General features: G+C 45.2%; 47 protein-coding genes (2 of these 47 cut by a window edge). 32 read left to right on the top strand and 15 right to left on the bottom strand.

Annotated features, from left to right (window positions below; genetic code table 11):
- The 8 genes from ABXT70_RS09385 to ABXT70_RS09350 all read right to left on the bottom strand — a co-directional run.
- Nucleotides 1-143, bottom strand: partial view of a class II fructose-bisphosphate aldolase gene (locus ABXT70_RS09385; RefSeq protein WP_443640230.1) — the 5' end (the start) only. The gene continues 688 nt to the left of window position 1, outside the view; the window shows 143 of its 831 coding nt (coding positions 1-143); it begins with the start codon at nt 141-143; its stop codon lies beyond the left edge, outside the window.
- A gap of 6 nt (nt 144-149) precedes the next feature.
- The gene (locus ABXT70_RS09380) at nt 150-989 is read right to left on the bottom strand and encodes a 5-deoxy-glucuronate isomerase (protein WP_443640229.1); all 840 of its coding nucleotides are present in this window, start codon (nt 987-989) and stop codon (nt 150-152) included.
- Between the two features lie 24 nt (nt 990-1,013).
- The gene (locus ABXT70_RS09375) at nt 1,014-2,006 is read right to left on the bottom strand and encodes a PfkB family carbohydrate kinase (protein WP_443640228.1); all 993 of its coding nucleotides are present in this window, start codon (nt 2,004-2,006) and stop codon (nt 1,014-1,016) included.
- A 1-nt stretch (nt 2,007) separates the two neighbouring features.
- The gene (locus tag ABXT70_RS09370; protein ID WP_443640227.1) at nt 2,008-3,132 is read right to left on the bottom strand and encodes a Gfo/Idh/MocA family protein; all 1,125 of its coding nucleotides are present in this window, start codon (nt 3,130-3,132) and stop codon (nt 2,008-2,010) included.
- A gap of 49 nt (nt 3,133-3,181) precedes the next feature.
- Nucleotides 3,182-4,204, bottom strand: coding sequence for an ABC transporter permease (locus ABXT70_RS09365; RefSeq protein WP_443640226.1), 1,023 nt, complete (start codon nt 4,202-4,204; stop codon nt 3,182-3,184).
- Between the two features lie 13 nt (nt 4,205-4,217).
- Nucleotides 4,218-5,204, bottom strand: a complete 987-nt coding sequence (locus ABXT70_RS09360) for an ABC transporter permease (protein WP_443640225.1) — start codon at nt 5,202-5,204, stop codon at nt 4,218-4,220.
- Between the two features lie 9 nt (nt 5,205-5,213).
- Nucleotides 5,214-5,996, bottom strand: a complete 783-nt coding sequence (locus tag ABXT70_RS09355) for an ATP-binding cassette domain-containing protein (RefSeq protein WP_443640224.1) — start codon at nt 5,994-5,996, stop codon at nt 5,214-5,216.
- Between the two features lie 98 nt (nt 5,997-6,094).
- Complete coding sequence (locus ABXT70_RS09350) at nt 6,095-7,027, bottom strand: substrate-binding domain-containing protein (protein WP_443640223.1); 933 nt, start codon at nt 7,025-7,027, stop codon at nt 6,095-6,097.
- Between the two features lie 449 nt (nt 7,028-7,476).
- Between ABXT70_RS09350 and ABXT70_RS09345 the strand changes: the two genes are divergently transcribed.
- The 8 genes from ABXT70_RS09345 (at nt 7,477) to ABXT70_RS09310 (ending at nt 18,157) form a co-directional block, all read left to right on the top strand.
- Nucleotides 7,477-8,325, top strand: coding sequence for a MurR/RpiR family transcriptional regulator (locus ABXT70_RS09345; protein ID WP_443640222.1), 849 nt, complete (start codon nt 7,477-7,479; stop codon nt 8,323-8,325).
- Nucleotides 8,326-8,374: 49 nt separating this feature from the next.
- Nucleotides 8,375-10,282, top strand: coding sequence for a bifunctional 5-dehydro-2-deoxygluconokinase/5-dehydro-2-deoxyphosphogluconate aldolase (locus tag ABXT70_RS09340; RefSeq protein WP_443640221.1), 1,908 nt, complete (start codon nt 8,375-8,377; stop codon nt 10,280-10,282).
- Nucleotides 10,283-10,302: 20 nt separating this feature from the next.
- The gene (gene iolD / locus ABXT70_RS09335; RefSeq protein ID WP_443640220.1) at nt 10,303-12,153 is read left to right on the top strand and encodes a 3D-(3,5/4)-trihydroxycyclohexane-1,2-dione acylhydrolase (decyclizing); all 1,851 of its coding nucleotides are present in this window, start codon (nt 10,303-10,305) and stop codon (nt 12,151-12,153) included.
- A gap of 3 nt (nt 12,154-12,156) precedes the next feature.
- Nucleotides 12,157-12,957 carry a 5-deoxy-glucuronate isomerase gene (gene iolB, locus ABXT70_RS09330; RefSeq protein ID WP_443640219.1) on the top strand — a complete coding sequence of 267 codons (801 nt, stop codon included), beginning with the start codon at nt 12,157-12,159 and terminating at the stop codon, nt 12,955-12,957.
- Between the two features lie 19 nt (nt 12,958-12,976).
- Nucleotides 12,977-13,876 (top strand): myo-inosose-2 dehydratase, encoded by a 900-nt coding sequence (iolE, locus tag ABXT70_RS09325; protein ID WP_443640218.1) that lies wholly within the window; start codon nt 12,977-12,979, stop codon nt 13,874-13,876.
- Between the two features lie 12 nt (nt 13,877-13,888).
- Nucleotides 13,889-14,914, top strand: coding sequence for an inositol 2-dehydrogenase (iolG, locus tag ABXT70_RS09320; protein WP_443640217.1), 1,026 nt, complete (start codon nt 13,889-13,891; stop codon nt 14,912-14,914).
- Between the two features lie 4 nt (nt 14,915-14,918).
- Nucleotides 14,919-16,040: a phytanoyl-CoA dioxygenase family protein gene (locus ABXT70_RS09315; RefSeq protein WP_443640216.1), complete on the top strand. Its 1,122-nt coding sequence runs from the start codon at nt 14,919-14,921 to the stop codon at nt 16,038-16,040.
- A 137-nt stretch (nt 16,041-16,177) separates the two neighbouring features.
- A complete protein-coding gene (locus ABXT70_RS09310; protein WP_443640215.1) occupies nt 16,178-18,157 on the top strand; it encodes an ATP-binding protein in 1,980 nt (659 codons plus the stop codon).
- A gap of 1 nt (nt 18,158) precedes the next feature.
- On the opposite strand, the gene ABXT70_RS09305 is transcribed toward ABXT70_RS09310, so the two are convergent.
- The 4 genes from ABXT70_RS09305 to torT are packed head-to-tail and all read right to left on the bottom strand — an operon-like array spanning nt 18,159 to nt 22,657.
- Nucleotides 18,159-18,839, bottom strand: coding sequence for a response regulator (locus ABXT70_RS09305; RefSeq protein WP_443640214.1), 681 nt, complete (start codon nt 18,837-18,839; stop codon nt 18,159-18,161).
- Nucleotides 18,840-18,890: 51 nt separating this feature from the next.
- The gene (locus ABXT70_RS09300) at nt 18,891-19,949 is read right to left on the bottom strand and encodes an ABC transporter permease (protein ID WP_443640213.1); all 1,059 of its coding nucleotides are present in this window, start codon (nt 19,947-19,949) and stop codon (nt 18,891-18,893) included.
- Complete coding sequence (locus ABXT70_RS09295) at nt 19,946-21,532, bottom strand: sugar ABC transporter ATP-binding protein (RefSeq protein WP_443640212.1); 1,587 nt, start codon at nt 21,530-21,532, stop codon at nt 19,946-19,948. Before ABXT70_RS09295 ends, ABXT70_RS09300 begins: the two co-directional genes overlap by 4 nt.
- Complete coding sequence (torT, locus tag ABXT70_RS09290; RefSeq protein WP_443640211.1) at nt 21,533-22,657, bottom strand: TMAO reductase system periplasmic protein TorT; 1,125 nt, start codon at nt 22,655-22,657, stop codon at nt 21,533-21,535.
- 375 nt (nt 22,658-23,032) lie between these two features.
- Between torT and ABXT70_RS09285 the strand changes: the two genes are divergently transcribed.
- From ABXT70_RS09285 to ABXT70_RS09230, 12 genes are all read left to right on the top strand, one after another.
- Nucleotides 23,033-24,211 (top strand): ABC transporter substrate-binding protein, encoded by a 1,179-nt coding sequence (locus tag ABXT70_RS09285; RefSeq protein ID WP_443640210.1) that lies wholly within the window; start codon nt 23,033-23,035, stop codon nt 24,209-24,211.
- A gap of 33 nt (nt 24,212-24,244) precedes the next feature.
- Nucleotides 24,245-26,386: a sugar ABC transporter ATP-binding protein gene (locus ABXT70_RS09280; protein WP_443640209.1), complete on the top strand. Its 2,142-nt coding sequence runs from the start codon at nt 24,245-24,247 to the stop codon at nt 26,384-26,386.
- 3 nt (nt 26,387-26,389) lie between these two features.
- Nucleotides 26,390-28,594, top strand: coding sequence for an ABC transporter permease (locus ABXT70_RS09275; RefSeq protein WP_443640208.1), 2,205 nt, complete (start codon nt 26,390-26,392; stop codon nt 28,592-28,594).
- A 30-nt stretch (nt 28,595-28,624) separates the two neighbouring features.
- On the top strand, nt 28,625-30,055 hold the full coding sequence (locus tag ABXT70_RS09270) for an ABC transporter permease (protein WP_443640207.1): 1,431 nt from the start codon (nt 28,625-28,627) through the stop codon (nt 30,053-30,055).
- Between the two features lie 88 nt (nt 30,056-30,143).
- Nucleotides 30,144-30,857 (top strand): bacteriorhodopsin, encoded by a 714-nt coding sequence (locus tag ABXT70_RS09265; RefSeq protein ID WP_443640206.1) that lies wholly within the window; start codon nt 30,144-30,146, stop codon nt 30,855-30,857.
- 30 nt (nt 30,858-30,887) lie between these two features.
- Nucleotides 30,888-32,882 (top strand): flotillin family protein, encoded by a 1,995-nt coding sequence (locus ABXT70_RS09260; RefSeq protein WP_443640205.1) that lies wholly within the window; start codon nt 30,888-30,890, stop codon nt 32,880-32,882.
- Nucleotides 32,883-32,938: 56 nt separating this feature from the next.
- A complete protein-coding gene (locus ABXT70_RS09255; RefSeq protein WP_443640204.1) occupies nt 32,939-34,822 on the top strand; it encodes a sodium:solute symporter family protein in 1,884 nt (627 codons plus the stop codon).
- A gap of 49 nt (nt 34,823-34,871) precedes the next feature.
- Nucleotides 34,872-37,229, top strand: coding sequence for a N,N-dimethylformamidase beta subunit family domain-containing protein (locus ABXT70_RS09250; RefSeq protein WP_443640203.1), 2,358 nt, complete (start codon nt 34,872-34,874; stop codon nt 37,227-37,229).
- Between the two features lie 22 nt (nt 37,230-37,251).
- Nucleotides 37,252-37,620 carry a hypothetical protein gene (locus tag ABXT70_RS09245; protein WP_443640202.1) on the top strand — a complete coding sequence of 123 codons (369 nt, stop codon included), beginning with the start codon at nt 37,252-37,254 and terminating at the stop codon, nt 37,618-37,620.
- Between the two features lie 31 nt (nt 37,621-37,651).
- Nucleotides 37,652-38,059, top strand: coding sequence for a hypothetical protein (locus ABXT70_RS09240; RefSeq protein ID WP_443640201.1), 408 nt, complete (start codon nt 37,652-37,654; stop codon nt 38,057-38,059).
- 433 nt (nt 38,060-38,492) lie between these two features.
- On the top strand, nt 38,493-39,641 hold the full coding sequence (locus tag ABXT70_RS09235) for an iron-containing alcohol dehydrogenase (protein WP_443640200.1): 1,149 nt from the start codon (nt 38,493-38,495) through the stop codon (nt 39,639-39,641).
- 135 nt (nt 39,642-39,776) lie between these two features.
- On the top strand, nt 39,777-40,538 hold the full coding sequence (locus tag ABXT70_RS09230) for an N-acyl homoserine lactonase family protein (protein WP_443640199.1): 762 nt from the start codon (nt 39,777-39,779) through the stop codon (nt 40,536-40,538).
- Between the two features lie 147 nt (nt 40,539-40,685).
- Here ABXT70_RS09230 and ABXT70_RS09225 read toward each other — a convergent pair whose 3' ends face one another.
- Nucleotides 40,686-41,159: an Lrp/AsnC family transcriptional regulator gene (locus ABXT70_RS09225; protein WP_443640198.1), complete on the bottom strand. Its 474-nt coding sequence runs from the start codon at nt 41,157-41,159 to the stop codon at nt 40,686-40,688.
- 156 nt (nt 41,160-41,315) lie between these two features.
- On the opposite strand from ABXT70_RS09225, the gene ABXT70_RS09220 reads away from it, so the two are divergent.
- Nucleotides 41,316-43,004, top strand: a complete 1,689-nt coding sequence (locus ABXT70_RS09220; protein WP_443640197.1) for a 2-isopropylmalate synthase — start codon at nt 41,316-41,318, stop codon at nt 43,002-43,004.
- Between the two features lie 17 nt (nt 43,005-43,021).
- Here ABXT70_RS09220 and ABXT70_RS09215 read toward each other — a convergent pair whose 3' ends face one another.
- Entirely contained in the window at nt 43,022-44,293 is a 1,272-nt protein-coding gene (locus ABXT70_RS09215) for a DEAD/DEAH box helicase (RefSeq protein ID WP_443640196.1), read from the bottom strand.
- Nucleotides 44,294-44,661: 368 nt separating this feature from the next.
- Here ABXT70_RS09215 and ABXT70_RS09210 point away from each other — a divergent pair, with 368 nt between their 5' ends.
- The 8 genes from ABXT70_RS09210 (at nt 44,662) to ABXT70_RS09175 (ending at nt 52,582) form a co-directional block, all read left to right on the top strand.
- Nucleotides 44,662-46,425: an NAD(P)H-dependent oxidoreductase subunit E gene (locus tag ABXT70_RS09210; protein ID WP_443640195.1), complete on the top strand. Its 1,764-nt coding sequence runs from the start codon at nt 44,662-44,664 to the stop codon at nt 46,423-46,425.
- On the top strand, nt 46,422-49,187 hold the full coding sequence (gene fdhF, locus ABXT70_RS09205) for a formate dehydrogenase subunit alpha (protein WP_443640194.1): 2,766 nt from the start codon (nt 46,422-46,424) through the stop codon (nt 49,185-49,187). Before ABXT70_RS09210 ends, fdhF begins: the two co-directional genes overlap by 4 nt.
- A gap of 126 nt (nt 49,188-49,313) precedes the next feature.
- Entirely contained in the window at nt 49,314-49,787 is a 474-nt protein-coding gene (locus tag ABXT70_RS09200) for a YaiI/YqxD family protein (RefSeq protein WP_443640193.1), read from the top strand.
- Nucleotides 49,784-50,692 (top strand): formate dehydrogenase accessory sulfurtransferase FdhD, encoded by a 909-nt coding sequence (locus ABXT70_RS09195; RefSeq protein WP_443640192.1) that lies wholly within the window; start codon nt 49,784-49,786, stop codon nt 50,690-50,692. Before ABXT70_RS09200 ends, ABXT70_RS09195 begins: the two co-directional genes overlap by 4 nt.
- Nucleotides 50,682-51,308: a molybdenum cofactor guanylyltransferase MobA gene (gene mobA, locus ABXT70_RS09190; RefSeq protein WP_443640191.1), complete on the top strand. Its 627-nt coding sequence runs from the start codon at nt 50,682-50,684 to the stop codon at nt 51,306-51,308. The genes ABXT70_RS09195 and mobA overlap by 11 nt, the downstream gene beginning before the upstream one ends.
- Nucleotides 51,280-51,435, top strand: a complete 156-nt coding sequence (locus ABXT70_RS09185) for a hypothetical protein (protein WP_443640190.1) — start codon at nt 51,280-51,282, stop codon at nt 51,433-51,435. The genes mobA and ABXT70_RS09185 overlap by 29 nt, the downstream gene beginning before the upstream one ends.
- On the top strand, nt 51,435-52,256 hold the full coding sequence (locus ABXT70_RS09180; protein WP_443640189.1) for a carbon-nitrogen hydrolase family protein: 822 nt from the start codon (nt 51,435-51,437) through the stop codon (nt 52,254-52,256). Before ABXT70_RS09185 ends, ABXT70_RS09180 begins: the two co-directional genes overlap by 1 nt.
- On the top strand, nt 52,256-52,582 hold the full coding sequence (locus tag ABXT70_RS09175) for a YnfA family protein (RefSeq protein WP_443642500.1): 327 nt from the start codon (nt 52,256-52,258) through the stop codon (nt 52,580-52,582). The genes ABXT70_RS09180 and ABXT70_RS09175 overlap by 1 nt, the downstream gene beginning before the upstream one ends.
- A 23-nt stretch (nt 52,583-52,605) precedes the next feature.
- Here the strand turns inward: ABXT70_RS09175 and ABXT70_RS09170 are convergent, their stop codons facing one another.
- On the bottom strand, nt 52,606-54,384 hold the full coding sequence (locus ABXT70_RS09170) for a bifunctional molybdopterin-guanine dinucleotide biosynthesis adaptor protein MobB/molybdopterin molybdotransferase MoeA (protein WP_443640188.1): 1,779 nt from the start codon (nt 54,382-54,384) through the stop codon (nt 52,606-52,608).
- A 235-nt stretch (nt 54,385-54,619) separates the two neighbouring features.
- Here ABXT70_RS09170 and ABXT70_RS09165 point away from each other — a divergent pair, with 235 nt between their 5' ends.
- The 3 genes in view from ABXT70_RS09165 to ABXT70_RS09155 are tightly spaced (at most 25 nt apart) and all read left to right on the top strand, a layout consistent with a single transcriptional unit that may run on beyond the window.
- Nucleotides 54,620-55,870 (top strand): sarcosine oxidase subunit beta family protein, encoded by a 1,251-nt coding sequence (locus tag ABXT70_RS09165; protein ID WP_443640187.1) that lies wholly within the window; start codon nt 54,620-54,622, stop codon nt 55,868-55,870.
- Between the two features lie 25 nt (nt 55,871-55,895).
- Complete coding sequence (locus ABXT70_RS09160) at nt 55,896-56,225, top strand: sarcosine oxidase subunit delta (RefSeq protein WP_443640186.1); 330 nt, start codon at nt 55,896-55,898, stop codon at nt 56,223-56,225.
- On the top strand, nt 56,222-57,671 hold the 5' end (the start) of the coding sequence (locus ABXT70_RS09155) for a sarcosine oxidase subunit alpha family protein (protein ID WP_443640185.1). It continues 1,550 nt past the right edge of the window; the window shows 1,450 of its 3,000 coding nt (coding positions 1-1,450); it begins with the start codon at nt 56,222-56,224; the stop codon falls past the right edge of the window. The genes ABXT70_RS09160 and ABXT70_RS09155 overlap by 4 nt, the downstream gene beginning before the upstream one ends.

The raw sequence follows: 57,671 nt of genomic DNA, 5'->3' as shown, positions 1-57,671 counted from the left end.
ACTGCGAGGATGACGCTGGCATTGCGAGCTTGTGCAGCATTCACCACAGCCAGCGCATCTTCGTAGCCAAACACATTAAAGCAAGGCACGGCATAACCATGTTTCAAGGCAGGCTGCATTAGGTCTGTTAAATTAACTAACATGGCGGCCTACTTAAACTTGTTTATCATGTCTTTCATACCGGGGATTGTATCCAGTTGGTAGACATGTTCAGGGTGAAAGTTTTGGTGTAAAGGCCGTTGCGACAAGCCCCCTAAAATAGTGAAGTAGTACATTTCGTAGCCTGGGCCTGCTACACACGGATGATATCCCTTCTCTATCTGGATGGTAGAACTATTGCGAATATGGTACACGTCTCCCATGTCTTCGCCCTCTTGGGTAAGAAATTGGGCACCAAAACCGTGCTCTGGATTAAAGCGGAAATTATACACTTCGTCATGACGCGATTCAGTAGGTAACGCATCAGTGTCATGTTTGTGGGGTGGAAATCCAGACCAGCCGCCAGCGCCGACGGTAAATAATTCGCTCACTAACAAGCGGCCTACTTTACCTGCTTGAGCTTTACCCAATATGTGCTTGATCTTACGGTGGGTTTTGGTGTCATCAGAACCGTATTGAACTGGGTCGATGTCGGCTTCACGGACCACAAACGGCTCATACACTTCGTCATGTTTAGCACCTGAGACGAAGATTTCAGCGGCGCTGCTGACACAAGTAAAAGTGACTTCAGTGCCAACGGGAACATATACTCCCTCAGGCTCACCCTGCCAAATGTGCATACGTTTACCGACTACTTCAAAGCGTTGGCCAGCTACGTTAACGTCAATACTGCCAGTGGCAGGCACTAAGCAGGTTTCGTAACCCTCAACTTTCGAGGTAAAGGATTCGCCTTTAGTGAGTTTAACAATGTTGAAATAACATAAAGGTGTTTTTTCGTCATCGCGGTCAACAATGGCTTTATTTTGGTTATCATGAGGTGGGATATGCATATATAACTCCTAGTAAACTTGTCGCTAACACCAGTTGGCAGTTGGCTTCATGGTGGTGGATTGTTGCATGAGATTAATTTGTTCTGCGTTAGGCATAGCACTGGCGCAACCCCGTTGGGAAACTACGATAGCAGCGGCGGCACTGCCACAAGCAATAGCTGCTTGCCAGTCGTGATGGCTATTATAGTGGTGTACCAAATTGCCCAAAAACGCATCCCCAGCACCATAAGGTTTTAGTGGTTTTACGGGGTATACACCCGTATCAAGGCGCTGTCCTTGGTTAAATAAGCTGGCACCATTGCCACCGCGCTTGAGTAAAATGGCTTGTCTTTTAGTGGGCAAGTTAGCTTGTGTTATGTAGTCTTCTAATTGATCTGTAAGCACAGCGAATTCTTCTTCATTGCCGATCACCACGTCGGCATATTTTGCAGCAAGGCTGTAAATAGTTCGTGTGGTTTGGAGATCAGGCCAATTCCATGGGCGGTAATCTAAATCTAGCCATACGGTGCAACCGTTGCTTTTAGCATGTTTCATCAGCTCCAGACTAGTTGTGCGTGAAGGTTCAGAAATAAGCGCAGTACCGGTGACAACTAGGTTGTTACTGTTAACCACGGCTGTCTGCATAGCGTCTGTTATGCGTAGTTGCAGATCGGCAGCATCGTTGCGGTAAATTACGACGTCGCAGTCTGTCGGTCTTACTTCTGCAATGGCAAGGCTTGTGCGGCTGTTGCCTTGGCTGGTTTGCAGGAATGCATCACTTACATGGTATTGCTCTAGTCGCTGGCGCACAAAATGGCCAATGGCATCGTCTGACACGGCTGATAATAAAGCCACTTTTGCGCCAACGCACCCCATAGCTGCAGCAATATTACCTCCAGATCCCCCCATGTCGGCACTAAAGCCATGGGCATCACTGATTTTGCCACTATCAGGTTGGGGGTAAAGATCTAGTCCCGCACGGCCTAGCACTAGCGCATGCCAGGTTTTTTCAGGGCTAGTATGGGGCAGGTCAGTCATGCTATTTCACGTCCATCCATTGGCCACTCATAGCCGAGCGATCTATGGCATCCATAACCTTTTCAATTTTTAAACCATCAGCAAAACACGGCCAAGTTTGGCCGCCTTGGTCAATGGTGGTAAGGAGTTGGTTTAGCTCACACGCTTTGACATCTATATAACCTAGGGTATGGCCAGCGTTCGGCAAGAACGCATCATAGGGCTTGTGATAAGGGCCCGATAGAATAGTACGGAAACCTTGCTGGCGCGGGTCGTCAGACCGAGTATAGAGTTGTAGTTCGTTAAGACGTTCTTGATCAAAGCGAATCATGCCTTGAGACCCATGCACTTCCCAACTCAAACCACACTTGCGGCCCCAAGCCACACGACTTACGCGCAGAGTGCCTTTAATGCCACTGTTAAAACGGGCAATGGCCATACACACATCATCGTTGTCCACAGTCTTGCGGGTATTGGTCTTGGGGTCGTAGCGGTCGGCATAAACAATGTCATATTCACCCACTACGCTACTAATATCGCTGCCAGTCATAAAGTGGGCTACGCTCACTAGATGACACATCACGTCAGCATTGGCACCAGTACCAGATAGCTCACGGTTCATACGCCAACTGTACGGCCGGTCTGGATCAGCTTCATTGTCTACATCGTAGACTCCAAAGAAGCCTGTGACTTCACCAATAACGCCTTCGTTAATCATCTCACGAGCAGCATGCACTAGAGGGTTTTGAATGTAGTTATAACCAACAATGGTTTTTTGCTCACTGGCTTCAGCGGCATCCACCATGGCTTGGGAGTCGGCCAAGTTGGTGGACATAGGCTTTTCACACCACACATGTTTGCCCGCTGCTAGGGCGGCGATAGCAATTTCTTTGTGCACAGAGTTAGGTACACAAATAGAAATTAAATCAACCTTGGGGTCATTGACCACATCCATGTAGTTGGTAGTGCAGCGGGCAAAGCCCATCTCAGCGCGCTTGGCCTCAGCAATCTGTGGGTCTTGGTCACACACCATTTCTAACCGAGGGCGTAAATTACCGCCAAAAGCAGTACCTGCCGAGGCATATGCAATGGAATGGGCCTTGCCCATAAAAGCGGTGCCAATAACACCTATACCTATTTCTTTCATGTCTCTATCTCTAAAGCCCTAGTGGACGATGTAATAAATATATTTAGCATTACCGGTTACCGTTGTTGTTATTACGGTACTGGTCGGCAACGACTGCGGCAACAATGATGATGCCTTTAACAATATTGGTGTAGAAGGAGCCAATACCCAAAAAGGTAAAGCCAGAAGTGATAACACCTAAAATACACACACCAATAATGGTGCCAGTGATGCGACCTTTACCACCCATTAGGGACGTGCCACCAATGACTACAGCGGCAATGGCATCCAGTTCGTACAACATGCCTGCACCCGATTGAGCTGTAAGGGTACGTGATGTTTCCACTACTGCGGCCAATCCATAGAGGCCCCCAGCTAAGGTATATACCAATAGCTTATGGGCTCTTATATTGATGCCAGCCACACGCGCGGCTTGTTCGTTAGAACCAATGGCATAGGTGTAGCGGCCGTAGCGGGTGTAGCGCAACAGAAAATGGAACGCCATAGCGGTAGTTAAAAATATGACAACTGGGATAATGCCACTACCCAAAATAGCATAGTCGTCGATAAAGAAGCTCACCTGAGAGCCACTGGTGTACCAGCGTGCCAAACCACGCGCGGCTACTAACATACCAAGGGTGGCGATAAACGGTGGGATGCCTGAATAAGCAATCAAACCACCATTCACTCCTCCCAAAACAAAGCCCATCAAAATGCCAGCAAAAATAGGTACTAATACGGGCATGTCGGTTAGGGCAGGGTAGACCGCACGAGTAAAGTCAGAGGTTTGTGCCAAACTTGCGGCTACCATGCCAGTAAAAGCCAACATCGAACCGCTAGACAGGTCAATGCCTGCCATAATGATGATTTGGGTAACACCTATGGCAATAATGCCAATAATAGACATCTGCAAAATGATAATGGTGAGACGCTGGGTGTTAAAAATAAAACTTTGCCCAGCAATAAACCAACCCAGAATTTCAAAAATAAGAGCGGTGCCTAGCAACACCATTAGAATGCTGATGTCCTTGGGGAGCCAGTCTTTCCAGCTTTTCTCAGTTTTATAGCCGCCCGTGGATGAAGTTGAAGTCATGATAATATCCTTGTTATGCGCGAGAGCGTTGTTTTGCTTGACGGCGTTGATCAAGCATTACGGCACCGACAATAATCATGCCTTTAACAATTTCTTGATAGTAGAAATCGATGCGCAAGAAGGTAAATCCAGAAGTAATAACACCCAAAATACAAACCCCAATAACGGTGCCAGAGATGCGCCCACGGCCACCAAATAAGGAGGTGCCACCGATAACTACGGCTGATATGGCATCTAATTCATACATGGTTCCCATACCAGATTGAGCGATGGTGGCGCGAGCGCACATCACCACGCCTGCTAAACCTGACAAAGATCCAGCGATGGTATAGACCATGATTTTGTGACGTCGAACATTGATGCCAGCGACTCTTGCCGCCTTTTCGTTAGAGCCAATTGCATAGGTGTGTTTGCCATATACTGTATGCTTCAGTATGAGGTGGAATATCATTGCCACAACAAAAAATACCAATACGGGCCAAGCTCCAGAACCAATGACGGTAAAAGATTCGGATAAAGAATAGACAGGTTGACCTTCGGTATAAATCACGGCAACGGCCCGTGCGGTAACAAGCATGCCTAAGGTAGCAATAAAGGGAGGAATGCCCGTATAAGCGGTAATTGCCCCGTTAATCCAGCCACAAGCGGCACCTACGGCTAAGCCGATGGCAATAGGAATAATAATAGGTAAACCCAAAAATTGCGGAAATATTGGGGCGAAGGCATCGACTGATTGAGCAAAACTTGCAGCAACCATGGCTGACAATGCCAATACTGCGCCACCTGATAGATCTATTCCAGAGGTGATGATGACTTGTGTTACACCTACAGCAATAATGCCGAAGATAGACACCTGCAAGATAATAATTTCTAAGCGTTGTACATTGCCTAAAAAACTTTTACCCACGAATACCCAACCAAGCACTTCAAATAATATGGCGATACCAACAAACACAGCAAAAATGCTGGCCTCAGCGGGGAGGTTTTCTCGCTTAAACATGATGACCTCCTAAATGTAGCTGGCTTTTTCGTGAACACCGCCCTGCATGCCCGTGATCATGGAAACAATCTCATTGCCGTCCGTTTCAGAGGCGATTACCTCGCCCACGATACGTCCACGTCGAAATACCCAGATTTTGTCAACTAAATTAAATACTTGGCGTAGGTTATGACTGATTAGAATAAGGGGTACCCCTTGCTCTTTTAAGCCACGAATAATATTTTCCACCTGAGTGGTTTCCTGCACACCAAGTGCTGCAGTTGGTTCATCCATAATGATTAGTTTGGAGGCGAAACTAGCGGAGCGGCTAATAGCTACGCACTGGCGCTGACCACCGGACATGTCGCCCACGTGGTTACTTAAATTTGGAATTTTGATGGCAGTTCTTTCCAATACTTCCTTGGCTTTTTCCATCATTTTCTTTTCATCGAGGATGCTAAATGGCCCAAATTTGAAGAGTAACTCTTCACGGCCTAAGAATAGATTTGAAGGCACATCTAGATCATTACATAAGGCTAAGTCTTGAAATACAGACTCTATGCCTGCTTCTCGTGCTTCTAATGGAGAGTTAAACTCTACCCGTTTGCCTTCAAAAAATATGTCACCTGAAGTTGGCTGTTCTACACCAGTAATTTGGCGCACAAAGGTAGACTTTCCTGCACCGTTGTCTCCTACAATAGCTACGTGCTCACCTTTTTTTAGAGTAAAATTGGCCTCTTCTAGCGCATGTACGCCGCCATAACGTTTGGTGAGGTTTTCTGTGCGTAGAATGATGTCGTCTTGGTTGTTCATAGAATTCTCTAAAGGCACTGAAAGCTAAAAATTAAATGTATAACTAAAAACCTCCGGAGTATATCCAGAGGTTTTTTTGATTACTAAGGCATTAAGTTTTAGTTAGCGCCCATGTATTCTGCCATGTTAGCAGGAGTTACCAATTCAAAAGGAATAGTAACCGAGTTTGGTAGAGACTCACCGTTAATCGCAGCAATTGCAGCGTCGATACCGCCAGTTGCTTGACCTGCAGCGTTCTGGAATACTGTTACATCCAAGTCGCCTGCTTTCATTGATGCTAGGGCGTCAGCAGTTGCGTCTACACTACCAATGAGTACATCATCCATGCTGATACCAGCATTTTTGAAGGCTTGAACTGCACCTAGACCCATTTCATCGTTGTTAGCAAATACAATATCGATCTTCATACCAGAACTTAACCAGTTAGATACGATGTCGTTGCCCTTAGCACGCTGCCAGCTACCTACCTCAACAGCTTTTAGTTCGATGCCATTACACATAGACAGTGCCAACACTTCTTCGAAGTCTTTAGAACGAGTTACAGCGGCTTCATTAGACAAGATACCCTGAAGCATTACTGCAGTTCCAGTGCCTCCAGCTAGGTTGCATAATTCAAAGGCTGCCAAGGTGCCAGACCAAGTTTCATTAGAACCAACAAAGGTACTGGTACCGCCTAAGCTAGCTGAATCAGAAGGCATACGGTTAACGTAAACGATAGGAATGCCAGCTGCGTTAGCCATTTTAGTCATCTGTGGGGTTGCTGCAGCACTTACTGCAGTAACTACTAGCGCATCAACACCAGAAGCGATGAAGTTCTGCACTTGGCTTAACTGGGTACCAACATCTTCACGGGCATCTTCTATTTGGAAAGTATGACCCCTTTCCTCAGTGTGAACTTTGGCAGCTTCACGCATCAATGTTAGAAAGTTGTCGTCAAAGTTAGAGCTCAAATATCCAATGGTTGCAGCATTTGCGCCGGTAGCCATAACCACAGATAAAGCTGTGGCTGCAAACAAATTAAGTTTTTTCATTATTTTCCTCCTAAAAATTTAGCTAAGCTAATTTTTAGTTTTTGTTGTGCGGAGTATTCCGCGGTTGCTCAACATTACTACTTCAATAACTTAAGGCTAACGCCTCAGGTTAAATCCTGTTCCAACAAATACATAGATAGATTGTTAAAAGGCAATCCACACAAACATATTTGAGACGGATCAATTTGTACCATTTTCAAAAATTAATTTCAACATGTTTATTTTTGAAATAAATATTCCATATGTAAATTGATTTACGTATAATCAAGCCAATTATTGATTAGTCTGTTGTAATTAGTTTTAACTTAGCTTTTGATAGTGATTGCTAGGGTGTTGATAGGTTTGGATTTTTGCCGTTAAATCTAATTATGATAGCTACAATTTTTTACTAAATATTACGTGCCCACGTTGGCTATACGAAACATAAAGCTAAGGTGTTGGATGAATCTATGACAAAAATTATTCAAGTAAAACCGCCTCGCGTATTTAGTGAATTGAAGCCTTGGCTCCAGGATCACTACCAAGACCTGCCCAAACGATTACAGAGTGTTGCTGTTTTTGCCATGCATAATCCTGATGTCATTGCCCTCAATACTATTGCATCAATCAGTGATCAGGTCAGCGTAACACCATCCACTATGGTGCGGTTTGCCAAGTCCATTGGTTATCAAGGTTTTTCTGACATGCAAGCTGTATTTCAGGAAAGCATGCGGCACGTGCCTCAGCCGTATTCTGAACGGCTTAACTCCATGCAGCGCTCCGCAGGGCGGGAACAAACTGTTTTATCCCAGTTTACCCAGGCAGCTGCTGAATCGATTACACGCTTGGAACAGAAGGTGGATGAAAGTGCCTTGCTTAAAGCCAGTGAGCAGCTAGCGCAGGCGCGAATGGTGTACATTGCAGGGCAAGGTCGAGCAGAGCCAGTGGTGGCTTATCTGCACTACACCTTGGTAAAGCTTGGGGTGCAATCGGTGGTTTTATCGGGCATGCCTCACAGCATGGCAGACAAAGCCCGGATGTTACAAACGGACGATGTTCTGCTGGCCATTAGCTTTAGTCCCTATACAGCCAATACCCGTGAGTTGGTCGATATTTGCTTGCTCAACAAAGCCAAGGTTGTGGCTTTGACAGACTCAACGTTGAGTCCAATTGCCCGGGCTGATGATTTTCACTTAGAAGTGCTGGAAGATGAAGTGAGTGGTTTTAGGGGATTGTCTGCGACTATGTGCTTAGCATTGTGCTTGGCTGTAGAGACAGGAAGAGTGCGTGCCGAGTTGGATAAAAAGTTAAATACCTAAACTTTTTTTCGCTCACTATTTGGAATATATATTTCTTTTAGGCTTACATATGAAACATAAGAGTTTGGATTTGGTGTGCTTTGGCCGCTCTAGCGTTGACCTTTATGGTCACCAAGTAGGTGGACGTTTAGAGGATATGGGTAGCTTTGCCAAGTACGTGGGAGGCAGTCCAGCTAACACCGCTATAGGTACTGCTCGCTTAGGGCTTAAGTCTGGCATGATCACAAGGGTAGGTGACGAACACCTTGGACGTTTCATCCGTGAAACCATGGAAGCTGAGGGTGTTGATGTGCAAGGGGTAAAGACGGACCCTGAACGTTTATCCGCTTTGGTTGTTTTAGGTATTCAAGACAAGGAACAATTCCCCCTTATTTTTTATCGTGAAGACTGCGCTGACATGGCCCTGTGTGAAGCCGATATCGATGAAGACCTCATTGCATCGAGCCGCGCCTTGCTATTATCGGGTACTCACTTGAGTACACCAACGGTTGCTGCGGCGAGTCGTAAAGCTATTGCTATTGCTAAAAAACATGGCACCAAGGTGGTGCTGGATATTGATTATCGACCTAATCTATGGGGTTTAGCAGGCCATGGTGATGGCGAAAGCCGGTTTATAGCTGATAATAATGTCAGTCAACATTTACAAGCATTTCTTCCTGATATTGATCTTATTGTGGGTACTGAAGAAGAGTTCCATATTGCTGCTGGTTGTGAGGATAGTCTTGAAGCGTTAGCTATTGTGCGCACTATGTCTATGGCGACCTTAGTCTGTAAACGCGGTGCATTAGGTTGTAGAGTATTTGAGGGCGACATTAATGGTTGGCAATCAGGGGCTGAAGGGGCAGGCTTTGAAGTTGAAGTATTTAATGTGCTGGGTGCCGGTGATGCTTTCATGTCAGGCTTGTTGCGTGGTTGGTTAGGTGGTGAAGACTGGCCCACTAGCTGTGCCTATGCTAATGCTTGTGGCGCCTTTGCAGTATCGAGGCATGGGTGTGCCCCAGCCGTGCCTTCATGGCAGGAATTGGAATACTTTCTAGAGCACGGCAGCGAGCATTATGCTCTCCGCTTTGATCCTGTACTCAACCATATCCACCGCACTACTAACCGCAATAAGCAACACAAGCGTTTGGTGGCATTTGCTATCGATCACCGACATCAGTTTACCAACTGGGCTAAGGCCGCCGGTAAGTCACCTGCTTATATTGCCCAATTTAAACGGCTTGCGGTTCAGGCAGCACAGCAAGAAGCTGGGCAGGATCCTGGTTTTGGTATGTTGGTGGATGACCGTATGGGCCGAGCTGCATTACATCAAATCACCAGCACTAAGGCGTGGGTTGGCCGCCCAATAGAAGCTTCAGGTGAGTTTCCTCTGCAACTGGAAGCCGAAGGTGACATTGTGCAACACTTGTATGATTGGCCTCTCAATCAAACGGTTAAGGTATTATGCCCCTATCGGTTAGATGATGATGCCGCAACGCGAAAGCACCATGAGCAGTTAATGCTGCAACTAGATCGCGCTTGTCGTTTTACTGGGCATCAATGGTTGTTGGAAATCATTACAGCGCGTGATGGTAATAGCCCAGCATTTGATCAAGTTGCACCCATCATGCAGCACTTTTATGACCTAGGCGTTAAACCTGATTGGTGGAAGCTTGAGCCAGCATTAAATGATGACTACTGGCATTCAGTTGGTCAGGTTATTGATCAAAATGATATTTATTGCCAAGGTGTCATCGTCTTAGGTTTAAATAGCACCATCGAATGCATTAGTGAAGCATTTAATGCAGCCGCCAAACAGCCCTGGGTGAAAGGTTTTGCGATTGGCCGCACTCTGTTTGATGAAGCCGCTCAGGGCTGGTTGCAAGGCAGCCTCAATGATGCCGAGGCCGTAGCGTTAATGGCACAAAAGTACCGATTAATCATTGCTGCTTGGGATGATGCCCAAGCGCAAAAGTAATTAAAGAAGAGTAACCTGCTATGTCTACAACTATGCAAACAATTCGATTAACCACCGCCCAGGCCTTGACTCGTTTTTTGATCAATCAACATGTTGAACTTGATGACGGTAGTGAAGTGCCTTTTTTTGCTGGTGTTTGGGCTATATTTGGTCATGGCAACGTGGCGGGTATTGGCGAAGCACTGTATCAAGTGCGAGATCAGTTGCCTACCTACCGTGGCCATAACGAGCAATCTATGGCTCTGGCGGCTATCGCGTTTGCTAAGGCCCGTCAGCGTCAGCAAGTAATGGTGGCAACCACCTCCATCGGTCCAGGTGCGACTAACTTGGTGACCGCTGCTGGAGTAGCTTACGTTAACCGCTTACCGGTGCTGCTAGTGCCTGGCGACGTATTTGCCTCAGGTCAACCCGATCCAGTGCTGCAGCAGTCTGAAAACTTTGCTGATGGCAGTAGCACAGTGAACGATGCGCTTCGTCCGGTAAGTCGTTATTTTCATCGTATCACTCGTCCAGAACAATTGATTCAATCTTTGCCTAGGGCCATGGTAGCGCTTACTGATTCGGCTTTATGTGGCCCTGCGACCATCAGTGTTTGCCAGGACGTGCAATCCCTAGCCTTTGACTACCCAGAATATATGTTTGAAAAGCGGGTATGGCGGCTACGCCGTCAAGGTCCAGACCAACATGAATTAAATCAAGCGGTAGAAGCTTTGCTAGGGGCTAAGCAGCCGGTCATTGTGGCTGGTGGTGGGGTGCGTTACTCATTGGCAGAAAGTGAATTACAAGCTTTTGCTAAGCGCCATCAGATTCCGGTCATTGAAACCCAAGCGGGTAAGTCTTCAATGTTTGCTAGTGACCCACTAAATGCTGGTGCTGTGGGTGTGACCGGCGTAGACAGTGCCAATGATTTGGCTGCCAATGCAGACGTAGTTTTGGCCGTAGGTACGCGATTACAAGACTTTATATCAGGTTCTAACACCTTGTTTAAGGGCCAAGTGATTCAACTTAACGTGCAGCCTATGGACGCGGTTAAATACCGCGCCCAAAGTTTGTTGAGTGATGCTAGGTTAGGTCTGCAAGCATTATCATCGCAGTTGGGTGGCTATGTTACCTCAGCAGCTTGGCAGCAAAGAACTCAAGAGGGTATTGCTGCATGGGAGAAGCTTTGTGAGGATATTTTACCTGCTACAGACGACCAGACGATACCGTCAGATGCGCAGGTTGTTGCTGCTGTAAACACAAGTGTTGATAAAAATGCAGTAGTGGTTGCTGCGGCTGGCAGCTTGCCTTCAGAATTGCACAAGCATTGGCGAGCAGAGCAGGTGGGTGGTTATCACTTGGAGTATGGCTACTCCTGCATGGGTTATGAAATTTGTGGTGGTGTAGGGGCTAAACTGGCTTGTCCTGATCGTGAGGTGGTCGTCATGGTGGGTGATGGGTCCTACATGATGATGAACTCAGACGTGGCTACGGCTGTTAGCATGGGTTTACAGTTAACTATCGTGGTACTGGACAACAGGGGCTTTAGTTGTATTAATCGCCTGCAAATGGCCACTGGTGGTGCCAACTTCAACAACTTATTGCAAGATACTTACAACAAAGGTTTGGCGCAAATTGATTTTGCTGGCCACGCTCGTGCAATGGGTGCTCATGCGGTTCACGTTGATAATATAGGTGGGCTGAAGCAAGCCGTATTGGCAGCGCGACAACGTGCTGGTGTGAGTGTGGTGGTAATTGATACAGATCCTCTTCATTGTTCACCAGGCGGAGCCTATTGGGAAGTGGAAGTGCCAGAAGTGTCACCCCGTAAAGAAGTTGTTACCAAGCACCAAGAGTGGACTGCTAAACGTCTAGCAGAGCGAGGGTATTAAGCTATGTCTAAACTATTAATCAAACCAGCCGCTACGAGCCAAGTTCATCAAGTTACACCTCAGTCTGCTGGTTGGAGCTATGTTGGTTTTGCGGTGCACGATTTAGCAGAAGGTGAAACTTTACAGTGCCAACAGGCAGGGCGAGAGTTGTGTATTGTTATATTGACAGGCACTGCTAATATCTCTGTGGGTCTGCAAAGTTGGACTGATGTAGGAGGCCGAGACAGCGTGTTTGTTGATCAACCACCAGGTGCTGTATATGTGCCTGCAGGGGAAGCAGTTAGTATAGTCGCCCTAGATTCTATTGAAGTGGCTGTGTGCAGTGCACCGGGGCATGGCAATAGCGGGTCAGCACGGCTAATAGATGTTGCCACTATGTCTCAAGAAGTTAGAGGTAAAGACACCAACACCCGCTATGTGCGAAATATTTTGCCAGAAACCGAGGCCGCTGATGGCTTGTTAGTGGTTGAAGTGATTACCCCTTCTGGGCATTGGTCGTCTTACCCACCGCACAAGCACGATCGTGACGCTAGCCCTGAGGAAACTTTATTGGAAGAAACCTATTACCATCGTTTAAGCCCTGCTTCTGGTTATGCACACCAGCGCGTGTATACCGATGACCGTAGCTTAGACGAAACCTTGTCTGCGGAAGATAGAGACGTGGTTTTAGTGCCGAAAGGTTATCACCCTGTTGGTGTGCCTCACGGTTATACCGGGTACTACTTAAACGTTATGGCTGGCCCTATAAGGGAATGGCACTTTTATAATGACCCAGCGCACGAATGGATGCTGGAAAAAAAATAGCATAGTTAGAGATACGCTAATGAATTTAAAGTTTGGAATGTCCCCAATTTCTTGGACTAATGATGATCTGCCCGAGTTAGGCGGAGACACCTCGTTAGAAACCTGTCTCCGTGAAACCCGTTTAGCAGGCTTTACAGGTACAGAAACAGGTGGCAAGTTTCCTAAGGATAAAGCCAATCTTGGTAAGGTGCTTAAAGAACACGATTTGCAGCTAGTGTCAGGGTGGTATTCGGGCCAGTTGTTGGATATTAGTGCGGAGCAAGAAATTGCCAATATGCAACCGCAACTGGAGCTATTTCGTGACCTAGGTGCCGCAGTTTTAGTGTATGGAGAAACCTGGAAAACCGTACAAAATGTGCGCAATGCGCCATTGTGCAATAAGCCTATCCTCGCTGATGACAAATTTGTGGCCTATGGTGAACGTCTCACCAAAGTGGCGCAGTATTGTGCTAGTGAAGGTGTGCCATTATCGTTTCATCATCACATGGGTACAGGTGTTGAAACCGAGCACGAACTAGATTTAGTCATGCAAAACACCGGTGATGCAGTAGGACTGTTGGTAGATACGGGACATTTGGTATTTGCTGGTGGTGACCTATTGGGTGTGGTGGATCGTTATGGCCATCGTATTAACCACGTTCATACCAAAGATATCCGCCAGCATATTATGGCATCAGTAGACCCTAGCCAAGACTCGTTTCTAGATTGTGTGCTACGCGGTATATTTACTGTGCCAGGAGACGGCATGATTGATTATGGCAGTTTTCTGCAAGCCCTAGCTGACAAAAACTATGAAGGATGGGTGATCGTGGAAGCTGAACAAGACCCTGCGAAAGCTAACCCATACGAATATGCGTGTATGGGTTATAAAGCTCTGCAACAGGCAGCCTTGGCAGCAGGTTACTCAATTATTAATTAGGTGTTGAAGACAATGGTTAAACTAGCATTATTGGGTGCGGGCCGCATTGGCAATATTCATGGCCGCAATGTCCTCCTTAATCCAGAGGCGCAGTTGGTAGCCTTATATGATCCTTATCAGCCTAATGCTGATCAATTGAGTAAGGTGCTTGGTTGCGAGCAAATGACGCCAGAACAAATATTTGGCGATCCTACCATTGATGGGGTGCTGGTATGTTCAGCCACAGACACTCATGCTGATCTAATTGAGCAAGCCGTAGCAGCAGGCAAGCATGTGTTTTGTGAAAAACCCATCGATTTGTCCTTACCTCGGGTACAAGAGGTTGTGGCCAAAATCAAGGCCAGTAATATTATTTCTATGTTGGCTTTTAACCGTCGTTTTGATGCCAACTTTGCTGCACTGCAGCAGCGTATTGCTGCAGGTGAAATAGGTGAAGTGGAGATGGTTAGTGTCATTTCCAAAGACCCTTCACCACCGCCGGTAGAATACATCAAGGTCTCGGGTGGGTTATTTCGTGATATGACCATTCATGATTTTGATATGGCACGGTTTTTACTAGGTGAAGAAGTGGTAGAGGTCTCAGCCCAGGCTTCATGCCTAGTTGATGCCGCTATTGGTGAAGCGGGTGATGTGGATACGGCATTAGTAATAATGCGCACTGCATCTGGCAAATTAGCACAAATATCTAATAGCCGTCGTGCTAGTTTTGGTTATGACCAGCGCTTCGAAGTCCATGGCAGTAAAGGCATGTTAACGGCCACTAATGTTAACGAACATACCCTCACCAGTTATACCAAAGCGGGTGCGACAAGAGCCAAGCCACTGCATTTTTTCTTGGAACGCTATGAACAAGCGTACCGATCTGAATTAGCTGGGTTTATTTCAGCACTCAATGGTGTTGACCTAGTACTACCCAGCATGGATGACGGATACCAAGCGTTACGTCTAGCAGAAGCAGCCATTCTATCTGTGCAACAAGGGCGCAGTGTTGCAGTGAGCGAAATTGGCTTAGCTGACGTTCAGTCTAATAGGGAATAGTGCCATGGCTGACATAAACATGTTTGTAGCCAGTCTAAGTCAGAAACATGAGTCGGAAAACTATCCCAACGCGGTTGATTTCCAAAAGCATATTCCGGTTTATGATGGTGATCAGTTGCGCCGCTTGGATGCCAGTGCTAAGGCGGATGTTGAAGCCGAGTGGATTAAATGCTGGCAGCAAGGTGCAGGCGTCTTTGTAGTCCGTAAGTTATTTGATCAAATGGCAGTTGTAGATGCTGCAACGCAGGTGTTTTATGATTTGTTGCATGATCAAAACAAAACCCAACACGATCTGGCTGATCATTTTGCAGCTTCGGGTGCTAATAGCCGTGTTTGGAACTGTTTGGAAAAAATGGCGGTTCATAATGCAAAAGCCTTCATAGATTATTATAAAAACCCCCTGTTGGCGGATGTGTGTTCAGCTTGGCTAGGGCCAGATTACCAGATCACCTCACAAGTTAATTTGATACACCCAGGTGGTGCTGCCCAACAACCCCATCGAGACTATCATTTGGGCTTTACTAATGATGAAGAGCTGCAGCGCTACCCACTGCACGTTCAGAAGATGTCGGCTATGCTCACCTTACAAGGCGCCGTGGCCCATATAGATATGCCTATAGAATCTGGTCCAACCTTACTATTACCCTACTCTCAGCGCTACGAACATGGTTATGGACTTTACCGCAACCCTTTATTCAAAGCCTATTTTGCTGAGCATGCGGTGCAAATGCCTTTGAAGAAAGGCGATGGTATGTTTTTTAATCCTGCATTAATGCATGGAGCCGGAGCAAATACTTCAGCAGATGTAGAGCGTATGGCCAATTTACTGCAGATATCTTCTGCATTCGGTAAAGCGATGGAATCTATCGACCAGCAGCGCATGCAACTGGCTTGTTATCATCATCTTAGTGTATCCAAGCTAAACGATGAGGAATTATCAGCTGTAGCGACAGCCCTAAGTGATAGTTATCCCTTTTCTAGCAACATGGATCGTGATGCGCCAGGAATAAGTCTAAAGCCTTTAAGCGGGCGTGATTTATTACTGCAGGCTGTTGAAGAAAGTTGGCCGCTGCAACAGCTTAAGAGCGCTTTGCAGGATTTGAATTGGCGCAAAGCCTCCCATTAACTGGGGGCTCTAATTTGGCAGGTATTCAGATGCAAGAATTCCGTCAGATAATCGTGATTAATTCTGTTAAGGTGAGTAATCGTTACTAATTGCGTAAGCCCGTGAAATCGAGTCATTACTTCGCCAACCGTTTGTCTATGAGCCAAAAAATTACGGTCTTAATGACTGTTGTATTGTTAGGCTTTGTTGCCGTGGTTGGTGTTGCCATCATACAGGTTAAGAATTTAGCTGATATATCTGCACGACTAACCTCTGCCAACTTACCGTTGATTCATTCGGCATCAAATATTGGCTTTTTAATCCAGGCTCAGTATACAAGTGCTCAGCGAATCATCTTATCCAATACAACTGAATCGTCAATGAGTCCATTGTTGAATGTGGTTTCATTTAACGGTGTTGAATTTTTAGAAAGCGGCCTATTGCTGCAACAAACCATCGCTGAAGTGGAAACAAGGATACGGGTGTTAGCTAGCGAAGAAGGTTCACAGCACACGATGGTTGCAGAAAATAAATCCAGCTTGTTGTCTATTTTGTTTGAGTTAAGAAGGTCTACCCAAGGTTACCAAAAAAAGGTAGAGGCTTGGCTTCAAAGTAGGCCTACATCAGCTAATACTGGGGCAATGTTAAGCCAGCTGTCAGGCATTGAAGTGCTCACGGACAAGTATTTTTTAGCCTTTGATGAGATGATAAAATCTGTCAACCAGGATACAGAAAGTGAGGTTTTTTTTGAAGAAAAAATCGCCATTGGATTAATTATTTTGACGACGCTATTAGCGTTAGTCCTAGTATTGACCATAATGTACGTCATTGTAAGAAATGTAATAGCTAAGCCTTTACAACAACTCACGGATACAATAAACGTCTTTGCGCCCTTGCATAAAGTTGAAGAATCGGAGTTTGAGAAGTCAATTATCCTGCGTCAAGACGAGTTGGGCCGAATGGGACGAAGTTTTAATCGGCTTAAACACGATCTGTGGACCCAAGGTGAAGATCTTGCCAAGGCCATTAATGAGGCCGAGCGAGCGAACCGTGCTAAGTCAGTTTTTTTGGCTTCTGCCAGCCATGACCTGAGGCAGCCACTAAGTGCAATGCAAATGTACATTGCGGCTCTAAGGCAAAAGGTGGAATCCCAAGATATTGTTAAAATAGTGGATGATATTGATGCTGTTTCTGTATCAACAACTCTGTTGTTAAATGCGCTGTTAGATGTGTCACAGCTAGAAGCGGGGGCTATCAAACCTACAAAAGAAAATTTCTGCGTACAAAATCTACTACAAAGTGTTGCTCGTGCATATTTACCTTTAGCCGAGGAAAAAGGCATACGTTTGCGGATTGTGCCGTGCCATGTGTATTTATACAGCGATATTACCTTGGTTGAACGTATTATCAGTAACTTCGTTTCCAACGCCTTACGTTACACCCGAAGTGGATCTGTGCTTGTTGGGTGCCGCAGACGCCAGCAACATTTATGTATCGAAGTAATGGATACCGGTTGTGGCATACCCAAACATCAGCTTGCTCCCATTTTTGATGATTTCTATCAACTTGATAACAAAGAAAGGGATCGAGGCAAGGGCCTTGGTTTAGGCTTAGCAATTGCTAAGCGTTTGTCCATTTGTTTAGACCATGATATTGAGTGTGACTCCAACTTAGGGCGTGGGTCGCGGTTTGCAGTGCAAGTGGATCTGGGATATGCAACTATGAATCCAAACACCTCAACCTTATCAAACTTAGGAGTTAAGTCATTACTCGGTGAGCGCATTTTACTGATAGAGGATAACCTTGAGGTGCAGAAGGCGAGTAAGCAGTTGTTGGAATCTTGGGGTTGTGTAGTGCATTGTGCTCAAGATGCAGCAGAGGCCTTGGCGTGGGCTTCCGGTGCCAGTCAAACTATACCTGGACTAATTTTGGCGGACCACCGATTGCCAGGCGTGGCTAATGGCGTCGAAGCCGCCCAGCGAGTTTGCATGACGTTAGGTTTGGATATCCCTACAATAATTGTTACTGGCGACGTGGATGACAATCATATTAAGGGCATCAAAGAACAAGGTTACCTAGTCTTGTGTAAGCCCGTAAGGCCAGCAAAACTGCGGGCAGCAATATCAAACCATCTATAGGCTAATCTTCTTGAGCTTTACCATAAAAGGCCACAGCCTCGGTTCGGTTTTTCACCTGCAGCTTTTTAAACAACGCTGACACGTGCATTTTAATGGTTGGTAAGGTCAAACCTAACTGATCGGCGATGGCTTGGTTTGAAAGACCTGATTGCATTAGTTTCAACACATCTTGTTGCCTGCGGGTCAGATCTACAGTTGGATTTGGTTGCAAGTTTTGTGCAGGTGCGGCGACGTCATCGATAAAATTAAGCACATGAGGGGGAACATAAATACCACCTTCTAATATTAACTTAATAGCACTTAGAGTAACGTTAGGGGGCAATGACTTTGGAATGTATCCTGAGACGCCAGTCGCCATTGCAGTTCGAATTGAGTCAATGTCATCACGTACGGAAACGACGATAATTGGAACATCAGGCCACTGGCGGCGGATTGAAGTAAGGCTGGTGTTAACGTCCATGCCAGGCATATTTAAATCGAGCATTATAAGATCAATATCGGCTTGGGTAGATAACACCTCGATAACTTGATTATAACTATTGGCTTCAAAAACTTTGCAGTCTGGTGCTGCCATAGCAACAACTAGGGCTAGACCACCCCTAACTAGAGCATGGTCATCTGCAATTAAAATGCGCAAATTTTGCGCAGGGAATAGGGCGCCGGTGGCGCTTGAATAGGTCATAAGAAATCCGTCTCTAAGTTGTTAATAATAAAGGTGTTCAATGTTGTTTAATCAGGTGTTCGGTCTAATCTTATTTTTATAGGTAAGGACGAGGCGCTGGCGAAAATTTTCGGCCATGATGGAAATGATGAGTAGAGAGCCAATGGCTACCATTTGGTAGTATGAATTTATACGCATCAGGTTCATTCCGTTCTGAATTAAAATGATGAAAATGGCTCCTAAAACCACATTATGTAATTTACCAATTCCACCGTGTAAACTTACGCCGCCAATAGCGCAGGCTGCGATTGATAGCAAAGGGTAACTCACCCCTAAATTAGATTCACCCGTTTCCAGCCTTGCGGTGATTAAAAGTGCTGCAATGCCAGTAAATAAAGCTGCAGTAGTGTAGGCAATCACGAGGCATAATTTGGTATTAATCCCCGACAATTGAGCAGCTCTTAGGTTGCCACCAATTGCATATATATAACGCCCCACCCTGGTCCAATTAAGGAATATGTACATTAAACTTATGCAAGGAAGGGTTACGAGAATAGGTACGGGTATGCCAGCCCAGACGCCATAACCAAAAATGTCGGTAAAACTTGGTGGCATACCATAAATGGGGATACCACCGGTCAAAGATAAGGCTAAGCCGAGCACTATCGATGACATACCTAAGGTCATGATAAAGGCGGGCACACGGAACCACGCAACACCAATACTGTTAACTAGCCCAATGCTCGCACAGGCCCCCAGGCCCACTACGCACCCAATTAAAATCGATTCCCAGCCAGAACCATGCCCTGACCACATTGCACCCATAGTAAGAGATGAGGCGACTGAGGTCATAGCAATCATTACGCCAACAGATAAATCTAAGCCTGCAGTGAGCATAACTAACATTTGTGCCATTGCAACCAGAATTAGGTAGGTGGAATGCATGGAAATACCACGTAGATTCGCTTGGGTGAGAAAGTACTCACTAGAAAAGCTAAAACCAAGTACTGCCAAAACTAGAAACCAGGGTAAAACACCACCTCTTATGTATAAAAAAATAATGAAATTGGTAGCCTGAGAGGTATAGGTTTGCCAATCTGCTGGCTTTTGATTAAGTCGGGTTTTGGTCATGATATGGATGCCTCTCGTTGGTCTAAATAACGGCTTAGAGTAGCTTCATTAATATTTTTATGGGGTATTTCAGCTAATAATTCTCCACGGTCAACAATATAAACGCGATGAGCGATGTTGGCCACTTCACTTAAGTCAGAAGAAATTAATAATATACTTGCGCCAGCATCACAAAAATCCTGCATAAGGCGGTATATTTCTGCACGTGTGCCTATATCCACGCCAATGGTTGGTTCATCAAGAATGAATAACTGTACATCACGCACAAAACCTTTAGCCAGCATAACTTTTTGTTGGGTGCCACCTGACAGATGACTAAGTAGGTTCTCAATGCTTAGCTGGTTAATTTTGAGTCTGCGGCTCACACTTTCCATTATCTGCTTTTCACCTTTTCGTCGCACCCAAAAACCAGTTGAAAACTTAGCTAAGTTCAAAGAGGGTAAGGAAATATTCTGGCGTATGCTGTGGTCCATAATGAGACCTTCAGTGTGGCGGTCAGCAGGTAAATAAAGCATGCCCCTGTCTAACATTGCGCGGGGCGTAAGGTCGTTTATGCCTAAGCCTTTATTATAAACTTGGTCATCCAAATAAGTGATGATCCCCGACTTGATTTGATTTAACCCAAAACAGGCTCTTGCAATATCAGCTGCACCAGATCCAGCAAGACCAGTGAGTCCCACAATCTCTCCCGCATTGACCGTCAGGCTAGCATCCTGTACCAGAGAGTTTGTTAAGCATAAGTTGCTGATATTTAATAACAGCCTACCAGTGTTAGGCTTTATAGTGGGGAAAAAAGACTCAAAGCGATGGCCAAATGCAAGTTCAATAAGTTGGCCTTCATCAATATCAGACGTTGTGTGAGTACCCGTTAAGTGGCCATCTTGCAGTATGCTTACTCGATCGCTTAAACGAAAAATTTCACTGGTTCTATGGGATACATAGACCACTCCAATGCCTTCTTTTTTAAGTACATCAATCATGGCAAACAACTGCTTTGTTTCTCGACCAGATAACGCTGCCGTAGGTTCATCCAATATCATGATGGCAGGCTTGCCATGGAAGGCTTTGGCTATTTCGACCATCCGTTGCTGGGCATGGGATAAATGGATAACTAATTGGTTAGGGTCCAGGTCAAATTCCAAGCGTTCTAATGTCTGTTTTGCCCACTGTCTTAATTTAGCTTTTTGTAGAAAGATGCCACTTGAAAGGTTAGATCCTAAGAATAGGTTTTCTTCTACTGTAAGTTGAGGTACTAAGGTGTATTCCTGAAATACGGCACTTATACCAAGGTCCTTAGCATGGTGTACGGAGTCAATTTTGACCCGTTCATCATTGATGAATATATCCCCACTAGTGGGTTGTATATCCCCAGTAATTATTTTCAATAATGTGGATTTACCGGCGCCGTTTTCACCAAACAATGCATGCACTTCACCTGCATAGATGTCAAAATCTAGACTCTGCAAAGTGGTGCTGCCAAAATAGTCTTTGCTTACACCTTGCAAGTGAATCAATGGCTTCGCATTTCGAACATGTAATTGATTGGCAAGCTGGGCTTCATTATGTTGGCTAGTAATCTTCATTTAATCCACCGAAAAAACTGGCGACCAGTACTTTGGTGCGAGTGTGGTATGACTTTCAAAGTTGTCAATATTCTCTGGCGTGACAATTATGATAGGCGGTTGTACATGTTCAGTAAGCCTTCCAGTTTGGCCAAACTCAGGCCTGCCGCCTGTGGCCATGGGTAAGCCTTCTAATAGCCTTACTGCTTGGTCTACAGACACACGTGCTTGGATAATCATTTGATCTGATGGCGCCATGGCAACTTGACCTCGGCGAATAAACATATCCATTCCGGGGGTGTAATAGTAGGCTACAAGTTTAACTTCTTTGTCTAATTTTCTTGAACGTAAGGCTCCTACTGCACCCTCAATACTCGTTGCAGTGCCAACAATATAATCAAATTCGGGTTGATCAGCCAAGACGTGAGTTTGCATGGCTGCTTCTACCAGTTTTAGCTGAATTGCCTTGCCTGTATCGCCCCATTTGGTATCCAGAATTTCTACCTGAGTACCCAACAACGCTTGACGGCATCCTTGGTCTGCTGATATAGACCAGCCGGCACTGGGAGGCCCAGGAAACCAGATAATTTTTACTTTTTCTTGATCTTGCTGGTGCTGCAGAGCGATCCACTGACAGGTGGTAAAACCCATGGTGGCAAAGCTTTGTAGTGAATTTGCATCTACCACTGTATTGATGCCAGTAATAATTACAATGACAGGTATTCCTTGAGCTCTTATCAAATCTATTTGTTTGGCATTTCCATGACTTGATATTGGGCCAATAATCAGTGCGTCAGCACCATTAGCAATACAATCATCCACTTGATTGAGCTGAGTTTCTAAATTGGTGTATCCGCCGGCCTCAAGTATCGTTATCTTTTGATTGAGGCGTTTAGCTTCGCTAATAATACCGAAGGCAACACCAGCCCAATAAGAGTCTTTAAGGTGAGGGAAGGAGACACAAATGTGATGTTTTTTCTGCACCATACTCGCATCTAACGATTGATAGACGACCTGTTCAAGTTGATCTACGTGATTTGTGGCTTCGGCCCAACACCTTAATTCGCCATTGGTGCAAGCAGGGTTGTAGATGCCAACTGTAGTGGCCCAAGAGGAGGTGCTACTAGCCTCAGCAACTGTTGTCACTGTAAGTCCAAATCCTAGTCCAAAAACGCATACTAAACCGAATAGGCAATATCTACACATAGATTGCCTAGGGTCATAAATCGGGCTCTTGTATATGAGGTGCGCCTCATTTTCGAATTTCATATGCGTCGACCATGGAGTCGTTGAACTACCCCCAGAGTATACACCCTTGAATTGCATTAGCGAACGAAAGTATGGGGAAGAAATTAATCTACATACTTTCTTGACTAAGTATGTATTAAAGCGTAAAAGTATACATACTTTAGATCGTATCTCTTGTTCTGACTAAATACTTTCAAGTCCTTACAAGGTCAGTGATACGCAAAAGTATGCTTTCAGATCGATAGCATCATTAAACAATTGGAGACTTTAGTAATGAAAATAAATACAAAACTGGTCTTTTCCTGCGCACTATCACTGGGATTGTCCTCTGCAGTAATGGCAGCTGGCATGGACGAAATTCCACAAAGTATCAGGGATCAAGTATATAACCCTAAATTGACTGATCCTGCGCAGCCCTTGGGCGAAAGCGCGTACCGTGATTGGAAATCTTCGCGTCAACCACCGTGGACTGTTGGTTATGCAAGCACTTATGCAGGCAACACTTGGCGTAAGGATGCAATGGAGCGTTTGTTAGGTGAGTTAAAACCAAAGTGGCAGGGTTTGGGGCTCCTTAACGACATTATTGTCACCCAATCGAACCTCAAGGATTCCCTCCAAATCCAGCAGATCAGACAGTTAGTTGACCAGGGTGTCGACGCTATTATCATCTGTTGCTCTAATCCAACAGCACTAAACCAATCTATTAAATATGCATACGATAATGGCGTTGCCGTATTTTCCTTCACAGGGTATCTGACATCCCCTTATGCAGTTAACTCTTCGGTTAACTATCATCAAGCAGGTTACGAAATCGGCCGCTGGATGGCCGAAGAGATTGACGAAAAAGGTAATATTTTGGTGGTTGAAGGTATCCCAGGAGCGTCTGCCTCAGATTCTCAAAACCGAGGCGTATTAGACGGCTTAGCTCAGTCGCCAGATATAAAAGTGACTGGCAATATAGCTCATATGTGGACTTCACAAGTGGGTCAAGCAGAAACCCAACGTTGGTTAGCCACTCACCCAAGACAGCTAGACGGTATTGCGGTGCAATCGTCTGGTGAAACGGGTGTGCTACAAGCTGTATTACAGTCTGGCCGAGACATTCCTCCGATGTCTATTGGTGGTGAAATGGGTGCCCTATGCTATTGGCGTAACAACCCTGAATACATCAGCGCAGCTATCCAAACGTGGCCCCCTGGTGATGATATCGAATTGGGTTGGAATATCATGATGCGCACTATGCAAGGTCAAGGTCCAAAGATTCAATCTGTACTTGTACCTTCTGTAACCATCGATTATGACGATGTTAAAGCCGTGCTAGGTGAAGATTGTGATCGCAATTCTACTGAATGGTACAACGTAGGCGTTGAAAGATGGGGCGGTGAAAACTACCTCAATAACTTTTTCTTAAATCCTGCAGACCCAGAAAAGTACGATCCTGCGTCGCACTAGCTGTTAATAGAAACTTATTGGGAGTCAGGAAAAGTGGTTAACTCAACTCAGGCTAACATAGCTGCTACCAGTGGTGGTAATGAAGAAAGTTTAACGACCTTTCCTGGCGATCTTTATGTAAAAAATGTATACAAGTCATTCGGCGTTACAAAGGCTTTGGATGGCGTTTCCTTTACCGGCCACTTTGGAGAAATTCATGCAATTATTGGCGGTAATGGTTCTGGCAAAAGCACCCTAGCAAAAGTATTAGCAGGTGTACTGCCCATAGATTCCGGTAAGGTGTCCGTAAACGGGCATCATCCAACTACACCAGGTGAGTCGCGTTCGATTGGCGTTGCCATGGTGTTTCAAGAAGTATTAGTCGCAGACGAATCTTCCGTGGTTGACAATTTGTTCGTCGGTGCTGATGGTTTTTTCTCCAAGAGCATGTCGGATAAAGAAAAACAGCAAAAAGCACAAACTTTGATGAGCGAGCTCGCAGGTGAAGACGTGGATCCGCTTCAACCAGCAGGAACTTTGCCTCTCAACATTAAAGCATGGATAACCATAGCGCGTGGTCTGTTATGTGAGCCAGATTTGCTCATATTAGACGAGGCTTCTGCAGCGTTAGACTTCGACTCAACGGAACGCTTGTTCCATAAAATGCGTGAAATGCGAGATAAGGGAGTGGCAATTATTATTGTTACCCACCGGATTGCTGAACTTATCCGCATTAGTGATCGTTGCACAGTAATGCGCGACGGCAAAGATGTTGGCGTGTTAGAAAAACAAGATATTACTGAAGAAAACCTTCTGCGTTTAATGACTGGTGGTAAAAAGTCATCTACACCTCAGTTAGGAGATGCAAATAAATCGACTAGTGAAAAGGTGGCTATACAAACTACCGGTTTAAAAGTTTGGCCAGATTCGGCACCTGTTAATTTTAGTCTAAAAAAAGGCGAAATTGTTGGTATTACAGGCTTAGATGGGCATGGACAAGATGACTTTGTGCGTATTTTAGCTGGGGTGAAAACGGCTGAACACGGTCATCCTGAAGTTAGTGCAAACCACGGTCAAGAAATGCACAAAGTACGTAGTTTGGCACAAGCAAAAGAAAATAAAATAGGCTTCGTTTCTGGCGACAGAAAGGCTGAAGGTATTCTTCCTAACCTGAGCATTTTCGAAAATCTATTGTTTGGCCTGTACAGCAGAAACGTAAAAATTGCAGGCCTCCGAATCATCCATTGGCTAGGTTTACGAGACATTTTTGATTGGGAAGTAGAACGACTGGCTATTAAAACAGGGGCAGAAGAAAACCTGATTACCTCACTTAGTGGCGGCAACCAACAAAAAGTAATGCTGGGTCGTGCTTTTGCTCAACACCCAACGAGCCTTATGTTGCTGGACCCAGCTCGGGGCATTGACCTGCATACCAAACGTGACCTCTACCAACAACTTCGAGAGTTTGCTAGTGATGGTGGATCAGCTGTTTATATGTCGAGTGAGCTAGAAGAATTTATAGGCTTTTGCTCCCGTGTATTGGTATTTCGTAACGGTAGTATTTTTGAAGAATTTGTTGATGAAAAAGTGAGTGGCGTTTCTATCTTAGAGTCTATGTTCGGTCGCTATCAGGGTGACCAGAATAATGCAGTACCCTCAAACGTTACCCTTATTGCACCCAACCAAAAACCCACCATAGATAATAATGGAGGTGATCCAGTGTCTGATTCAACCATCAGTGATTACTTTAGACCAAAAAATTCAAAATCTGCAGAAGGCCCAATTGACAGCGATTACTCCAATGTAGACGAAGTATTATTTGGTCAATTAACTGATCACCATGAGCAAAATATGAGTCTGTTAGCTCAACCAGAAGAAACGTTGGATCCATCTAGACAAGAACAATCCTATAGCAATCAAGACAACGGCCAGTTTGATGAGCTTTTGAAAAACACCTCAAACGCACTAGCTGGAAAACGGTTTGTGCCTGTCGGTATGGATCAGGGTCAGGGTCAGGATTACAATAGTGGTGACGAGGAAGGATTCGCCCAGCTACTTAATCAGACCATAGAAAACCAAGACTCCAAGTTAAAAACACAGCCTGATGTGAATAACAAAAAGTCTCAAACACAGGTTCAAAACTCAATCTTTAATGACAAAGATCTGGACCAATTTAAACAACTAATGGTTGATTAAAAAATGACAAATGCACTAATCAAAAATACAGGCTCATCATCAAGCGCAAGTACCTATTTAATGGTGCCTATTTTTATTTTTTTTGTGCTCCTCATTTTTGCAGTAATTCGTGGTCCTTCTTTAATAAGCAGTGCTGGCATAGGCAGTGCAATTATCGTTGTTGCCCCCTTAGTTTTAGCCACCTATGCATTGACAATAATGGCTATGGCGGGCCGGGCTACTGTCGACCTTTCCATTGGACCGTTAATTGGATTTATTAATGTTAGCTTAATTCAGTTGGTGGGGATTGGGTTTTTAGAGTCTATTTGGGGCTTGTTTATATTCGCTATTGCAGCGGGTATTGCTTACCAATTGCTGATGAGCTTGATCATTGTTTATGTGCGTGTCCAACCCATTATTGTGGCTTTAAGTGGTTACCTTACTTTAGTAGGACTTAACTTAATTATTATGCAAAGGCCAGGGGGCGTAGCCACAGAGTGGATGTTGAGTTGGGGCGCGGGTACTGAAATTTTCTCTCCAGTGTTAGTGATTTTGGTTTTGGCGACAGCAGGTTGGTATCTCCTCGCCAAAACCGCTTTTTTTGGCAATCTGAAAATGATGGGTTCCGATGAAAGAGCGACCTATACTAGTGGAGTAAACATAAACTTAGTTCGTATTGGTGCACACGTTGTTGGCGGCATATATGCGGGTTTGGCAGCTATTACATTTACCTCTTTAATTAGTTCTGGCGACCCATCTCAAGGCACTACTTATACTTTGATGGCGGTCACAGCCCTGGTATTGGGTGGTGCAAACCTAGCTGGTGGTCGAGGAAGTGCATTTGGTGCACTGTTAGGTGCGTTGAATATCTACCTAATCACGTTTGTTTTGTCGACTTTCAATTTTGGTATGGTACAAAGCTACGTAACAGATTTGGCCTATGGTGTCATTTTAGTGGTGTCGCTGCTAATAAGTATTGCCATTCCTGAACTACAAAGGCGGGTGAAAAATTTGTCACCTATGATGTTCTTCGTCATTTGTGCAACCCTTGCCTTAGGGGTAGTGGTCCATGTTGCCCTTGATCAGTTTGTGGATCCGCTCAATCCCAAACCCAGGTTTAATTTTGCTAGCTCGTCAACTGAAGTTGATGATGGCACAGGCTACTCTGGCGGCACTTACTTTATGTTTATTATATTAGGGCTTGTTGTCACATCTTATATTGTGCGTCTGCTATTTAGTAAAAATACACCATCCATGACGGCCTTGGTAGTGTTACTCACAATTGTTGCTTTAGGCCTTATTTTTTCTCCTGAGGTGGGCTTAGATACTGTTGTTGCAGACATGACTCTTCAGGCCAAATTAGTGGTCAATACCAGCGTTAGTGCAACGGAATTCTTCGCCTTAGAAGCAACTCCCAAGAGCGCAATATCGATGGGGTTCAGTACCATTGTAATGGGCAGTCTGACTTTGTTGGCAGCAGCAGCAGCCATTTTATTGGCTTCTTTAGTCATACTGTTGGCCATGCCTCATGTAGCCATGGGTACAAAACGCTTGGGTATGATTTTGTTTTGGTGTGTATCCGTAATCGTTGGTATTGCAGTACTTTTTGGCCAGTCTTCGGAGGTTGGTTATTTGCAGTCAACGATGCCAGGAGAAACCTATGGCGTATTAATATTAGTGGCCATGTTGTTTGTTATTACGGCGCCCATGGTGCAAACCAAAGTTCACAATGTCACTAATTTATTTATTGGCGTGTGCGCCATATTGGCATTAATTGCGGTGTACTTCTTTGCCTCGTCACAAACCGGGTCTAATCTTGACATCGGTGTTTATGGCGAGCCTATATTAGGCACTGTGTTGGACTCCGTAGCCATTCCCCAGGTGATATACGCGGAACCGACTCGGATAATGGATGAGGGTTCTTCTGTCGCTGTATTTGCACAGCTTGCCTATGGCGCCATCATTGTTGTATTGGCCCATATTGTCATACGCCTAGCGATGGGAGGCGTCAGTTTCAAACGTTTTTGGCGTTATTGGTATGTGCCAGTGTGGGGCGCTTTTTTATGGGGTGGTTTGTTCTACTCCAGCGGAGTGGACCTATGGAAAATTATTTTGGTGGTTGGCATAGCGATCCTTTCAGCACCCAATGTCATGCACATTATCTCTACCTACATGATTGGTGAACACAAGGATGATGCTATCCGGCAGTGGAGCAATGAAAGAGGATGATAGGGCTAATAGAGTTAGAGAGTAATCATCATGCATAGAGCAGCGTTTATATTATTAAAGTGGCTGGGCTTTTTGTTGGCAGTTATTGTAGCTACCGTCAGTGCCGTCATGGGTTCAATTGAAGATATACCCACACAGCACGTAATGCTTTATTCGATAGCTATCTTTGCCGTCATTCTTTGGGGCTGGCATCACATTACCGTGCGCTGGACATGGCAACCAGCGTCTAATACCAAAGCAGAGTTAAACTCTGAAGAAAGCGAGCCCCACTTAAAAACACCTAAATCTAGTGACTCAACTAGCCAAGAACCAGACGATAGCTATATTGGTTCGCTTATTAACGATAACAAGTCATTACTCATTGCAGCTATCTTAATGATCGTTCTGTTTATGGCTGTAGCCTTTGCGGTCGATGGATTTTTACAATGGCGCAATATTTTAGCGGTTGTCATATTACTGTTGCTATTAGCAATAACAGTACTGATCAATAAAAATGTTAAAAATAATAAGAGTGGTTTAATGGGCACCACCGTATTAATTGGTCTATTTATCATAGGTACCTTAGTTGTTGAAGGTTTCCTATCTACCCTAAATTTAAAATCTATGCTCCTCTTTGCTGCATTTTTGGGGTTGGCATGTATTGGCCAAACCTTAGTTGCCTTGCTGGGAGGCCTAGATTTATCTATTCCATTTGTTATAGGTTCATCCAATATTGGTTTGATGTACTTACTCAACCTAGGGCTGCCACCCTGGATTAGTGTGATCACTATCTTATTAGCTGGCTCAGCTATTGGGTTTATTAATGGTGTGCTTAGTTTTCGACTTCAGGGCCAAGCATTAATACTTACTCTTGGTGTTGGTTTTGCAGTCTCTGGAGGCACACAAATTCTCACTACCATAGGCTCTTCATTTGGTGGCAACGTGTTTGGTGTAGTGCCTCCATGGTTATCAAATATAGCCGCCACCAATGGCAGTATTGCAGGTATACAAATCCCTCCCGTCATTCTCATTTGGATTCTACTCGCCATTGGATTAACTCTTGGTCTACGTCATACCATCTGGGGTCGTAGTCTTTATGCTTTAGGTGGCGGGAGAACTGCTTCTGCCAGGTTATTGATTTCAGAACGGGCTTACTGGATTGGTGTTTATGCCATAAGTGGTCTGTTTTCTGCCCTCACTGGATCATTACTATTGGGTTGGAGTGGTGGTGGATTTATTGGGGTGGGTGATCAATATTTATTTATGACTTTGGCAGCAGTCGTCGTGGGTGGAACTTCTTTATTGGGTGGCTGGGGTGGTTATGGATTTACGGTGATTGGGGTCTTGGTGTTGCAGGTGCTAACTTCTTTTTTGGTGGGCATAGGCTTGAGTTATGAAGGTCAACAGTTTGTTTTTGGTTTGTTGATTTTGCCTATGGTTGCTCTTTATGCGAGGTCGCCACACATTCGAACTCAAATATGATTAAGACTTACTTTGTAAAGGCTGATCAGTTTGATTAACTAAACTGGTAACAACAACTAATAATAATGACTAAATGTAGAGGGTTTCAATGAATAACATGCTATTACCGACAGACGTTGTAGGGGGCACCTTTTGGCTTCTATCTATGGCGATGATAGGCGCAGCGGGATTTTTCTTTTTAGAAAAAAATCGTATGCAACGTCATTGGCAGCCAAGTATTGCCCTAGTAGGAGTAATGATGCTTATTTCTGCAGTTTTCTATCACTATGCAAAGACCATGTGGGTCAACACGGGAACCGCACCCATCATTTTGCGCTACGTAGATTGGGTGCTTACTCATAGTATCCAACTAGTGTTGTTTTATTTGATCCTTAGCGCGACTACAAAAGTCTCTCCCGCTCTTTTTTGGCGTCTACTCATTGGCTCTTTGGTCATGGTGGTTGGAGAATTCTTAGGTGCGGCTGGATATATGAGCGAGGCCTTAGGATTTATTATTGGCATTGTGGGTTGGCTGTATATTTTGGGTGAACTCTATATGGGTGAGGCTGGTAAAGCTAACGCAGCATGTGACGATCAAGCCGTGCATTTTGCATTTAATGGGCTGCGTCTTATTGTCACTATCGGCTGGGCTATCTACCCACTGGGATACTTTATCGAACATCTAGGTGGTGGTGTAGATGTGAACAGCCTAAATATTATCTACAACTTAAGTGATTTTCTTAACAAAATAATTTTTGGATTTGTTGTCTATTTAGCCGCAGTTGGTGCCGAACAAAAAAGTCCGAATTCGAACAAACTTTAACTATTTCTAGCAGAATAAGGAGAATAAAAAATGACCGGTGCAGACATTATTGCAGTTATCATACTCACAGCATTAGCAATCGCCATTGCAGTTTATCTGTTGCATTGGCTTTACCGACGCTCGTCAAAAGAAGTGTCTTTTGTGAGGACTGGCCTTGGAGGCGAGAAAGTAGTACTTAATGGGGGTGCTTTTGTATTACCTATTATTCACAACATCACTACAGTGGGTATGCGGACTCTACGCATAGAGGTGAAACGAGGTGGTGACAAATCCTTTATTACACAAAATCGAATGCGAGTTGAAATAGTTGCGGAGTTTTATGTGCGTGTCAGCCCCACCCCTGCTTCTGTGTCTATAGCCGCAGGCTCCTTGGGTCAAAGAACTCTTGAGCCAGATAGCCTAAGAGAACTCGTTCAAGGGCGATTTGTGGACGCGCTGGGTATTGTTGCAGCGAAGATGACCATGGAAGAAATGCAAGAAAATCGGGGCGACTATATTAAATCAGTGAAAATATTAGTGGCTGAGTCCTTAAGCGAAACAGGTTTGGTGCTTGAAGCTGTGTCGCTAACAAGTCTTGATCAAGCCAGTTTAGATGTTTTTAACCCCTCTAACGTTTTTGATGCTGAAGGTCTAACTCAGTTAACAGAGCAAATAGAAACTCGTAAAAAGAAACGCAACGATATTGAGCAAGACACCACCATTAAGATCCGTAGTAAAAATTTGGAAACGGAACAAAAGGCTCTCGAGATTGATAAGCAGCGTGAGTTTTCTCGATTAAAACAGGAACGCGAAATTGCTAAACAAAAATCGAAAGAACAAACGGAAATTGCTACAGAACAGGCTGTGCAGGAACAATTAGCAGAAGCCTCACGTATTAAATCCCACGAAGAAATAGAAAAAGCGCGTATTTCTCAACAAGATACTATCGAAGTAGAGCGTTCATTACGAGAGCATGAGTTGACCTTGCAGGTGGAAGAACGCAAGAAACTACGTAATGAGATTGAACGTCAAACAGAAATTGAAATTAAACAAAAGAACTTGGAAACGGATATCCGTAGTTTAGAAATAGATCGAGAAAATGAATTTGCTCGTTTGGATCAAGAAGAACAAATTGCTAAACGTCGAGCGCAGCAGAAAGCTGACGTTATGAAGGAGGAGTCTGAACGTTACCGCGAATCAGAACAAGCGCAGCTTAAAGCTCAAGAGAGTGTCAAAAAACTTAAAATTGAGCAACAACGAAGTATAGAGACTAGCCGCATTGAAAATGAGGAGAAGACTCAGACTAGAGAAATTGAAAAGCGCAAAACTTTGCAGATAGAAGAGCATGATCGAGATCTAGTAGTCACCGAAAAATTGGTGCTGGTGTTAAAAGCTAATGAACTTAAAGAGCAAGCCAGAGCACAAACAGAAATGGCATCAGAGCAAGTAGGGTCAGCGCGCGAAATTGAAATTGCCCAACGTAAAAAAACGTTACACCTTATCCGAGCAGAACAAGAAGGGGAGAGTGAAGCTATTCAAATTACTACCGTCGCTAAAGCAGAAAAAGAAGCCTCCCAAGAACGCGAGCAGGCAGAAAAATTCACATCCTTGGCAACTCAATTGCGCTATGAAGTCGATGCTGCGGGTAAGTTACTCCTTAATGACGCTGAAAATCAACGCAGTGACGCTAGTCGTCAGAGTGATCTGAAAATGCGTATAGCAGAAAATCTGGAGTCTATTATTCGTGAAGCTGTTAGACCCATGGAAAACATTGATGGCATTAAAATATATGAAGTCAATGGCTTGCCTGGTATTGGTGGTGGCCAAGGTGACTTCAATGCTGGTTCTGGCGGCTCGGGTGGTAATGGTACGGGTGGAAACTTGTCTGACTCTGTCGTGAATTCGGCCCTAAGGTATCGTGCACAAGTACCATTTGTCGATAATTTGCTTAATGAAATAGGCATGTCGTCGAGCGAAATCGGTAATATCAAAAATATTCTAGGCGATTACAACAAGGCGCCAGATGCTTCTGATAAATCAAGCTAATGCGCTGGTAACGAAGATGGTTAACTTACACGTAGCTAAACAATGGGATGGGCACTATGTCTGAATATTCTATTTGGATATTTATTTGTTTCTTTACCTATTGGGCGTACTGCTTCTTTTGGGGCTTGAGATCTGCTCGTAGAACACGATCTGCAGAAGATTATTTTCTTGCGAACCGAACTCTTTCTCCATGGGTGTTCGCTATTGCTAGCACTGGTATAGCGTATGGAGGATGGGCTTTTTACGTCTATCCAACACTGGTGTCCCGCGATGGTTTGGCATTTGCCAATACTTCATTTTATGCGGTTGTTGCATGTGTTGGTGGCATGTTCTTGCTCAAACGCCAATGGTTATTGGGGCGCAAATTTGGATATTTTACCAGTGCCGAACTATTGAGTAATTATTTTGGTGGCGATCTAATTCGTTACATAAACGTAATTATTGCTCTGCTTTTTGGCATTCCGTTTGTTGCAATGTTAATGGGTGCATCAGGTTCTCTTGTGAGCCATCTTACGGACGATATGGTTTCACGGACAACTGCAATGTGGTACTTAACTGCAATCGTGCTTCTTTATAGCGTCATGGGAGGCCTGCAAGCGGTAATGAAAGTGGCCGTTGTGCAAACGGTATTGCTATGTATTGGTTTGGTGTTATTAGGATTATTGGCTCTTGATCAAATGGGAGGTTTTGATTTATTAAATCAAGGTTTAGCCAACCTTATTGGTACGGAACACAGCTATTTAGGCACGACTTCGGGTATGGGAGGTGGAAATTACGATGGTTATCTAGCCTTGCCAGGTGTCATTCAATGGACCAGTGGTATAGGTTTTGAAGTACCTATTGGGGGGCCATGGACAGCCATCATGGGACTTACTTTTCTTCTTTCTGTCATAGGCATTCAAGCCTCTCCGGCATTTACTATGCTGGTATTTTCTAGCCATTCTGTGCGTGGTTTTGCACTTCACCAAACGTGGGGAAGTGCATGTTTGATAGGATTTTTACTGTTATTTTTTGGCACCATTATTGGGCTTAGTGGCCACTTATTAGAGGCGACAAAAAACTTACATCATAGCCAAACAATCTCCGAAATAATTTTACTAACGACCGAGCAAATGCCTTGGCTAGCTGGCCTATTAACGGTCTGCTTAGTAGCTGCATTGCAGGCCACAGGGGCAGGCTTTTTATCCACTACAGGTAATATATTAAGCCGAGACATCTATCTGGCAAAACTAAACCCAAAGGCAACAGATAAACAACAAATAAAAGTCGCTCGAATAGCGACCCTAATTGTGTTTTTAGCAGCCATGTTATTGGCATCTTGGTCTATGGAAGCTGTGCTTGTGTTTAGCAGTTTGGCCTTAGCGGCAAGCTTGCAACTATGGCCCGCATTATTAGCCGCAACCTGGTTGCCTCGATGGAATAGACAGGCGGTTATTAGTGGTTTAGTTCTGGGGTTAATTGCAGTCGTCTTGACAGAGCCATTGGGCCAAAAGTTAGCGGTGGGTTCCTTGCCATGGGGTGCTTGGCCATGGACTATTCACTCTGGAGCATGGGGATTATTCTTTAACATTAGTACATGTTTACTTGTTTCATTGCTTAGCAGTGAAGATACCCAAAAAGATCATCGCCAAAAGTTCCACAATTATTTAATCAGTCAAGATGCACCCCTAGGAAACGATCGATGGGAAAAGCCCTTAGCCGGTGTATTTATTATAGCGTGGCTATTTTTTGCGGTGGGTCCAGGCTCTGTGTTGGGTAACTTCGCTTTTGGCGCGCCAGATGCAGGGTTTGAGAATTGGACATTTGGAATGCCTTCATTGTGGGCGTGGCAAGTTATTTGGTGGGCCCTAGGGGTAGGTATGATTTGGTTTTTAGCGAATAAGTTAAGGCTCTCTAGCCACACAGATATGGAGACACCTGATTCACTTGAACTTACATAATTTAGTTAACTCCTGAACTTAATATCAAAATAAAACGCGTGAGGAAAATATGTTAAAAATTACTGGTTATAGCGACAAATACTCTATCTGCCCAGGTGACGACATCAAGTTTTACATTAATTCTGAATATGATGAGGTGTATGACTCTCAAATTGTTCGCCTAATTCATGGCGACACTAATCCAGAAGGTCCGGGTTACAAGGAAGAAGAAATTGGTGCTTTATGTAATAAAAGCTATACAGGCAGAAATCAGCGCATTCATGGAGGATCATACATTGTCGTGCCACAAGATGACCGTTTGAATGTAGAAAGCTTTACTGTACAGTGCTATATATTTCCGACCACCCCAGATAAAGGCCGCCAAGGTATCATAACTAAGTGGGTTGAAACCACTGGCAGTGGTTATGGTTTATTTATTAATGAAGCGGGTTGTCTGGCTGCAGAAATAGGCGATGGCAGTGGCATGGTGACTCGCCTGTCAAGTGACAAAGTCCTTTTGCGTAAGGTCTGGTATTTAGCAGCTTTAAGCTATGATGCACGTACCGGTCGTGTGACCTTGTACCAAGAACCTGTGGTCACCGCAACTAATGGTGGCTTAGGTCAAGCAATATTGAATCCGTCAGAAGATACAACCGCTACGGTTGAGTCTAATAGTAGCGTGCGCCCAGCAATTAACGATGCTCCTTTACTTATGGGAGCAAGTACCCTTATAGAACGCTGTGGACGCAGTATTTTTGGTGCACACTTCAAAGAAGCAACCTCACCAGTTGACTTACCTGAGCAAGCTAACTTATATAATGGCAAAATTGATCGCCCTAGACTATGCAGCAAAGCCTTGTCAAAAGCCGAGATTGAATCCTTGGCGCGGGGTTTCCAAACCTGTGCAGCAGAGCTAAGACACTATGTCGTTGGTGCGTGGGACTTTCATGCTAACATTACCAATAACATTGCTTCCACTTACATAATAGATGTCTCTACCTCGCGTCTGAATGGTCATATTATTAATATGCCTTGTAGAGGCATGACTGGTTTCAACTGGACGGGAGACGAGATTGTTTATCATCATAAGCCTGAAGAATATGGAGCCATTCACTTCCATGATGACGACATTGATGATGCCCGTTGGGATGTTGATTTTACCTACACCGTACCGGATAACCTAAAGAGTGGCATTTATGCAGCTCGTTTGCGGATTGGGGGTGTTGATTCCCCAGAGACAGAGGACTACGTGCCCTTTGTTGTGCGGCCACCCAAAGGCAAGACGACGTCTAAATTGGCATTTATTTTGCCTACTAATAGCTATATGGCTTACTCCAACGATAACTTAGCAACCAACTGTGTGGTGGCCGAACTATTAGCCGGAAAAGTGCCTGTAATGACTGCCTCAGATTTGTATCTAAACGAGCACCGTGAGTATGGTCTCTCCACATATTCACTGCATTCAGATGGCAGTGGTGTAGCCTATTCATCTCGATTACGACCGATTTTGAACATGCGGCCTAAATACCGGCATTGGTTATCGCCTTCATTGTGGCAGCTCAATGGAGACCTTCATTTGGTCGATTGGCTAGAAGAAAAGAACTTTGATTTTGATATTCATACAGATGAAGACTTGCATCGAGAAGGCGTAGGTTTACTCAATAAGTATCAGACTGTGCTGACCGGGAGCCACCCTGAATACACCTCGGAAAAAATGTTCGCAGCCTATGAACAATATCAGCAAGATGGAGGTCGCTGGCTGTACCTCGGTGCCAATGGCTTTTACTGGTGTAGTGAATATCATCCAGATAATAGTAATATTATCGAAGTTCGTAAGGGTGAAGCTGGGACCCGAGCATGGACAGCCAATCCTGGGGAGTATAACAATGCCTTCGATGGAAAGTATGGCGGCATGTGGCGTGCCAGAGGCCGTATCCCAAGTAAATTATGTGGTTTAACCTTTACAGCTTACGGATTTGATGTGTCTTCTTACTATGTTCGTGACAAAGACAGTGAGAGGCCTGAAACAGCCTGGATAATGGATGGGGTTGGCAATGGTGAACGTATAGGTGACTTTGGGCTAGTGGGTGGTGGAGCCGCAGGTCTGGAGTTGGATCGCTATGACCTAGAATTTGGTACGCCCCATGAGGCCTATCTACTAGCTCACTCTGAGGCCCACACTAACTTGATGCTCCAAGTTAATGAAGAAATTCATTTCTCAGTTCGAGGATATCACGGCAGTGGTACTGAGAATCCAATGGTGAGGGCGGACATGATTTATTACAAAACACCCAATAATGGTGCCTTGTTTGCTCCAGGATCATTATCTTGGTGTGGCAGTTTGTCCCACAATAACTATAACAATAATGTTTCAAAAATTACGGAAAATGCGATTCGTGGATTTTTGAAAGATGAAGAGTTGCCTTAGATCAAATAGTAGGAGAAAGCTTATGAATATGTCAGATTCAAACAATATGATTGAACCTCCAGTGGGTAAAGCAATGTTGGGCACCAGTAATATTGAGCCCAATGCACTGGAAAAACAACTAATCAATAGTTTAGATGAAGATAAGGTCGATGACCTGTCCAAGTGTTTATTCACCCTTAACAACCGACGCTACGGACCCATAGCGGGGGCCTATGTTGTTGTCTGCACTGAGGCAGGTGAGCAATGGTGTGTTGGGCAGTTAAATGCAGACCGAGCTAAACCCGTTATTTTGTTTGAGGATAAAGTGTTTTCAAACCCAGAGGATGCTCAAATAGAAGCACAAAATCTAAAATTGCGGCGTGGCGAATCTACGCCTTGCCGCAACCATTAACCAGACTATTAGTACAGCCAGAGGAATTCCTATGTTAAATCAACCAAAGGGTGTTGCCGCCAATGAGTCCTATGAGGGCGCAGATGATCATATGACGCGAACTTATGTTATGCCTTTGTTGTTCGATGACCAAACTCGAAGACGCTTAATTGCTGAGCATAAGGCAAGCCCAGTAGGTAATGCTCCCACGGCGAACAAACAAGCTGTTGAACACAGCCATGATTTGCGCACCGTGCTAGATAAAATGCGTCGACACCCTATGGCGGGTAAATATGTGACCGTATGTGTGCGGATGTTCGCAGAATACAAAATCGGTCGTGTTACGGGTGTGAGAGGGGAGCCAGTAGAAATGTTTGATGGCGTTTTTTCTTCTGAAGAAGCCTGTGAACATGCTATTTTTTTGATGCGTATTAATGATTTGATGCGCAAATATGGTTGACATATCTAAGCCGGAAAATGGGTAACTAAGCTTCTGACCAATAGCTTGTTGGTATGAGTAGTCGCAGGGTTCATGTTATGAAAAGCCATAAACGTAGCTTTTTATTAATGTTGCAAACTCAGGTAATTGGTTTAACGGTCAGTTTAAAGTTAAAAATATACTGCCTAAACTAAGACCTACAAATAGCTCTGTTACGCTTTTTTGGTGGGGGCTTACGCGTATTTAATCACGGGTAGTTTTTTAGATGTGCTTTCAAAATTGACCTAAAAGATTTTACCAGGGTGAAAAGAAGTATTAGGCACAATGGGTAAGAGGTTTAAGAGCCCTTAGGCACCAATGAAATCTACAGCTAACTCAATCGGACCTCACCAATCGATGACGGCATAGAATGACAAAGGTTTCTGCCTCAAAATAATAAAGGGAATCTAGCATTATGCAAATATCACACTTTAAGTCTGCTCATAAAATCATTACCGGTTATGGTGCTGTATCTCAAATAAAGGAGCAGATAACCCATTTAGGCATCAGTCAACCTTTTATTATTACCGATCAGGGCGTCGTTCAATCGGGCACACTTAAGACGGTAACTAAGTTCCTTTCAGATTTTAAATTTGGTATTTACGATAAGGTAAAGCCTGAACCTGAACCTGATGTTGTGCTTGATTGTAAACACCAATTTAGTTCGGGTGATTATGACGGTATTATTGCCGTAGGCGGCGGCAGTGTGATTGATATTGCAAAGTGTGTTGCTGTCTATGATGAAAAACTAGGACCACTTGAAAATTTATTTGGTGAAAATACTATTACTGCTCGATCTATTCCTTTAATAGCCCTACCAACCACTGCGGGTACAGGGTCAGAGGTTACCAACATTGCCATACTGTCTGACACTAGCGCTCAAGTAAAAAAGGGCATTGTGAGTGACTTTTTACTTCCAGACATTGCCATAATTGCCCCCGAAATGACCATTTACTGCCCACCCTCTGTCACGGCTGCCAGTGGTGTAGATGCATTAGTGCATGCGATAGAAGCCTATTTATCTAATTTTTCCAGTCCTATTACAGATGCCTTAGCCATAAAAGCTATGGAGCTAATTTCTCTGGCTTTACCTAAGGCCTACTGTAAACCAGATAACATGCAAGCGCGCGAGGATATGTCCACTGGCAGTTTATTGGCGGGTATGGCCTTTGGTAATGCCGGCGTTGGCGCCGTTCATGCGCTTGCTTACCCTCTTGGAGGGCGCTTCCATATTTCCCATGGCGTGAGTAATGCGCTATTGCTACCCCATGTAATGGAGTACAACAAAGTAGCTTGCCTCGAAAAATTTACCCCTATTGCGAAGGCTTTTGGCTTGCCTATAGAGCAAAAGTCTCATCAATATTCAGCAGACTGTGTCATTGAATTTCTGCACCAGTTATGCCATGACGTTAATATACCCAGATCATTGCAAAAGCTCGACATTCCTCAGGACGCAATTCCAGAACTCGCCCGCGAAGCTATAAAAGTAGAACGTTTGTTGCGCAATAATCCGCGCAAGTTAACATTAGTAGAGATTGAATCTATCTACCAAGCGGCTTATTAAAGGACCTTTTAAAACAGTTAAAAAGTCCCTTTAACAGGTGTCAATGCTCTGCTTGGGTTAAGCCTGAGCAGGTCTGCAAGTTAATGTTGTCACGCTTAATAATGTGGCAAATAAGGTTAATAAGGAGAGTATATTTTGAGCGTAAAGTTGTATGCAATGACGTGTGGTTGGTTATCTTCGGACTTGGACATGATGCTTGCAGGTAAGGTAGGAAAAATTCATTTTCCTGTACCCGCCTACTTAATTGACCATCCTCGAGGACTTGTCTTGTTCGATACTGGTTTGCACCCACAGTGCCAGCATGATGTGCGAGGACGCATTGGATTTTTGGCCGATTTTTTTCAAGTACATTTTCGAACGGGTGAGGATATACGCTCTCGATTGGAAGCGCTGGATGTGGATGCTGATAAAATAAGATATGTGGTCAACTCTCATCTGCACTTTGATCATACAGGTGGCAATGTAATGGTACCCAACGCCAAAATAATTATTCAAAAACGAGAGTGGGAAGCGGGCCATACGCCAGAGTTTATTAAAGAGAACGGCTATATTCTGAAGGATTACGACCATGGTCACCTCATTCAAAAAGTTAATGGCGAGCACGACTTGTTTGGAGATGGGAGAATCGTAACCATTCCAACCTTTGGCCATACTCCTGGGCATCAGTCGTTAAAAGTTCGGCTGGATTCGGGTGATGTTGTGCTATCAGCTGATGCTTGTTATCTGAAAGAAACTCTGACCAATCTGCACTTGCCTCGCTTAGTACATAATCGTGGTGAAATGCTCAATTCCATTTTGTTGTTACGAAAACTGCAAAGAGCGGGTGCAAAAATAATATATGGCCACGATCCAGCATTTTGGGCCACATTACCCCAAGCACCTGAGTGCGTTGTATAGTTTTATTAGACATAAAGGCATTGCTTGGTCTATCAGGGTTGGATTAGTCCCTTAAATACTCTAAAAGGATAGGTTTACTGCAGATCAAGCTGTGCATAAAAAAGCTGACTTGACGCCACCTATTGTCTATCTTATCCCCACCTTTCACTAAACATACCCTAAAGGGAGTGCTGTGCTATCAAGTACTTTGCGCATCACAAAAGCTGATTTGACACCACTGACGCCTTTAATTTTAGTGATTTTTCCTAATAAAATGTCGTGGTATCGATCCATGTCGGGCACCACAACTTTGAGTTGATAATCAGCTTCGTGACCCGTAATCAAATAACACTCCATCACTTCAGGAAGCTGCGCTACGGCTTGCTCAAATTCTGCAAACCGTTCAGGGATGTGTTTGTCCATGACGATGTGCAGTAGGGCAGTTAGATTGAGGTTAACCGCTCGGTCATTAACTCGCACAACTCGATCACGAATAACACCACTTTCTTCCAAGTGCTTAACGCGCCGAGAGCATGGGGCGGCCGTGAGGCCAACGTGTTCAGCTAACTCTTGATTGGACAGGCTGCCATCATCTTGCAGGTGGCGTAATATATTGAGGTCGTAACGGTCTAAGGTAGTCATTGTATTTACTTCAGTCGTTTATTAGCAATTAAATTGCGATATATTCTAATTATAATATTAATTATTGCTAAATTTGTCAATATTACGCTAAATTAAATGTGATATTGCGCTAACTTAGCGATAAACTAATTAAAATAAGTTAATTTGAGTGTCGCTATGTTTGATCACACCTTTAACCACCTTAAATACCAGCCATTTCAGGTCACACCATTACCTGATCGGACATGGCCTAGTAAATCCCTTACCAAAGCACCTATGTGGTGTAGTGTGGATTTACGCGATGGTAATCAGGCTTTGGTTAACCCCATGAACGGACAACAAAAACTGAGAATGTTTGAATTGTTGGTAAAACTTGGATTTAAACAAATAGAGGTGGGTTTTCCATCGGCGTCAGCCCCAGATTTTGATTTTGTACGGATGTTGATCGAGCAAGAAAGGGTGCCAAATGATGTGACACTGCAAGTGCTTACTCCAGCTCGAGAAGAATTGATCAAAAAAACTTATGAGGCACTAGATGGCGTTAAGCAAGCCATAGTGCACGTTTACAATTCCACCTCTAAAGTGCAGCGCGAGCAAGTGTTTGGATTGCCAGAAGAGGGTATTAAAGCCATCGCAGTGCAAGGTGCTAAATGGGTGCAGCAGTACGCTAATAACTACCCACAGACGCAATGGAGTTTTGAATACTCACCAGAAAGCTTTACTGGTACTGAAATGGACTATGCGGTGGAGGTTTGTGATGCCGTGATTGAGCAATGGCTGCCTAACAATGGCCGCGAGCTAATTATTAATTTACCCTCCACAGTAGAGCTGTCCACGCCTAATTTATTTGCTGATCAAGTGGAGTATTTCTGCCGCCATTTGCAGCATCGTCAACAGGTAACAATTAGTCTTCATACCCACAATGACCGAGGGTGTGCTGTTGCTGCAGCTGAGTTAGGACTATTGGCGGGTGCAGACCGTGTTGAAGGTACGCTTATGGGCAATGGTGAACGTACAGGTAATATGGACGTAATTACCATGGCCATGAACTTGTACTCGCAGGGCATTGATCCAACATTGGATATAAGCAATGTATTGGAAATTATTGAAGTGGTTGAGAGCTGTACCGAAATTGCTGTATCTCCACGCCATCCTTGGGCTGGTGAGCTGGTATACACCGCATTTTCTGGCAGCCATCAAGATGCTATTCGTAAGTCTGTGGCGTTTCATAAACAACACAAGAAATCTCACTGGGATGTGGCATATTTGCCTATAGATCCGCGGGACATTGGTCGCGAGTATGAAGCTGTAGTGCGCATTAATAGTCAAAGTGGTAAGGGTGGTGTGGCTTTAGTGCTAGAGCGAGATTACGGTATTGAATTACCAAAGTGGATGCATCCTGCCGTAAGCGGTGTGGTACAAAAAGCAACGGAGGCATCTGGATTGGAAGTGTCTTCGGAGCAAATTAAAACCTTGTACCAAAATAATTTTGTAGAGGTGGCTGCACCATGGCAGTTACATGATTATGGCATACAGGCCCATGGGCAAGAAATTCGGGCAAGTTTTAAGGTGGGGCAAACCTTATTGTCTGGCCAAGGTGCAGGTGCCATAGAAGCATTAAGTGATGCGTTAAGTGTGCATTATGGGTGTGGCTTAGAAGTGACTCAATTTGATCAGCATGCATTAACCAGTGGCACCAATGCGCAAGCATTGGCGTGTATGGAAGTGCAGGTAAATGGTGTTGTGTTGCATGGTGTAGCTCAGGCGGAAGATACCACCGCTGTTGCATTGCAAGCGATGCTTACAGCTTTTAGCCACAGCGAGGCTGCAGAGCTAGGAGCTATTCGTTCCAAATCCTATGCTTAAGTTTGCCTAGAGGTTGATTAATCTTTATATTTTTTGGCCTTTTTGGCTTTGGCTTTGTCGGCCTTAGCCTTGGCTGCTTTTGATACCTTTGGCTTTTTGGCCTTGGCCTTTTTCAATAGGCTGGGCTCTTCCTTCTTGGGAGAGAATCCTGGGAATACTTGGCGGCTAATGCTGTTGCCAATATAGCGTTCAATACGGCCTAAGTTAGGCCATTCCATGGCGTCTACAATAGACCAAACACTGCCTTCTGCGCCATCACGGCCCGTTCGACCCGCACGGTGAACATAACTGTCGGCTTTCTCTGGCATGTGCACGTTAATAACGTGGCTTAGGCCAGGTAGATCTACTCCACGAGCCATAACGTCGGTAGCCACCATTACTTTGGTACGGCCACGGCGCATATCCTTAATTTGCTGGTTGCGATCACTTTGGCGTAGGTCGCCGTGTAACCCTGTGCACTGAATACCCAGAGTACGAATGATTTTAAGCCACGTGTCCACCTGTTTGCGACTGTTTACAAAAACAATGGCTTGCTTTACTTCGGGTAGTCGGAGCAAGGCTTTAAGTAGGTGTTCTTTGTGTTGTTCGTTATCTGCCTGGTAGACACATTGAGTGATTTTTTTAGCCACGTGGCGTGGTGCTTCTACGGCCACTTGCACGGCGTTCTCTGAAAGAAGGTCATGGGCAAAGGCTTGTACCTTGTCGCCTTCTAAGGTGGCAGAGAACATCGACGTTTGACGTTCAGTTGGTAACATGTCTGCAATTTGGTGGATAGCTTGAATAAAACCTAAATCTAACATGCGATCCGCTTCGTCTATCACTAAAACAGTCACTAGAGATAAATCTAGCGCCATGTGTTCTTCAATTTCTAACAAGCGGCCTGGGGTAGCGACAAGCAAGTCAATGGTTTCAGCCACCATGGCTTTTTGCATGCCAAATGGTACGCCACCGACGATGAGGCAGCTCTTTAAATGGTTATGGGCTACTAGCTGCTCAATTTGATCGTAGGTCTGGCGGGCAAGCTCACGGGTAGGACTAAGAATAAGCACCTTTGGGGTGCCGGCTTCTTGCCTTGGTATGTCTAAAATATGTTGCAAGGCAGGCAACACGAAAGCGAGAGTTTTACCTGTGCCAGTAGGAGCAGAGGCCAACACGTCAGTGCCTTCCAGCAGAGGAGGAATGGCTTGTGTTTGAATAGCCGTGGGCTGGGTAAATTCATGCTCCGCAAGGGCATGAAGTAGTTCTTGATCCAGCTGTAAATCAACAAAAGACACGGTGGCATAACTCAATAAATAATCGAGGCCGTAGGATACCGTATTTTGCCAACAATAGATTCAGCAATATGTGCTCGTTATTGAGCATCTGCTACCCTTTCAGAGCGATGGTCTTGCGATAGGTGTTATAAATTGTTTAATAGATTCAGCGACATGTCCTCATTATTGAGTAAATGTTAACCTTACCGAGTAATGGTCTTGTGATAGGTGCTTTACAGGTACTATAGTGTCGCCATGGTGTCGTTTTCAGATATGCGGTAATTTCCAGCACTGTGATACTAGCTCGGTTAAAAATAATGGTATCCTAGCGCGTGTTATAACAGCGTATTTGTGAGGCAGGTTTCCTCATAGGACCTTGAACTTAAGTCAAAACAGAGAACAACATGTCTGCTGATTCTAACAAAGACAATGTGGTGCGTTTGCACCCAGGCGCTGGCCGCAATAAATCTCGTATCCACCTTCGTGGGCGTCAAGTTAATCTAGATACGTTAGCCCAATTACGTGAGTTGATCGGTGATCAACCCATTAAGCGTGACATGCTAATTGAATACTTGCACTTAATTCAAGATAACTACGGTTACCTGTCCGCAGCACACCTCGCCGCTTTAGCCCATGAGATGAATATCCCAATGGCTGAAGTGTATGAGTGTGCCACTTTTTATGCACATTTTGATATTGTTAAAGAAGGTGAATTGCCACCTGCAGCAGTTACCGTGCGCGTATGCGATAGCTTAAGCTGTCAGCTTGCAGGTGCGCAGCAACTTAAATCTGCCTTGGAAGCTGGTACAGATCCTTCACAAGTACGCATTCTTAGTGCCCCGTGTATGGGCCGTTGTGACACTGCTCCTGTCGCAGAAGTTGGTCACCATCATGTAGACCACGCCGATGCTGCTAAAATTGTAGCCACCATAAAAGCAGAACACTTTCACCCAGACATCCCAGACTATATTGCCTATGATGCGTATGTAGCAGATGGTGGTTACGCTTTGTTGAAAAAGTGCCTAGCTGGCGATTACAGCTGGGAAGACATTCAAAAAGTATTGGCTGATGCTAACCTTAAAGGGTTAGGTGGTGCAGGTTTCCCAACTCATATGAAGTGGAAGTTTGTACGCCAAGAGCCTAAGCCACGTTACCTTGCCATTAACGGTGACGAAGGCGAACCTGGTACATTTAAAGACCGGTTGTATTTAGAGACTGACCCCCACCGCTTTATTGAAGGTGCGTTGATCAGTGCTTGGGCTGTAGAGGCTGAAGCTGCATACATCTACATGCGTGATGAATACCCAGCCGCCCTCAAAATTTTGCAGGTAGAAATTGCCAAAGTAGAAGCTGCAGGCCTAGCGCCTGCTGGTGGCATTCACTTACGGCGTGGTGCTGGTGCTTACATTTGTGGTGAAGAATCGGCCATGATCGAATCTATAGAAGGCAAGCCGGGCCTGCCTCGTCATCGCCCTCCTTTTGTGGCTCAGGTGGGTTTGTTTAATCGCCCTACATTGGTTAATAACATTGAAACAGTGTTCTGGATCCGCACATTAATGGACAAGGGAGCGGAATGGTTCTCTAGTCAAGGCCGTAATGGCTCACAAGGATTGCGTAGCTACTCGGTTTCAGGCCGTGTTAAAAACCCAGGTGTTAAATTAGCACCAGCGGGCATTACTATGCAGGAATTAATGGATGAGTACTGTGGCGGTATGATTGATGGTCATGCCTTCAAAGGTTACCTTCCAGGTGGCGCGTCAGGCGGTATATTGCCAGCAGGTATGGCAGACATTCCATTAGATTTCGGTACTCTTCAGCCGTACGGTTGTTTTATAGGTTCTGCTGCCGTAGTGGTATTATCTGATCATGACAACATGCGTGATGTGGTAGTGAACTTGCTTAAGTTCTTTGAAGACGAAAGCTGTGGTCAATGCACACCTTGTCGCGTAGGCACAGAAAAAATGGTGAAGTTGCTGCAGCGCCCTGATTGGGACCAAGCCTTAATGGCTGAGCTGGGCCAAGCCATGTGCGATGCTTCAATTTGTGGTTTAGGCCAAGCAGCCTCTAACCCGATCACCACCGTATTTAAATATTTTGACGCTGATTTGATTGCTACGGATCTGTCTGCCAGTGCTAAAAAAGTACCAAGTGTGGGAGACATAATATGAGTCAAGATATCATCAATTTCACCCTCGATGGTGAGAAAGTAACGGCTAAAGCGGGCGAGAGCATTTGGCAAGTTGCTAAGCGTATGGGCGAAACTATTCCTCACCTATGTTACAAGCCAGAGCCTGGCTACCGTGCAGACGGCAACTGCCGCGTCTGTATGGTAGAAATTGAAGGCGAGCGTGTATTGGCGCCTTCTTGCTTGCGCTCACCTACTGAAGGCATGGTCGTTTCCAGTGCTACATCAGACCGTGCTCAAGTTTCTCGTAAAATGGTGTTGGAGTTATTAGCCACCGACCAGCCAGAACGCGAAGAGTCACCAGACAAGAGCTCACATTTTTGGGTTATGGCCGATTTGTTGGCCGTAGACGCTACTGAAGCTCGTTTTGACGAAACTATAAAGCCTTGTGCAGACAATAGCAGTAAGGCGATGCGTGTTAACCTACAATCTTGTATTAACTGTAATTTGTGTGTTGTTGCTTGCCGCGAAGTTCAAGTGAACGACGTGATTGGCATGGCTAACCGAGGTTCAGATTCTAAGGTTGTATTCGACTTTGACGACCCTATGGGCGATTCTACCTGCGTTAATTGTGGAGAATGTGTTCAGGCTTGTCCTACGGGTGCCTTGATGCCTGCTTCTGTAACTAGCGAAGAAGGCAAGGGCGACAGTGCAGACTACGACCGAAAAGTAGACAGCGTATGCCAGTATTGTGGTGTAGGTTGCCAGCTAACGTACCATGTTAAAGATGAACGTATTGTTTACGTTGATGGCCGCGACGGCCCAGCGAACCAAAGCCGCTTGTGTGTTAAGGGCCGTTTTGGTTCTGACTATATTCACCATGGCGACCGTTTAACTAAGCCATTGATTCGCCTTGAAGGCGCACGCAAAGGCATTCATAACGACTTTGATCCAGCTAAGCCTTTAACTCACTTTCGAGAGGCGAGTTGGGATGAAGCATTGGATTTTGCAGCTAATGGCTTGAGCAAAATCCGTGATAGCCAAGGCAAAAAAGCCCTTGCAGGTTTTGGAAGTGCCAAAGGTTCTAACGAAGAAGCTTACTTGTTCCAAAAGCTGGTGCGTACAGGTTTTGGTAGTAACAACGTAGACCACTGTACTCGTTTATGCCATGCCTCATCGGTAATGGCATTGTTGGAAGGTCTGGGTTCTGGTGCAGTATCTGCATCCTTCATGCAGGCCAAAAACGCTGACGTTGTTGTGATTACTGGCGCTAATCCCTCTAGTAACCACCCCGTTGCTGCAACCTTCTTTAAGCAAGCTGCAAAGAATGGTACCAAGATTATCGTTCTAGATCCGCGTGGTCTGGCAATGAAGACATACGCCAGTCACATGATTCAGTTTAAGCCAGGTAGCGATGTCAGCTTCTGGAATGCCATCATGAATGTCATCGTTACAGAAGAGCTATACAACCAAAAGTACATCGATTCTATGACCACTGGTTTCGAGATGGTGAAAGAACACGTTAAGCACTATACCCCTGAGGCCATGTCACCAATTTGTGGCGTAGATGCAGAGCTAATTCGCGAAGTTGCACGTTTATATGCCACTGCTAACAACTCCATGATCTTCTGGGGTATGGGTGTATCACAACACATTCACGGTACTGACAACTGCCGCGCTATGATTTCTGTGGCGTTGATGACAGGTCAAATTGGTCGTGAAGGTACTGGCTTACACCCACTGCGTGGTCAGAACAACGTACAAGGTGCATCGGATGCAGGTCTTATCCCGATGATGTACCCAGACTACAAGCCCGTTGACTCGGGTAACGTTAAAGCCATGTTTGAAGACCTATGGGGCACTGAACTTTCTGATGAGCCAGGCCTTACTGTGGTAGAAACCATGAATGCTGTTCATGATGGTTCAGTAACAGGTATGTATGTGGAAGGTGAAAACCCAGCCATGTCTGATCCAGACTTACACCACGCCCGTGCGGCCTTGGCTAAGCTTGAGCATTTAGTTGTGCAAGACTTGTATGTGACAGAAACAGCGATGTATGCCGATGTTGTTCTGCCTGCTTCAGCATGGCCAGAGAAAGATGGCACAGCGTCTAACACCAACCGTACTGTGCAGATGGGTCGCCAAGCAGTGAATCCACCTGGAGATGCACGTCAGGATTGGTGGATTATCCAAGAATTGGCTAACCGTATGGGCTTAAAGTGGACTTACACCCATCCAAAAGATGTGTTTGCAGAAATGAAGCAAGCCATGCCAAGTTTGAATAACTTGACTTGGGAGCGCCTAGAAAGCGAACACTCAGTAACATACCCTTGCCCTGCTGAGGATCATCCGGGCAGTGACATCGTGTTTATCGATAGCTTCCCTATTGAAGGTGGTCGCGGTAAATTTGTTGCTGCAGACATCGTAGAGCCTGATGAACGTCCAGATGATGAGTACCCAGTCATCCTTACTACTGGCCGTCAGCTAGAACATTGGCACACTGGCTCCATGACCCGTCGTGCATCTGTTTTGGATGCTCTTGAGCCAGAAGCTGTAGCTACTTTGAGCCGTGAAGAATTAACCAAAATTGGTGCCAAGGCTGGCGATATGATCCGTGTCTCTACTCGTCGTGGTAGCATAGATATAATGGCTCGTGAAGACGCTGATGTACCAGCTGGCGTGATCTTTATTCCATTCTGCTACGTAGAAGCTTCTGCCAATATGCTCACTAACGCAGCGCTTGATCCAGTGGGTAAGATCCCTGAATTTAAGTTCTGTGCTTCGCGTATTGAGCGCGTTGGCTAAGTTGCTTTAAGCCTGTCAGATCTTAGGTCTTATGGGTTTTAACAATGCCAAAAAGGTCAGCTTATGCTGGCCTTTTTTATGCATTCATGCACAATACACCATTAGCTAATTATCTTAGTCTTCAATATGCCAATTTGGGTTGACGCCGACGCCTGCCCAGGCGTCATTAAAGAGATCTTATTTCGTGCTGCAGAGCGCACGCAAACTGTTACGACCTTGGTAGCCAACCAATATATTGTCACGCCACCTTCTAAAGTCATCAGTATGGTGCAGGTGGGTTCTGGTTTTGATGTGGCTGATAACGAAATTGTTAAACGTGTGGTTGCCGGTGATCTGGTGATTACCTCAGACATTCCTTTAGCTGCAGAAGTAGTAGAGAAGGGCGCTCAAGCCCTTAGCCCTCGTGGCGAATCTTATACCAAAGAAACCATACGTCAGCGCTTAAATATGCGTGATTTTATGGAGACACTGCGTAACAGTGGCGTGCAAACGGGTGGACCTGCGGCCATGAATCATGCAGATCGACAGACCTTTGCTAATCAACTAGATCGGTGGATCTCAAAGCAGACTAAAACTCAAGCTCCGGAGACCGTTTTATGAAGATTGCAGACCTTTCAGGTTATCTCATTTATCCCAATCCAGATGATACTAGCCTCACTAGCCATGTGACTGGTCGTGACCACACAGGTACGGAGGTTGAGGTAGACGTGGTTACTGAACGAGGCCTTACGGTTTATCTCAACAAGCAAGAAATTGTGACTTTGATGACTTTGGGTGATCATCCAGAATATTTGGCTTTAGGCTTTTTGCTCAATCAAAACATGTTGCGCGCTGACGACGTAGTCACTGGCATTGATTATGATGAAGATCTAGAAGTAGCGATTGTTCGCACCCAGCGGGAAACCAACTACGAAGACAAGTTAAAGAAGAAGGTCCGTACGTCTGGCTGTGCCCAAGGCACTGTGTTTGGCGATATTATGGAGAAGTTTGATACCATTAAACTTGCCGAAGAAGCGCGTCTTCATACCAGCTGGTTGTATCAATTATCCCGCCAAATCAACACCACGCCCAGCATTTATCAAAAGGCGGGAGCCATCCATGGCTGTGTCTTATGTCACCAAGCACAGCCATTGGTTTATATGGAAGATGTAGGTCGCCACAATGCCATCGATAAGATAGCTGGCTACATGTTTAAGCATAACATTAGCCCCGAAGATAAGTGTTTTTACACCACTGGTCGCCTTACGTCTGAGATGGTGATTAAAACTGTTCAAATGCGTATTCCTATACTTGTTTCCCGTTCTGGCTTTACCGCTTGGGGTGTAGATTTAGCCCGTAAGGCAGGGTTAACCCTTATAGGCAGAGCTAAAGGCCGAAAATTTGTTGCCTTGGCAGGTTATGAACGATTAATTTACGATGTGGATGCCAGCCAAATAGAAGATGAACCGCCACATAAGTCAAAAGGTGCAGGTCGCAAAAAGGAAGGACGCACAAATGCAGATTAAACCTGGTCAAGTTGTTGGTGTCATTCTGGCAGGTGGACTAGCACGGCGTATGGGCGGTGGTGATAAGTCTATGCTCAAATTAGGCGGCCGGCGAATCTTGGATTATGTGATTGAATCCGCTCAAAACCAGTTACAAACAGTCATTATTAATGCCAATGGTGATCCACAACGTTTTGCTGAATTTAACTTACCTGTACAGGCCGATATAGTGCCAGATTTTGCTGGCCCTTTAGCCGGTGTGGTGTCTGCTATGGCTTGGGTTAAACAAAACCAGCCTAGTATCACGCACATTATTACTGTAGCCGCGGATACACCATTTTTCCCAGCTGATTACGTCACACGAATGCTAGAATTGATGCAACTAAAAGGTCGGCGTCTCGCTTGTGCTAGCTACCAAGGTCGCACTCAACCAGTGTTTGGCTTGTGGCCGGTAGACTTGTTTGATGATCTTTACAAAGCTTTGGTGGAAGATGATATACGTAAAGTAGATCGTTTTACTGCGCCTTACGGTGTTGCAGATGTGGCGTTTGATGAATTAACTCACAATCCATTTTTCAACGTCAATAAACCAGAAGATATTGCCATAGGTGAGCAACAACTGGCCCAACAAAGGTAATGTAGATGGCGGTATTTTTATTGATGGTGAAACTGCAGGTCGTATTGGTGATTCTATCGTGGTGACACAAAATGGCTGTGAATACCTCACGCAATACCCACGTCGGTTGCTTGTGACCAAGAGCTAATGGCCGATACCAATCTTATAGTTGCAGTAGCTCAAGTTGATGCTAGTAGAGAGGCAGGGGATGCGCGTATTCAATGGCTAGACGAACAGTTACAGCTTGCAAAAGCACAAGCTGTGGAGCTGTTGGTTTTGCCAGAACTCTTTGTCAGTGGTTATAACGCGGGGTCGTTAATAGAGAAGTTGGCAGAAACTACTGATGGCGTAACTGCAAAAGCCATAACGATGTTGGCAAAAAAGTATCACATTGCCATTCACTATGGTTTTGCCGAGCGTGATGGAGTAAAGCTATACAATGCAGCTCAATGTATAGGCCCAAAAGGTAACGTGCTGGGTCAATATCGGAAGCGGTTATTGCCCCCTGGTTTTGAAGCCACATACTTTACTAAGGGCAATGGCATTGGCTTGTTTAGGTGGCGTGGTTTCAACATTGGCATGCTAATTTGTTATGACGCAGAATTCCCAGAGCTTTCACGCCAGCTAGCTTTAGCCGGTGCAGATATCATTCTGGTGCCTACAGCGCTGGGTAGTCAGTGGGGTTGGGTAGCACAACAAATGATGCCTACACGGGGTTATGAGAACGGTGTTTATTTTGTATACGCAAACTATTGTGGCGAAGAGAATGGCATGGCTTTTTTGGGTGAGAGTTTTATTGGTTGTCCCATAGGACGACAGCAGCAAGACGAGCAAGACTTAGCTCGTGCAGGTTCTGATGAAGCGTTAATTGTTGCTACAATCAAGCTTGAACGCGTCAAATTAGCTCAAGCCCGCTTGCCATACCTGACGGATTGTAGGCATGTTATACAAGCTAGAGGTTTGATTTGATTTTAAAAACAACAGGCCTTTTTGTCTTAACTGCACTAGCCGAAATTGTGGGTTGCTTCCTACCCTATCTTTGGTTGCGCAAGGACGGACCTAGCTGGCTATTAATTCCTGCTGTGGTCAGTTTGGGCTTATTTGTTTGGCTGTTAACTCTGCACCCAGCTGCAAGTGGCAGAGTGTATGCCGCCTATGGTGGTGTTTATGTGGCAACGGCACTGGTTTGGCTAAGAGTTGTTGATGATATAAAGCCAACCGCCTTGGATTGGCTGGGAGCAGGTGTGGTGCTGCTAGGAATGTCTATTATTGTATTTGGTTGGCGCAACGGATAAATACTAGCAAAACGCCTTATCGGCTATGCATCACCAATACCAAAACTTGCAAAGGGTATAAAATCCACCAAACTACCCTCTGGTAAACTGCTTGTAGCTTCATCAATTTCCACTAATCCATCTGCACGGGTCATGGATGTGAGAATACCAGAGCCATGGGAAGCGCTGCGTTTAAGTAATATTTCACCGTTGCTTTGCACGGCTTGATAAACCCGCAACCATTCTCTTCGGCCCGCTTTCTTTTTGACATCAAAACCCAGTTTTTGAAAATACGACTTAGGCCGTTGCCAACCACCGCCACCGATTGCTCTAATGAGTGGCTGGCCAAACATAAGCGTACACACATTAGCGGCTACTGGGTTGCCAGGCAAACCTAAGAAAAAGGCACTACCAACTTTACCAAATGCGAGAGGGCGACCAGGTTTAATGGCCACGCGCCAGCCGTGAACTTCGCCAATATCTCTTAATACGGTAGCCACATGATCATGGCTGCCAGTGGAGGCGCCGCCAGAGGTAATAATCAATTGATGATTTTGACTAGCAGCACTTAGAGCATTACCAACTGTGTGGTAATCGTCGGCCAAAATACCAAGATCTGTGACTTCGCAATGCAAGCTTTTAAGTAGTGCTTTAAGTAAGTGGCGATTAACATCATATATGCCATCTTCTGGCAGTTCTTCGCCCAACTCGTAGACTTCGTTACCTGTAGAAAAGAGAGCCACTTTAACTTTGTTGTAAACCTTAAGTTGGGCGTGACCTGTGGCTGCAGCAAGGCCAATGTCTTGGGGACGTATTTGCTGGCCTTTACTTATGATGATTGTGCCAGCCTTAACGTCTTCACCTTGGGGTCGCCAGTTAGCGTTTGCCTTACAATCACTTGGGAAGGTAGCGCTAGCGTTGGTAATGGAGACATCTTCTTGCATAACCACCGTATTGGCGCCAGCAGGCATTCTAGCCCCCGTCAGTACTCGAATACAGTGGCCACTTGCCAAAGAAAGTTTGGCGCTGCCGCCGGCGTTGGCTTCTGCCGCCATTATTGGCAAGCTTAAATCCTTGGCGCTGGTTAAATCATCATAGTTAAAGGCATAACCATCTACGGCAACATTATTAAACAGGGGACTGTCGTATGAAGTGGTTACATCTTCAGCTAAACGGCGGTTAATACAGTCGCCAATGGCCAGCGTTACAGAGAAAACTTGGGTCGAAACAGCTTCTTGCATACGTTGCCATACGGTAGATGCAGGCAATAACTGTTGATCTGGGCTGTAGCAATCGTTGCTGACTTTGGGAGACTTAGCCGATTTAGCCACAAGTCCTGTATGTTGTAATACAAAATCGGCCACTTGTTGAATGTTGTTTATATCTAATTGGGGCAAGTTAATGGTCAAGTCGTCTTTATCCGTTGCCACGGCCACGATATTAGGCATTTGATCTGCTAAAAAACCGTCTTTGTTAAGGTTACGCACCACTTCTAATTTAGGGTGGTTAGCTCCCTTATAACCTTCCACGATCACTAAATCGCAGGGTTCAAATAAGTGTAATAACTGCTCTAGCTTAGGCGTATCTTGTTCACGGTATTCATGCATTAGCGCCCAGCGTTGCTCCGTGGCCAATAGGGTCTCTGTCGCGCCCGCAGTGCGGTGTCGGTAGCTGTCGCGCCCCGGCTCGTCAATGTCCACCTTATGGTGGGCATGTTTAACAGACGACACTTTATAACCCATTAGCGTAAGCTGGCTTATGAGCCGCTCTACGAGGGTGGTTTTGCCGTTATTTTTCCATCCGACAACGCCGAAAACTTGCATGCTGTTATTACCTAAAGTGCTGCACAATATGGGGTGATTGTACTGCATTTTTAGCCTTATGTGGCTTGGCCTATGTCATATCTCTTGTATTAGGTATGGGGATTAGATCGAGGTTTTATCTGCATACTTCTATTTGGGTCGCAATTGAATAAGAGCCTAGGGCTGGCTTTTAGCAAAATACTGTAGCGAATAACAGACTCACGCAGCATTGCACCGAACACAAGCGGATGACCCAATGAAAAAGTATTCAGGCTTTAGCCTTTTTAAGCATTCCCTTAGCCATCACGAAAACTGGCAGGCCGCATGGCGCAGCCCACAGCCTAAAAAACAATACGATGTCATTATTGTTGGTGGTGGTGGCCATGGTTTGGCTACGGCCTACTACTTGGCGAAAGTACATGGTATTACCAATGTTGCAGTGTTGGAAAAAGGCTACTTAGGTGGCGGTAATACGGCACGTAACACTACTATTGTGCGCTCTAACTACCTGTGGGATGAAGCCTCTAAACTGTACGATCACTCCTTAGACCTGTGGAAAGACTTAAGCCAAGATTTGAACTACAACGTAATGTTCAGTCAGCGTGGTGTTTTGAACTTAGGGCACAACCTACAAGACATGCGAGACATCGAACGCCGTGTTAACGCTAACCGTTTGAACGGTATTGATGGCGTGGTTTTAAATACTGCAGAAGTTAAAGAAATCGTGCCGGTCATTAACGATTCTCAAGACATCCGTTACCCAGTTTTGGGTGCTTCTTGGCAAGCCACCGGTGGCGTTGCTCGACACGACGCTGTGGCATGGGGTTTTGCTCGTGGTGCCGACAGCTTTGGTGTTGATCTTATCCAACAATGTGAAGTGACAGATATCGTTACGGAAGAAGGCGCCATAGTAGGTGTACAAACCACGCAAGGCTTTATTGGTGCTAACAAAGTGGCTTGTGTTACTGCTGGTAATTCAGGAGTGATGGCAGCGATGGTCGGCCTGCGTCTACCTATAGAATCTCGTCCACTACAAGCGCTAGTATCGGAGCCAGTTAAGCCCATTATTGATACCGTAGTTATGTCTAATGCGGTACATGCCTATGTGAGCCAATCTGACAAAGGTGACTTGGTTATTGGCGCGGGTACAGACTCTTATAATGGTTACGGCCAACGCGGTAGTTTCCATGTTGTAGAGCATACCTTGTCTGCTATCTGTGAGTTATTTCCGATGTTCAGCCGTGTACGTATGAACCGTGCTTGGGGTGGTGTGGTAGATACCTGCCCAGATGCCTGTCCTATCGTATCCAAAACCAGCATTAAAGGCTTGTACTTCAATTGCGGTTGGGGCACAGGTGGCTTTAAGGCGACGCCTGGTTCTGGTCATGTGTTTGCCCACACCTTAGCTCACGATGAAGCCCATCCGTTGGCTGCCCCCTTCAGTTTGGACCGCTTCAATACTGGCCACTTAATCGACGAGCACGGCGCTGCCGGCGTTGCTCACTAATTCTTGATAATAAGGAGACTCATACATGCATCATATTTACTGCCCTTATTGTGAAGAAACTCGTGAAGAAGAAGAATATTCCTACACTGGTGAAGCACATATTGAACGTCCAAAAGACCCAGCATCCATTACAGATGAAGCTTGGGGCGATTATCTTTTCTTCCGCTCTAACCCCCGTGGTATCCACCACGAAATGTGGTTTCACGCTGCGGGCTGCCGTCGTTACTTTAATGCGACACGGGACACGCATAGCTACCAAATTCATGAGACTTATAAGATGGGCGAACTGCCAACGATCACTGCGAAAACCATCGCCGCAGACACCTTAGCAGCTCAGCAAGGAGATGCCTCATGAGCCAAGTTAATCGCTTAGCAACGGGTGGCCGAATTGATCGTGCCAAACCAATGAGCTTTACATTTAATGGTAAAACCTACCAAGGGTTTGACGGTGACACCTTAGCTTCTGCCATGTTGGCAAACGGCGTAGGTATTGTAGGCCGTAGCTTTAAATATAGCCGCGCACGTGGCATTTTAGGCCACGGTGCTGAAGAACCCAATGCCTTGATGCAGTTGCACAAAGGCAATGCAACGGTTCCTAACCCAAGGGCAACACAAGTTGAGTTGTTCGATGGATTAACTGCTACCAGCACTAACGGTTGGCCTAATGCTGAATTCGACATCATGCAATGGGTTGGTATAATTGGTGGCAAACTAATGCCTCCTGGTTTTTACTACAAGACCTTTATGGCGCCACAAAAAATGTGGATGACCTACGAAAAATTTATTCGCAAAGCTGCAGGTTTTGGTAAGTTATCCCTTGAGCCAGATCCAGATACCTACGACAAACTCAATGTTCATTGTGACGTGATGGTGGTGGGTGCAGGCCCAGCAGGTTTAGCGGCCGCATTAGAAGCTGGCCGTAGCGGTAAGCGCGTCATCATTGTTGATGAGCAAAATGAGTTCGGTGGCACTTTATTAGGCAGCAAGCAAACCGTAGATGGTGTGGATGCTGCTGCTTGGGCCGAGCAAGCCACTAGCGAGCTAGCTGGTATGGCTAACGTAACAGCAATGCCACGCACCACTGCGTTTGGTTACTACGACCACAACTTCCTGTGTGCACTAGAGCGACGTACCGATCACATTGGGCCTGTTGCCTTAGCTGGTACACGCCAGCGTGTTCACCGTATTCGTGCCCATCAGGTGGTATTAGCCACTGGTGCTATCGAACGACCGTTAGTCTTCGGTAATAACGATCTACCTGGCATAATGCTGGCTAACTCTGTGTCTACGTATATTAACCGTTATGCCGTAGTGCCAGGCCAACGTTGTGTAGTGATGACTACTAATGATTCTGGTTACCAAACTGCCTTAGACATCCAGTCTGCAGGTCGAACCGTTGTGGCTGTAGTCGATTCACGGCATGCACCAGATGGGCGTCTTGTTGAAGCCGCTAAAGTTGCTGGCATTCAAGTGATGGCAGGCCATGGTGTGATTGAAGCTCAAGGTGGTAAAAAAGTCACTGGTGCTATTGTGGCTCCGTTAGATGAAGCTGGCGACAAAGTAACTGGCGCAGGCAAAACCCTGAGCTGTGATTTAATTGCTGTTGCTGGTGGTTGGAGCCCTGTGGTTCACTTAAGCTGCCACACTGGTAGCCGCCCAGTATGGCAAGAAGACGTTGCAGGTTTTGTACCTGGCCCTACTATTCAAAACCAACACCTAGCGGGTGCTGTTGCTGGCGAGTATCGTTTATCACAAGCATTAAATGCGGGCATTCAAGCCGGTGCCACTGCTGCTGGCACAG

The sequence above is a fragment of the Candidatus Njordibacter sp. Uisw_039 genome, assembly GCF_047730075.1.
Lineage (GTDB): Bacteria > Pseudomonadota > Gammaproteobacteria > Pseudomonadales > Balneatricaceae > Njordibacter.
Note: the sequence above shows the minus strand (reverse complement) of the source record. Positions and strands in the feature narration are given on the sequence as shown.

Excerpts from the sequence above, each read along its gene's own strand:
- ABXT70_RS09380 (WP_443640229.1), bottom strand. The coding sequence starts at position 989 with ATGCATATCCCACCTCATGATAACCAAAATAAAGCCATTGTTGACCGC.
- ABXT70_RS09375 (WP_443640228.1), bottom strand. The coding sequence starts at position 2,006 with ATGACTGACCTGCCCCATACTAGCCCTGAAAAAACCTGGCATGCGCTA.
- ABXT70_RS09370 (WP_443640227.1), bottom strand. The coding sequence starts at position 3,132 with ATGAAAGAAATAGGTATAGGTGTTATTGGCACCGCTTTTATGGGCAAG.
- ABXT70_RS09365 (WP_443640226.1), bottom strand. The coding sequence starts at position 4,204 with ATGACTTCAACTTCATCCACGGGCGGCTATAAAACTGAGAAAAGCTGG.
- ABXT70_RS09360 (WP_443640225.1), bottom strand. The coding sequence starts at position 5,204 with ATGTTTAAGCGAGAAAACCTCCCCGCTGAGGCCAGCATTTTTGCTGTG.
- ABXT70_RS09355 (WP_443640224.1), bottom strand. The coding sequence starts at position 5,996 with ATGAACAACCAAGACGACATCATTCTACGCACAGAAAACCTCACCAAA.
- ABXT70_RS09350 (WP_443640223.1), bottom strand. The coding sequence starts at position 7,027 with ATGAAAAAACTTAATTTGTTTGCAGCCACAGCTTTATCTGTGGTTATG.
- ABXT70_RS09345 (WP_443640222.1), top strand. The coding sequence starts at position 7,477 with ATGACAAAAATTATTCAAGTAAAACCGCCTCGCGTATTTAGTGAATTG.
- ABXT70_RS09340 (WP_443640221.1), top strand. The coding sequence starts at position 8,375 with ATGAAACATAAGAGTTTGGATTTGGTGTGCTTTGGCCGCTCTAGCGTT.
- iolD (WP_443640220.1), top strand. The coding sequence starts at position 10,303 with ATGTCTACAACTATGCAAACAATTCGATTAACCACCGCCCAGGCCTTG.
- iolB (WP_443640219.1), top strand. The coding sequence starts at position 12,157 with ATGTCTAAACTATTAATCAAACCAGCCGCTACGAGCCAAGTTCATCAA.
- iolE (WP_443640218.1), top strand. The coding sequence starts at position 12,977 with ATGAATTTAAAGTTTGGAATGTCCCCAATTTCTTGGACTAATGATGAT.
- iolG (WP_443640217.1), top strand. The coding sequence starts at position 13,889 with ATGGTTAAACTAGCATTATTGGGTGCGGGCCGCATTGGCAATATTCAT.
- ABXT70_RS09315 (WP_443640216.1), top strand. The coding sequence starts at position 14,919 with ATGGCTGACATAAACATGTTTGTAGCCAGTCTAAGTCAGAAACATGAG.
- ABXT70_RS09310 (WP_443640215.1), top strand. The coding sequence starts at position 16,178 with ATGAGCCAAAAAATTACGGTCTTAATGACTGTTGTATTGTTAGGCTTT.
- ABXT70_RS09305 (WP_443640214.1), bottom strand. The coding sequence starts at position 18,839 with ATGACCTATTCAAGCGCCACCGGCGCCCTATTCCCTGCGCAAAATTTG.
- ABXT70_RS09300 (WP_443640213.1), bottom strand. The coding sequence starts at position 19,949 with ATGACCAAAACCCGACTTAATCAAAAGCCAGCAGATTGGCAAACCTAT.
- ABXT70_RS09295 (WP_443640212.1), bottom strand. The coding sequence starts at position 21,532 with ATGAAGATTACTAGCCAACATAATGAAGCCCAGCTTGCCAATCAATTA.
- ABXT70_RS09285 (WP_443640210.1), top strand. The coding sequence starts at position 23,033 with ATGAAAATAAATACAAAACTGGTCTTTTCCTGCGCACTATCACTGGGA.
- ABXT70_RS09275 (WP_443640208.1), top strand. The coding sequence starts at position 26,390 with ATGACAAATGCACTAATCAAAAATACAGGCTCATCATCAAGCGCAAGT.
- ABXT70_RS09270 (WP_443640207.1), top strand. The coding sequence starts at position 28,625 with ATGCATAGAGCAGCGTTTATATTATTAAAGTGGCTGGGCTTTTTGTTG.
- ABXT70_RS09265 (WP_443640206.1), top strand. The coding sequence starts at position 30,144 with ATGAATAACATGCTATTACCGACAGACGTTGTAGGGGGCACCTTTTGG.
- ABXT70_RS09260 (WP_443640205.1), top strand. The coding sequence starts at position 30,888 with ATGACCGGTGCAGACATTATTGCAGTTATCATACTCACAGCATTAGCA.
- ABXT70_RS09255 (WP_443640204.1), top strand. The coding sequence starts at position 32,939 with ATGTCTGAATATTCTATTTGGATATTTATTTGTTTCTTTACCTATTGG.
- ABXT70_RS09250 (WP_443640203.1), top strand. The coding sequence starts at position 34,872 with ATGTTAAAAATTACTGGTTATAGCGACAAATACTCTATCTGCCCAGGT.
- ABXT70_RS09245 (WP_443640202.1), top strand. The coding sequence starts at position 37,252 with ATGAATATGTCAGATTCAAACAATATGATTGAACCTCCAGTGGGTAAA.
- ABXT70_RS09240 (WP_443640201.1), top strand. The coding sequence starts at position 37,652 with ATGTTAAATCAACCAAAGGGTGTTGCCGCCAATGAGTCCTATGAGGGC.
- ABXT70_RS09235 (WP_443640200.1), top strand. The coding sequence starts at position 38,493 with ATGCAAATATCACACTTTAAGTCTGCTCATAAAATCATTACCGGTTAT.
- ABXT70_RS09225 (WP_443640198.1), bottom strand. The coding sequence starts at position 41,159 with ATGACTACCTTAGACCGTTACGACCTCAATATATTACGCCACCTGCAA.
- ABXT70_RS09220 (WP_443640197.1), top strand. The coding sequence starts at position 41,316 with ATGTTTGATCACACCTTTAACCACCTTAAATACCAGCCATTTCAGGTC.
- ABXT70_RS09210 (WP_443640195.1), top strand. The coding sequence starts at position 44,662 with ATGTCTGCTGATTCTAACAAAGACAATGTGGTGCGTTTGCACCCAGGC.
- fdhF (WP_443640194.1), top strand. The coding sequence starts at position 46,422 with ATGAGTCAAGATATCATCAATTTCACCCTCGATGGTGAGAAAGTAACG.
- ABXT70_RS09200 (WP_443640193.1), top strand. The coding sequence starts at position 49,314 with ATGCCAATTTGGGTTGACGCCGACGCCTGCCCAGGCGTCATTAAAGAG.
- ABXT70_RS09195 (WP_443640192.1), top strand. The coding sequence starts at position 49,784 with ATGAAGATTGCAGACCTTTCAGGTTATCTCATTTATCCCAATCCAGAT.
- mobA (WP_443640191.1), top strand. The coding sequence starts at position 50,682 with ATGCAGATTAAACCTGGTCAAGTTGTTGGTGTCATTCTGGCAGGTGGA.
- ABXT70_RS09180 (WP_443640189.1), top strand. The coding sequence starts at position 51,435 with ATGGCCGATACCAATCTTATAGTTGCAGTAGCTCAAGTTGATGCTAGT.
- ABXT70_RS09170 (WP_443640188.1), bottom strand. The coding sequence starts at position 54,384 with ATGCAAGTTTTCGGCGTTGTCGGATGGAAAAATAACGGCAAAACCACC.
- ABXT70_RS09165 (WP_443640187.1), top strand. The coding sequence starts at position 54,620 with ATGAAAAAGTATTCAGGCTTTAGCCTTTTTAAGCATTCCCTTAGCCAT.
- ABXT70_RS09160 (WP_443640186.1), top strand. The coding sequence starts at position 55,896 with ATGCATCATATTTACTGCCCTTATTGTGAAGAAACTCGTGAAGAAGAA.